Genomic DNA, 57,671 nt, shown 5'->3' with positions numbered 1-57,671 from the left:
CATCAGTATTGAAAAAGCAGTCGCCATTAATGAAGCATTCCAAATTTCCCGCCAGTTCTGGGCGCACCAGGTCGAGCGCGGCGTGCTGCGTACTCCGCGTTCATTTATCAATACCGTTCCGCATATGAGTTTTGTCTGGGGCGAGGATAACGTCAATTTCCTACGCGCCCGTTACGCCGCGTTGCAACAAAGCTCGCTATTTCGCGGTATGCGTTACTCTGAAGATCACGCGCAGATCAAAGAGTGGGCACCGTTAGTGATGGAAGGGCGCGATCCGCAACAGAAAGTGGCAGCCACGCGTACGGAAATTGGTACCGATGTGAACTACGGCGAGATCACCCGCCAGTTAATTGCTTCCTTGCAGAAGAAATCTAACTTCTCGCTGCAACTCAACAGCGAAGTCCGCGCCCTAAAGCGTAATGACGATAACACCTGGACCGTCACCGTTGCCGATCTGAAAAACGGCACTGCACAGAACATTCGTGCCAAATTTGTCTTTATCGGCGCGGGCGGTGCGGCGCTGAAGCTGTTACAGGAATCGGGGATTCCGGAAGCGAAAGACTACGCCGGTTTCCCGGTGGGCGGACAGTTCCTTGTTTCGGAAAACCCGGACGTGGTTAATCACCATCTGGCGAAAGTTTACGGTAAAGCATCCGTTGGCGCACCACCGATGTCGGTTCCGCATATCGATACCCGTGTTCTGGACGGTAAACGCGTAGTGCTGTTTGGGCCATTTGCCACCTTCTCAACCAAATTCCTCAAAAACGGTTCATTGTGGGATCTGATGAGTTCCACCACCACCTCTAACGTGATGCCGATGATGCACGTTGGGCTGGATAATTTCGATCTGGTGAAATATCTGGTAAGTCAGGTGATGTTGAGTGAAGAGGATCGTTTTGAAGCGTTGAAAGAGTACTATCCGCAAGCGAAAAAAGAGGACTGGCGTTTGTGGCAAGCGGGGCAGCGTGTGCAGATTATCAAGCGTGATGCCGAGAAAGGTGGTGTACTGCGTCTGGGTACCGAAGTGGTCAGTGACCAGCAAGGAACCATTGCCGCGCTCTTGGGGGCATCGCCAGGGGCGTCAACCGCCGCGCCGATTATGTTGAATCTGCTGGAAAAAGTATTTGGCGATCGCGTTTCCAGCCCGCAATGGCAGGCAACGTTGAAAGCGATCGTTCCGTCTTATGGACGCAAGCTGAACGGTGATGTAGCGGCAACAGAACGCGAGTTGCAGTACACCAGCGAAGTGCTGGGGCTGAAATACGACAAACCGCAAGCAGCAGATAGTACGCCGAAACCGCAGTTGAAACCGCAACCCGTTCAAAAAGAAGTGGCGGATATTGCGTTGTAATGATGTGCCACATCCGGCATGGGATGCCGGATGTGGCGTAACCGCCTTATCCGACCTACGGAGTGCGGCACTTCACAGCGGCGTAGGCCTGATAAGACGCGTTAGCGTCGCATCAGGCAACCGGCTCGTGCGCCAGATGTCGGATGCGGCGTAACCGCCTTATCCGACCTACGGAGTGCAGCACTTCACAGCAGTTTAGCGAACTACCGCGTTGTCAATTTTCTCTTCCGCCTTCCAGATGCGGTATTTCACATCCACATTGTCTGGCGTATACACCACGATCGGCAGCTTGCTGTTGTAACGCAGCATTCCAGCATCGCCCAGATACGCGGTGACAAATTTCTTCTCTTTCTTGCCATCCGGGCAGGCCATCATCGTCGAAACCGGCGAGCTAACTTTATCAAAGACATAATAATCATAGCCCCAGCCTTCCAGCGTTTTGCTTTCCAGCTTCCCGCCGAGACGATGCAAATTGCAATCGACTTCCAGCGTCTGACCGATTAACAGTTCTACTTTCAGGGTAGATTCATCTTCTTGCGGAGTTAACTGAATCACCTGACGCTTCATGCCTTTTTCAGCTTGTGGATAAGGCGCTACTTTCTCCAGTGGCTGGACACTCTCTGCCGCCCAGGCGGAGGTGGTAGCGAAAGCGGCAAACAGCACTGCAGGTAGAATGGTCTTCATTTGTTTTCCTTCTTCATTTATAGGTTTTCACCGATGATGTCGCTGAAGGTTAACATATTCATCAGATTTATTAATTTGCTTTATGAATAACTGAAAGAACATTCAGACAATTTTACCTGCTCTTTTAGTGTTAAATGCTAATGAGAGAAGAAACCAGATGAAATATCTCTGGTGAATTAATCGCTATATAAATGTGTTTATAACCATTTGAAATGTGAGCAAAAGCCCGTTTTTGCCACTCTTCCCACCACTCTTTTGATCCTGCTACAGGTTTTACCCCGATCGGGGTATGCATCTTTGACACATCCTTTAATATCTTAGCGGCTATAAAAATGGCTTATTAATTATGCGGTTTATTTGGTCGCTCTCAGTTTTCAGAGCGCGTTAATGATGGAAGGTCAATGTGAAGATTGATGCATCCCGTCGGGGCATACTCACTGGTCGCTGGCGCAAAGCCAGTAACGGTATCCGTCCGCCCTGGTCCGGTGATGAATCTCATTTTCTGACCCATTGCACCCGCTGCGACGCCTGTATTAATGCTTGTGAAAACAACATTCTGCAACGCGGCGCGGGCGGCTATCCGAGCGTTAATTTCAAAAATAACGAGTGCAGCTTCTGTTACGCCTGCGCGCAGGCTTGCCCCGAATCGCTATTTTCTCCGCGCCACACCAGGGCCTGGGATTTGCAGTTCACCATCGGGGACGCGTGCCTGGCGTATCAGTCAGTTGAATGCCGCCGCTGTCAGGATAGCTGCGAGCCAATGGCAATTATCTTTCGCCCGACGCTCTCCGGGATCTACCAGCCGCAACTTAATAGCCAACTTTGCAACGGATGTGGAGCATGTGCAGCCAGCTGTCCGGTATCAGCCATAACTGCGGAGTATCTCCATGCACACTAACTGGCAAGTTTGCAGCCTGGTCGTGCAGGCCAAAAGCGAACGAATTTCAGACATCAGCACCCAACTGAACGCCTTTCCCGGCTGTGAAGTCGCTGTCAGCGACGCGCCGAGCGGTCAGTTGATTGTGGTGGTGGAAGCAGAAGACAGCGAAACGCTGATCCAAACCATTGAGTCAGTACGCAACGTAGAGGGCGTGCTGGCGGTGTCGCTGGTTTATCACCAGCAGGAAGAGCAAGGTGAGGAAACACCATGAAACTCAGTCGTCGTAGCTTTATGAAAGCTAACGCCGCTGCGGCCGCTGCGGCGGCTGCCGGTCTCAGCGTGCCGGGCGTTGCCCGCGCCGTTGTTGGTCAGCAGGAAGCCATTAAATGGGATAAAGCGCCGTGCCGTTTCTGCGGTACTGGTTGCGGCGTTCTGGTCGGAACGCAGCAGGGGCGTGTGGTGGCCTGTCAGGGCGACCCGGACGCACCGGTTAACCGTGGTCTGAACTGCATTAAGGGCTATTTCCTGCCCAAAATCATGTACGGTAAAGACCGTTTGACGCAGCCGCTTCTGCGTATGAAAAACGGTAAATATGACAAAGAAGGCGAATTTACCCCAATCACCTGGGATCAGGCCTTCGATGTGATGGAAGAGAAATTCAAAACCGCCCTGAAAGAAAAAGGGCCGGAATCGATCGGTATGTTCGGTTCTGGTCAGTGGACTATCTGGGAAGGTTATGCCGCGTCCAAGCTGTTCAAAGCGGGCTTCCGTTCTAACAACATCGACCCGAACGCACGTCACTGTATGGCGTCGGCGGTGGTTGGCTTTATGCGTACCTTTGGTATGGATGAGCCGATGGGCTGCTATGACGACATTGAGCAGGCTGACGCTTTTGTGCTGTGGGGCGCGAACATGGCGGAGATGCACCCGATCCTCTGGTCGCGCATCACCAACCGTCGTCTCTCTAACCAGAACGTCACCGTGGCGGTGCTTTCTACTTATCAGCATCGTAGCTTCGAGCTGGCGGATAACGGCATCATCTTTACGCCACAGTCTGACCTGGTGATCCTGAACTATATCGCCAACTATATCATTCAAAACAACGCGATAAATCAGGACTTCTTCAGCAAACACGTCAACCTGCGCAAAGGGGCGACGGACATCGGCTACGGTTTACGTCCGACCCATCCGCTGGAAAAAGCAGCGAAGAATCCGGGGTCTGACGCTTCCGAACCGATGAGCTTTGAAGATTACAAAGCCTTCGTTGCCGAGTATACGCTGGAAAAAACCGCCGAAATGACCGGTGTGCCGAAAGATCAGTTAGAACAACTGGCGCAGCTGTATGCCGATCCGAACAAGAAAGTCATCTCCTACTGGACGATGGGTTTCAACCAGCATACCCGTGGCGTGTGGGCCAACAACCTGGTCTACAACCTGCACCTGCTGACTGGCAAAATTTCCCAACCGGGTTGCGGTCCGTTCTCCCTGACCGGGCAGCCTTCCGCGTGTGGTACTGCGCGTGAAGTGGGCACCTTTGCTCACCGTCTGCCTGCGGACATGGTGGTGACCAACGAGAAACACCGTGATATCTGCGAGAAGAAGTGGAATATCCCGAGCGGCACCATTCCGGCGAAAATCGGTCTGCACGCGGTGGCACAGGACCGTGCGCTGAAAGACGGCAAGCTGAATGTTTACTGGACCATGTGTACCAACAACATGCAGGCCGGGCCGAACATTAATGAAGAGCGTATGCCGGGCTGGCGCGATCCGCGCAACTTCATCATCGTCTCCGATCCGTATCCGACAGTCAGTGCGCTGGCAGCGGACTTGATCCTGCCGACCGCAATGTGGGTAGAAAAAGAGGGCGCTTACGGTAATGCCGAACGCCGTACTCAGTTCTGGCGTCAGCAGGTACAGGCACCGGGCGAAGCGAAATCGGATCTCTGGCAGTTAGTCCAGTTCTCCCGCCGCTTCAAAACAGAAGAAGTATGGCCGGAAGAGCTGCTGGCGAAGAAACCGGAACTGCGTGGCAAAACGCTGTACGAAGTTCTGTATGCCACCCCGGAAGTGAGCAAATTCCCGGTATCCGAACTGGCGGAAGATCAGCTGAACGATGAATCCCGCGAGCTGGGCTTCTATCTGCAAAAAGGGCTGTTCGAAGAGTACGCATGGTTTGGTCGCGGTCACGGTCACGATCTCGCACCGTTCGATGACTACCACAAAGCGCGCGGTCTGCGCTGGCCGGTAGTAAACGGTAAAGAAACGCAGTGGCGTTACAGCGAAGGTAACGACCCGTACGTGAAAGCGGGCGAAGGCTACAAGTTCTACGGTAAACCAGATGGCAAAGCGGTGATCTTTGCACTGCCGTTCGAACCGGCGGCGGAAGTACCGGATGAAGAGTACGACCTGTGGCTCTCTACCGGACGCGTACTAGAGCACTGGCACACCGGCAGTATGACTCGCCGTGTACCAGAACTGCACCGCGCCTTCCCGGAAGCGGTACTGTTTATTCACCCGCTGGATGCGAAAGCGCGCGATCTGCGTCGCGGCGACAAAGTGAAAGTGGTTTCTCGCCGTGGCGAAGTGATCTCGATTGTCGAAACGCGCGGTCGTAACCGTCCGCCGCAGGGGCTGGTGTACATGCCGTTCTTCGACGCCGCACAGCTGGTAAACAAACTGACGCTGGATGCGACCGATCCGCTCTCGAAAGAGACGGACTTCAAGAAGTGCGCGGTCAAACTGGAGAAGGTGTAAGCCATTATGTCCCGGTCAGCGAAACCTCAAAATGGTCGCCGCCGCTTTCTGCGCGATGTTGTTCGCACAGCAGGTGGGCTGGCTGCCGTGGGTGTGGCGCTGGGGTTACAACAGCAAACCGCACGTGCATCTGGCGTGCGGTTGCGCCCGCCCGGAGCCATAAACGAGAACGCCTTTGCCAGTGCCTGCGTACGTTGCGGTCAGTGTGTTCAGGCTTGCCCTTACGACACCTTAAAACTGGCGACGCTGGCCTCTGGCCTGTCGGCGGGCACGCCGTATTTTGTCGCGCGTGATATTCCTTGCGAAATGTGTGAGGACATTCCGTGCGCCAAAGTGTGCCCGAGCGGTGCGCTGGATCGTGAGATTGAATCGATCGACGACGCGCGGATGGGGCTGGCGGTGCTGGTGGATCAGGAGAACTGCCTCAACTTTCAGGGGCTGCGCTGCGATGTTTGCTATCGCGAATGCCCGAAAATTGATGAGGCAATCACCCTGGAGCTGGAGCGCAACACGCGTACCGGTAAGCACGCCCGTTTTCTGCCAACGGTTCACAGCGATGCCTGTACCGGCTGCGGTAAGTGCGAAAAAGTGTGCGTGCTGGAACAACCGGCAATCAAGGTGTTACCGCTGTCACTGGCGAAAGGGGAGTTAGGTCACCATTACCGCTTCGGCTGGCTGGAGGGGAACAATGGCAAATCGTAAACGTGACGCCGGGCGCGAGGCGCTGGCGAAAAAAGGCTGGTGGCGCAGTCACCGTTGGCTGGTGTTGCGTCGCCTTTGTCAGTTCTTCGTGCTGGGGATGTTTTTGAGCGGCCCGTGGTTTGGTGTATGGATCATGCACGGCAACTATAGCAGTAGCCTGTTATTCGACACCATTCCGCTGACCGATCCGCTGATGACGCTGCAAAGCCTTGCCAGCGGTCATCTGCCTGCCACGGTGGCGCTGACCGGTGCGGTGATTATCACCGTGCTCTACGCCCTGGCAGGAAAGCGATTATTTTGTAGCTGGGTCTGCCCGTTGAACCCAATTACCGATTTAGCGAACTGGTTACGCAGGCGCTTTGAGCTCAATCAGTCTGCGACCATCCCGCGCCACATTCGGTACGTGCTGTTGGTCGTGATCCTGGTGGGATCGGCCTTAACCGGCACGCTTATCTGGGAATGGATCAACCCCGTTTCCTTGATGGGGCGCAGTCTGGTAATGGGATTCGGCAGCGGCGTGCTGCTTATTCTCGCACTGTTTTTATTTGATCTACTGGTCGTTGAACACGGCTGGTGCGGGCACATTTGTCCGGTTGGCGCGCTGTATGGCGTGCTGGGTAGCAAAGGCGCTATCACCGTTGCGGCAACCGATCGGCAGAAATGTAACCGCTGTATGGATTGTTTTCATGTTTGCCCGGAACCGCATGTGCTACGTGCCCCGGTGCTGGATGAACAAAGCCCGGTGCAGGTCACCAGCCGCGATTGCATGACGTGCGGTCGCTGCGTGGATGTCTGTTCTGAGGATGTATTTACAATAACTACACGATGGAGTTCGGGAGCGAAATCATGAAAAGCCATGACCTGAAGAAGGCGCTGTGTCAATGGACGGCGATGCTGGCCCTGGTGGTGAGCGGCGCAGTTTGGGCGGCTAATGGCGTCGATTTTAGCCAGTCGCCGGAAGTATCCGGGACGCAGGAAGGGGCCATTCGGATGCCAAAAGAGCAGGAACGAATGCCGCTGAACTATGTGAATCAGCCGCCAATGATCCCGCATAGCGTTGAAGGTTATCAGGTAACGACCAATACCAACCGCTGCTTACAGTGTCACGGTGTTGAAAGCTATCGCACCACTGGCGCGCCGCGCATCAGTCCTACTCACTTTATGGACAGCGACGGCAAAGTGGGCGCAGAAGTGGCTCCGCGTCGTTACTTCTGTCTGCAATGTCACGTGCCGCAGGCCGATACCGCGCCAATCGTGGGGAATACCTTTACCCCGTCAAAAGGTTACGGGAAATAAGAGGTTATTATGGGAAATTCTGACCGTAAGCCTGGTCTGATTAAGCGCCTGTGGAAATGGTGGCGTACCCCCAGCCGTCTGGCGCTGGGTACGCTGCTGTTGATTGGTTTTGTTGGCGGCATCGTTTTCTGGGGCGGCTTTAATACCGGTATGGAAAAAGCCAACACCGAAGAGTTCTGCATTAGCTGCCACGAAATGCGCAACACGGTGTATCAGGAATACATGGATTCCGTGCACTACAACAACCGTAGCGGCGTGCGTGCGACCTGCCCGGATTGTCACGTTCCGCACGAGTTTGTGCCAAAGATGATACGCAAGCTCAAAGCAAGTAAAGAGCTGTATGGTAAAATTTTTGGCGTTATTGACACGCCGCAGAAATTTGAAGCTCATCGCCTGACGATGGCACAGAATGAGTGGCGGCGCATGAAGGACAATAACTCGCAGGAGTGCCGTAACTGTCACAACTTCGAGTATATGGATACAACCGCCCAGAAATCTGTTGCCGCTAAGATGCACGACCAGGCGGTGAAAGATGGGCAAACCTGTATTGATTGCCATAAAGGGATAGCGCACAAGCTGCCCGATATGCGCGAAGTCGAGACAGGTTTTTAACAGGGTTATTGCGTGGGTATGCTTGAAGCCAGAGAGTTACTTTGTGAGCGGGATGAACGAACCTTATTTAGTGGTTTGTCGTTTACGCTGAATGCAGGAGAGTGGGTACAAATTACCGGTAGCAACGGTGCGGGGAAGACAACGCTTCTCCGTTTGCTGACGGGATTGTCTCGCCCTGATGCGGGTGACGTTCTCTGGCAAGGGCTGCCCTTGCATCAGGTACGCGACAGCTACCATCAAAATCTGTTATGGATAGGCCATCAGCCGGGGATCAAAACCCGGCTGACGGCGTTAGAAAATCTGCACTTTTATCATCGCGATGGTGATACCGCACAATGTCTGAAAGCCCTGGCGCAGGCCGGGCTTGCCGGATTCGAAGATATTCCCGTTAATCAACTCTCTGCCGGGCAACAACGCCGCGTGGCGCTGGCGCGTCTGTGGCTGACCCGTGCCACGTTGTGGATCCTCGACGAACCTTTTACCGCGATTGACGTTAACGGCGTCGATCGTCTGACCCAGCGAATGGCGCAGCATACGGAGCAGGGGGGGATTGTGATTCTGACCACTCACCAGCCGCTCAACGTTGCTGAAAGTAAAATCCGCCGCATTTCGCTGACGCAAACGAGGGGCGCATGATGTTCTGGCGCATTTTCCGTCTTGAGCTGCGCGTGGCGTTTCGCCATAGCGCCGAAATCGCTAATCCGCTGTGGTTCTTCCTGATTGTTATTACCCTTTTTCCGCTCAGTATTGGTCCGGAGCCGCAGCTGCTGGCGCGCATTGCACCGGGAATTATCTGGGTTGCGGCGCTGCTTTCTTCACTGCTGGCGCTGGAGCGGCTGTTCCGTGACGATTTGCAGGACGGCAGTCTTGAACAATTGATGTTGTTGCCGTTACCCTTGCCCGCCGTTGTGCTGGCGAAGGTGATGGCGCACTGGATGGTAACCGGTCTGCCGTTACTCATCCTCTCGCCTCTGGTGGCATTGCTACTGGGAATGGACGTTTATGGCTGGCAAGTGATGGCGCTGACGCTGCTGCTGGGAACCCCAACGCTTGGCTTTCTCGGCGCACCTGGCGTGGCACTGACGGTGGGGCTTAAGCGCGGCGGCGTGCTATTGAGCATTCTGGTGTTACCGCTGACCATCCCATTACTCATCTTTGCCACCGCCGCGATGGACGCGGCTTCGATGCATTTACCCGTTGACGGGTATCTGGCAATTTTAGGTGCGTTGCTGGCAGGCACCGCGACATTAAGCCCTTTTGCAACGGCGGCAGCGTTACGAATCAGCATTCAATAACGCTGAATTACTGATTTTTGTTCAAGTCTGGTATCGAAACTATGTGGAAAACACTGCATCAACTGGCGATCCCACCACGGCTGTACCAAATCTGTGGCTGGTTTATACCGTGGCTGGCAATCGCCAGTGTGGTTGTGCTTACCGTTGGCTGGATCTGGGGATTCGGCTTTGCCCCCGCTGATTATCAACAGGGAAATAGCTACCGCATTATCTATCTGCATGTGCCTGCGGCGATCTGGTCGATGGGCATTTATGCATCAATGGCGGTGGCGGCGTTTATTGGCCTTGTCTGGCAGATGAAAATGGCCAACCTGGCGGTGGCGGCGATGGCCCCCATTGGTGCCGTGTTTACCTTTATTGCCCTGGTTACCGGCTCTGCATGGGGAAAACCGATGTGGGGCACCTGGTGGGTATGGGACGCACGCCTGACTTCTGAACTGGTGCTGCTGTTTTTGTATGTGGGTGTGATTGCCCTGTGGCACGCCTTCGACGACCGCCGTCTGGCGGGCCGTGCGGCAGGTATCCTGGTGCTGATTGGCGTGGTGAATCTGCCGATTATTCATTACTCCGTGGAGTGGTGGAACACACTGCATCAGGGATCAACGCGGATGCAGCAAAGTATCGATCCGGCGATGCGTTCGCCGCTGCGCTGGTCGATTTTCGGCTTCCTGCTGCTGTCTGCCACGCTGACGCTGATGCGGATGCGTAATTTGATTTTGCTGATGGAAAAACGTCGTCCGTGGGTGAGTGAACTGATACTGAAAAGAGGCCGTAAATGACCCCTGCATTTGCTTCCTGGAATGAATTTTTCGCAATGGGCGGTTACGCCTTTTTTGTCTGGCTGGCGGTAGTGATGACCGTTATTCCGCTGGTGGTTTTAGTCGTGCACTCGGTGATGCAGCATCGCGCAATTCTGCGTGGCGTGGCGCAACAGCGGGCGCGTGAGGCGCGTTTACGTGCTGCGCAACAGCAGGAGGCTGCATGAATATTCGCCGTAAAAATCGGTTGTGGATTGCCTGTGCCGTGCTGGCGGGGCTGGCGCTGACGATTGGCCTGGTGCTGTATGCGCTGCGCTCGAATATCGACCTTTTCTATACGCCGGGGGAGATTCTCTACGGCAAGCGTGAAACCCAACAGATGCCGGAAGTCGGGCAGCGTCTGCGCGTTGGCGGGATGGTGATGCCGGGTAGCGTGCAGCGCGATCCCAATTCGCTGAAAGTGACCTTCACCATTTACGATGCTGAAGGCTCAGTGGATGTCTCTTACGAAGGCATTTTGCCGGATCTGTTCCGTGAAGGGCAGGGCGTTGTGGTGCAGGGCGAGCTGGAAAAAGGCAATCATATCCTCGCGAAAGAAGTGCTGGCGAAACACGACGAAAACTACACGCCGCCAGAAGTTGAGAAAGCGATGGAAGCTAACCACCGTCGCCCGGCGAGTGTTTATAAGGACCCAGCATCATGATGCCGGAAATTGGAAACGGGCTGCTGTGCCTGGCGTTAGGGATTGCGCTGCTGCTGTCCGTGTATCCGCTATGGGGCGTGGCGCGCGGAGATGCGCGCATGATGGCGTCTTCCCGCTTGTTTGCCTGGCTGCTGTTTATGTCTGTGGCTGGCGCATTTCTGGTGCTGGTCAATGCTTTCGTGGTCAACGACTTTACCGTCACCTATGTTGCCAGCAACTCCAATACCCAGCTTCCGGTGTGGTATCGCGTGGCGGCTACCTGGGGCGCGCATGAAGGTTCACTGCTGCTGTGGGTGTTGCTGATGAGCGGCTGGACGTTTGCGGTAGCGATTTTTAGCCAGCGTATTCCGCTGGATATTGTTGCTCGCGTACTGGCGATAATGGGGATGGTCAGCGTCGGATTTTTGCTGTTCATTCTCTTTACCTCAAACCCGTTCTCCCGCACGCTGCCGAACTTCCCGATTGAAGGGCGCGATCTTAACCCACTGTTGCAGGATCCGGGGCTGATCTTCCATCCACCTCTGCTCTATATGGGCTACGTCGGTTTCTCGGTGGCGTTTGCTTTTGCCATCGCTTCTTTGTTGAGTGGGCGTCTGGACAGCACTTACGCACGCTTTACCCGTCCGTGGACGCTGGCGGCGTGGATCTTCCTGACGCTCGGCATTGTGCTTGGTTCCGCATGGGCCTATTACGAACTCGGCTGGGGCGGCTGGTGGTTCTGGGATCCGGTAGAAAACGCCTCGTTTATGCCGTGGCTGGTTGGTACTGCGCTGATGCACTCGCTGGCGGTCACTGAACAACGCGCCAGCTTCAAAGCGTGGACATTACTTCTGGCAATCAGTGCCTTCTCGTTGTGTCTGTTGGGGACTTTCCTCGTGCGTTCCGGCGTGCTGGTATCGGTACACGCGTTTGCGTCTGATCCGGCGCGCGGTATGTTTATCCTCGCCTTTATGGTGCTGGTGATTGGCGGTTCGCTGCTGCTGTTTGCCGCGCGTGGACACAAAGTTCGCTCACGCGTAAACAATGCGCTGTGGTCGCGGGAATCTTTGCTGTTAGCGAACAACGTTTTGCTGGTCGCCGCGATGCTGGTGGTGTTGCTGGGGACGCTGCTGCCGCTGGTGCACAAGCAACTGGGACTGGGCAGTATTTCGATTGGCGAACCGTTCTTCAACACCATGTTTACCTGGCTGATGGTGCCGTTTGCGCTACTGCTTGGTGTCGGTCCTCTGGTGCGCTGGGGGCGCGATCGCCCACGTAAAATCCGCAATTTATTGATTATCGCCTTCATCTCTACGGTGGTGCTGTCTCTGCTGTTGCCGTGGCTGTTCGAAAGCAAAGTTGTGGCGATGACGGTGCTCGGCCTGGCAATGGCCTGCTGGATTGCGGTGCTGGCAATTGCGGAAGCTGCGCTGCGTATTTCACGCGGCACGAAAACCACCTTCAGTTATTGGGGGATGGTGGCGGCTCACCTGGGGCTGGCAGTGACAATTGTTGGCATTGCCTTTAGCCAGAATTATAGCGTTGAGCGTGATGTGCGCATGAAGTCCGGCGATAGCGTCGATATTCATGAATATCGCTTCACCTTCCGTGATGTCAAAGAGGTGACTGGCCCGAACTGGCGCGGCGGTGTGGCGACTATTGGCGTAACGCGAGAGGGTAAACCGGAAACGGTGCTGTATGCGGAAAAACGTTATTACAACACTGCCGGTTCGATGATGACCGAAGCGGCGATTGACGGCGGCATCACCCGTGACCTGTACGCGGCGCTCGGTGAAGAGCTGGAAAACGGCGCGTGGGCTGTGCGTCTTTACTACAAACCATTTGTTCGCTGGATTTGGGCGGGCGGGCTGATGATGGCGTTGGGCGGACTGCTGTGTCTGTTTGATCCTCGCTATCGTAAGCGCGTGAGCCCGCAAAAAACTGCGCCGGAGGCTGTATGAAGCGCAAAGTATTGTTAATTCCGTTGATTATCTTCCTGGCGATTGCCGCGGCGCTGCTGTGGCAGCTGGCGCGTAATGCCGAAGGGGATGATCCGACCAATCTGGAATCGGCGCTCATTGGCAAGCCTGTGCCGAAGTTTCGCCTCGAATCACTGGACAATCCGGGGCAGTTTTATCAGGCGGATGTGCTGACTCAGGGTAAACCGGTGCTGCTTAACGTCTGGGCGACCTGGTGTCCGACCTGCCGTGCGGAACATCAATATCTGAATCAGCTTTCTGCGCAGGGCATCCGCGTGGTCGGCATGAACTATAAAGACGATCGCCAGAAGGCAATCAGCTGGCTGAAAGAGCTGGGGAATCCTTACGCGCTAAGCCTGTTTGATGGCGACGGCATGTTAGGGCTGGATCTCGGCGTGTATGGCGCGCCAGAAACGTTCCTCATCGATGGCAACGGCATCATTCGCTATCGCCATGCGGGCGATCTCAATCCTCGCGTCTGGGAAGAAGAGATCAAGCCGCTGTGGGAGAAATACAGTAAGGAGGCCGCACAATGAGGTTTTTATTGGGCGTGCTGATGCTGATGATCTCCGGCTCGGCGCTGGCGACCATCGACGTGTTGCAGTTTAAGGATGAAGCGCAGGAACAGCAGTTTCGCCAACTCACTGAAGAACTACGCTGCCCGAAATGCCAGAACAACAGCATTGCCGATTCCAACTCGATGATTGCCACCGACCTGCGTCAGAAAGTGTATGAACTGATGCAGGAAGGTAAAAGTAAAAAAGAGATTGTCGATTATATGGTGGCGCGTTACGGCAACTTCGTCACTTACGATCCGCCGTTAACGCCGCTGACCGTGCTGCTGTGGGTGCTTCCGGTAGTGGCTATTGGCATTGGCGGTTGGGTCATTTACGCCCGCTCGCGGCGTCGGGTACGCGTGGTGCCGGAAGCGTTTCCTGAACAAAGTGTGCCGGAAGGTAAGCGTGCCGGATATGTTGTTTATCTGCCGGGTATTATGGTGGCGTTAATTGTGGCAGGCGTCAGCTACTACCAGACTGGCAATTATCAGCAGGTAAAAGTCTGGCAGCAGGCCACAGCGCAGGCTCCGGCATTGCTGGACAGGGCGCTGGATCCGAAAGCCGATCCGCTCAACGAAGAAGAGATGTCACGTCTTGCGCTGGGGATGCGTACTCAACTGCAAAAAAATCCAGGAGATATTGAAGGCTGGATTATGTTGGGGCGCGTTGGGATGGCGCTGGGTAACGCCAGTATCGCGACTGATGCATATGCCACAGCGTATCGCCTCGATCCGAAAAACAGCGATGCTGCGCTGGGTTACGCGGAGGCGTTAACGCGTTCTTCTGACCCCAACGATAACCGCCTGGGCGGCGAGTTGTTGCGTCAACTGGTGAGAAGCGACCATAGCAATATTCGCGTGCTGAGCATGTATGCGTTTAATGCCTTTGAGCAGCAGCGATTTGGCGAAGCCGTTGCTGCGTGGGAAATGATGTTGAAACTCTTGCCTGCCAACGATACTCGCCGTGCGGTGATTGAGCGCAGTATCGCGCAGGCGATGCAGCATTTGTCGCCGCAACAAAGTAAATAAAAAGAGGCCCGATGGTGATGCCATCGGGCTATTTTTATTGTGCCCCGCGTTGTTGCAGGAACAGAATGGTGGCCGCCACGCGTGAGCGGACATTGAGTTTACGCAGCAGATTGCGAATGTGCACTTTTACCGTCTGCTCAGAAATATTCAACACCGAGGCAATTTGCTTATTCGACAGCCCTTGCGCCAGTTCGTGCAGAACATCCAGCTCACGCTCCGTCAGCACGCTGAAGGGGTCTTCTTCCGCACCGAACATTTCACGCTCGCGTAAGTACTGATTGACGCGTTCGCTAAAGACTTTGCTGCCTTTTGCTCCGGCGCGAATTGCTTCCAGTAATACTTCCGGGTCGCTGTCTTTTAGCAGATAGCCGTCTGCGCCTGCGTCTATCAGTGCAAAGATATCGCTGGAGGCATCTGATACGGTCAGGATAATAATTTGCGCGGTAACGCCATCCCTGCGCAAGGCATTGAGGGTATCCAGGCCACTCATACCTTTCATATTGAGATCCAGCAAGATAACGTCGATATCCAGTCGATTAGCCAGATCGATAGCACTAGCGCCGTCGCCTGCTTCGGCGACCACTTCAAAACCAGTATCAAGCTCCAGTAACTGACGAACACCGCGTCGCATAAGTGGATGATCATCCACAATCATCACCTGAAAAGGCGTTGCTTCAGGCATAGTAGTCTCCTGAGGTTTTATTAGAATCATTATGTTTGAGCGTAGCGTTGGTAACGCTACCAGGCGCGTGAATGTTACCCCATTTTATGTATGGGCATGTAGTAAAACTGCAAGTGAGGGTAGCAAGACAATGCTATGGATATAAAAAAACCAACCGTAAAGGTTGGTTTTCTTGGGATTTTTGGTCGGCACGAGAGGATTTGAACCTCCGCCCCCCGACACCCCATGACGGTGCGCTACCAGGCTGCGCTACGTGCCGACTCGTGGCTGTTTATACTACCGTTTTCCACAACGATTGCAAGTAAGATATTTTGCTAACTGATTTATAATTAATCAGTTAGCGATGAAACGCTTCTCGTCTGTCAGCACTTGCAATAACAAACTTAACTGTGGTTTTTCGTCTTTCACTCTTTCGCCACGTAAGTTGTAAGTGCGGTATTTACCGTTATTGTTCAGTACCAGCGTCATTTTCGGGGTGGTAATTGCCAGCGTATCGTTATCCGCCGCAGTCACCCAGTAATGACGGCGCTCAGGGTTGAACAAATCCTGACCTTGCGAATATTCGCTCGCCGGTGTGCTGACGTGTAGCAGACGTTGCATCAGCGTGGTCATCAGATCGGTATGGTCGGTCAGGGTATTAATTCGCTGTGCCGGTGTGCCTGGCCAGTGAATCACTAACGGCACCTGAAGATGACCGTGGGACCAGTCAAAGGTTTCTTCCTCTTCGCTCAGCGGAATACCCCGGCCGGCAGTAATAATCACCACCGTATTGTCCAGCTTGCCGGACGCTTTCAGCGCATCAAGCACGCGGTTAATCTGGTCATCGACATTACCTGCCGCGCGGCTATATTTCCGTGTAAATGCTTGCTGGTTGCTGTCGTCAATGTTGGTGCCATTGAAAGATACCCATGAGAACCAGCGATTATCTTCTTGCGCGTAGCGGCTCAGCCAGTTGATCCACTGTGTGGCAGTCTGCTCATCGGATTGCGTGCGAACGCTCGGCATTGAGAAGTCTGACAACAATGCCTGACGATACAACGGGCTGGTAAAGCCATCGGATGAGAATAACCCCAGTTGATAGCCTTGCTGGTTAAGCGCGGTAATTAATGCCGCAGGCGTACGGGTCGACAGAATGCCGTCCATATAACTTGGCGAGATACCATAGAACAGGCCAAAGATGCCGTTGTCTGTCGTGTTGCCGGAACTCATATGGCGCGTGAACGAAATATTTTGCTCAGCAAAACCTGCCAGCGCAGGCATCTGCTTCTCAAAGCGTGAGTAGTTCAGGCCATCTACAGTAATCAGCAAGACGTTTTGCCCGGTGCCCATATCGCGATAGCGCAGTTCGCTTAACGGATACTGAACGGAAACGGCGTCTGGATTACCTTGCTCAATAAGACGGCGTTGATACTCTTGCGCATCAAGCAGACCATGCTTCTCAAGAAAACGTCGCGCCGTCATCGGATACGAAAGCGGCAGGTTGGCGCGCTGCATGGTGATTGGGCGATAGAAGTTAGCATCGGCCCAGATATACACCACATGCGAGGCGATAAAGGCGATGAATAAGAATGCGGCCAGCGGACGGGCGAAGCGCCGACGACGTGTCAGGCTGCGCAGCTTTTGCCAGCTCCACGTCGCAAACACCAGTTCAAGCAATAATATTACTGGCACACTGATGAACATCAGTTGCCAGTCGCGCGCCATCTCATTTTCGTCCGGGTTGATAACCAGCTGCCAGACGATGGGATTAAGATGGAGATGGAAACGGGTAAAGACTTCGCTATCGATCAGTAATAGCGTCATTCCCGCTGTTGCCAGAATGACGGACAAAAACCTCATCAGCCTCTGGGAGCCGACAATAAAGGTCAGCGGGAAGAGGATCAGCAAATAGGTGGCGAACACCAGGAAGCTGAAATGACCGATAATGCTTACGTAGGAATAAATACGACCCGCAAGCGTTGTCGGCCAGTCGGCGATAAACAGGTAACGGCTGCCAATGACGAGCGAAAGCAGAATATTGAACAGTGCAAACCAGTGCCCCCAACTGACCATCTGGGAGACTTTTTCACGGTAGCGCTGACGATGAGTTACCATAACCTGTTATCTGTTTCCCTTAGTGCGCTTTGTCTTCGTTGATAGAGGACTGTAAGGCGCGGGCAAAAGAGTTGGCAATCGCCTGGCGCTGAGCCGGGGCAATGCTGGTGTTGATAAGGTTGGTGACCATATTGCCTAACACCATCAGGGAAAGGTCGGTCGGAGCCTTATGTTTTTCCAGTACGTTGAGCAGCTCTGCGAGCAATTGTTCAACCTGTTCATCACTGTAGCGGGAAATTTGTGGCATAAATCGAAATCAGTTAGTTGATGAAAGGGCAACATATTACCGTAGCAACGGTTTTTTTTCTGCTTTTTTATACTTTAAATCATTCGCGTTACGCCACCTTCTGTAAAATGACCGCCATCTTTTATTGCGTCGCTTAACCGGCGGTGGTTGAATACCGCCCGGTCTTAAAGGAGAGTTTATCATGAGTCTGGATATCAACCAGATTGCTCTGCACCAGCTTATCAAGCGTGATGAGCAGAACCTTGAGCTGGTGCTGCGCGATTCATTGCTGGAACCGACGGAAACCGTCATTGAGATGGTGGCAGAGCTGCATCGTGTCTATAGCGCCAAGAACAAAGCCTACGGTTTGTTTAGCGAGGAAAGTGAGCTGGCGCAGACGCTGCGCTTACAGCGGCAGGGCGAAGAAGACTTTCTGGCATTTAGTCGGGCAGCAACTGGTCGCCTGCGTGACGAACTGGCGAAATATCCTTTTGCTGACGGCGGCTTCGTGCTGTTTTGTCACTATCGCTATCTGGCGGTTGAGTATTTGCTGATTTGCGTACTGAACAATTTAAGCAGTATGCGCGTTAACGAAAACCTCGACATCAACCCGACCCATTATCTCGATATTAATCATGCGGATATTGTTGCGCGTATCGATTTAACCGAATGGGAAACCAATCCAGAATCGACCCGTTATCTTACTTTCCTGAAAGGGCGGGTAGGGCGCAAAGTGGCTGATTTCTTTATGGATTTCCTCGGTGCCAGCGAAGGGTTGAATGCGAAAGCGCAAAACCGTGGGCTGTTGCAAGCGGTCGATGATTTCACTGCCGAAGCACAACTGGATAAAGCTGAACGGCAGAACGTTCGCCAGCAGGTTTATAGCTACTGTAATGAGCAATTGCAGGCGGGCGAAGAGATCGAGCTGGAGTCGCTGTCGAAAGAACTGGCAGGCGTCAGTGAAGTGAGCTTCACGGAATTTGCGGCTGAAAAAGGCTATGAACTGGAAGAGAGCTTCCCGGCAGATCGTAGCACGCTGCGTCAGTTGACTAAGTTTGCCGGTAGCGGTGGTGGCTTAACCATCAACTTTGATGCAATGCTGTTAGGCGAACGGATTTTCTGGGACCCGGCGACCGATACCCTGACCATTAAGGGCACGCCGCCGAACCTGCGCGATCAGCTTCAGCGCCGGACGTCTGGCGGTAATTAATCGGTTTTACGTAATGAATGCCAGATGCGGCGTGACGCCTTCTCTGGCCTGCAAATAACGGTAATACCTGTATGCCTGATAAGACGCAGTGCGTCGCATCAGGCATAATCTGCAGATACAAAAAACCCCGCCGGAGCGGGGTTTTTTACAACTTATTCAGCGATTAAGCGCGAACGAAGTCGATGTGCTGCAGCTTCGGTTTGTACGGGTGACGCTGTACGTCCTGAGCTTTAACTTTGATTTCTTTACCGTCAACAACGATGGTCAGAACTTCGCTGTAGAATTCAGCTTTAGCTTGCATGTTCATGACTTTGTCGTGATCCAGCTCGATAGCCAGCGGCGCTTCTTTGCCACCGTAGATGATTGCCGGGAATTTGTTAGCGGCGCGCAGGCGGCGGCTCGCACCCTTACCCTGCTCTTTACGTACTTCTGCGTTGATAGTAAACATTTCTTTCTCTCTTAAATTAATCCTGCTACAGGCGACCCAGCAACAGGTAAGTGATCTGCTTTGCGTATGCAAAAGCGGGCGAGATTCTATACTCAATCGCCTTATACATCAATCAAAACTACTATTAACCGCGTAATTCATGCGCCCGACGAAAACGACCTTCGTAATCGAACACTTTTTCACGCACTTGCCAGTACTGGCCTTTCATTCGCGCAACAACAAAATCCGGATGGCGCAGTAACGCTTGCTGAGCGAGGATATCGGCAGCGGTGATCCAGCGCAGAGGGATGCCCGGTGTGCGCGTATGCGGGCGGATAAAAAGCTGCTCGAAGGCGGTACGCTGGGCGGGCGTTTGCAGACGGAAACGCTCACTCACATCCGCGCCGTCTTCATCGTAATAGGTGATTTTCAGCCATTCGCCTTTTTCGTCGTGACCATGCTGCAAAGACATGCCGCTACAGCGTAATACCAGCGCGTCTTTGAGTCGTAGCGCCGCTTTTAACATATCATCCGGATCAACCAGTACCGCGTCACATTCGCGGCAGCGTCGGGCGGCAATATCGTTTTCCGCGTTACATTGTGGGCAATTTTTAAAACGGAAACGGAAGTCACACTGTTCGCGATGACCGTCATCATCTTCAAACCATCCCTGACAGCGACGACCAAAGTGTTCAATCAATGTCCCGTCGGCGGTCGTTTTCCCCCAAAAGGTGTTGGCAAAACCACAGGCAGGGCAGAAAACCTGTACTGGAACGTTGTCACTTTTGCCTTTTGGGGTGCCAACTTCCGGCGCGTAGAGATCGTGAGGATTACCTGCATAATCAAGAATTAAGCAATCAGTCTTGCCGGGAGCCAGACGCAGACCGCGCCCGACAATTTGTTGGTAAAGACTCACTGATTCAGTAGGACGCAGAATGGCGATAAGATCGACATGCGGGGCGTCAAATCCGGTGGTCAGTACCGCGACGTTGACCAGATAGCGAAAACGCTGGGTTTTAAAATCGTCAATTAATACATCACGTTCAGCGCCGGGTGTGTCACCGGTAATGAGTGCTGCATCTTCGGCGGGCAGCAATCCCACAATCTCTTTTGCGTGTTCAACCGTCGCGGCGAAAATCATCACCCCTTTGCGCGTTGCGGCGAACTCCATGATCTGGCTGATGATGTGCGGCGTAATACGTTGTTGTTTTTTCAGCTCGCGGTTGAGATCTGCTTCACTGAACAGCCCATTGCTCTGTGCCTGCAAGCGGCTGAAATCGTATTGTACTACCGGCATATCAAGCCGTTCTGGTGGCGTCAGATAACCGTGTTTAATCATATAACGCAGCGGCAGCTCATAAATGCAGTCACGGAAAAGGGCTTTCTCGTCGCCGCGTACCATGCCGTGATAATGGAACTGATAAATCCAGCCTTTGCCCAGCCGAAAAGGCGTGGCAGTCAGCCCCAACAGGCGTAAGTGGGGATTCACTTTTGTCAGGTGAGTAAGGATTTGCTGATACTGGCTCTCTTCGTCGTCGCCAATACGGTGGCATTCATCGACAATCAACAGCGAAAATTCACCCTGAAAGGCATCGAGATTGCGTGCGACCGACTGCACGCTGCCAAACACCACTTTACCGTGGCTCTCTTTACGCTTCAGCCCGGCGGCAAAAATATCGGCTTCCAGCCCCAGCGCCTGATATTTTGCATGGTTTTGCGCCACCAGCTCTTTGACGTGCGCCAGCACCAGCACGCGACCACGCGCCAGCCGTGCCAGTTCTGCTATCACCAGGCTTTTACCTGCACCAGTAGGCAGCACGATAACGGCAGGAGTTTTATGACGACGAAAATGGCTGAGCGTGGCATCCACGGCTTCTTGCTGATATGGACGGAGTGTAAAAATCATGGTCTCGCGTAGGTAGATTATTCTGCTAATAGTATGCCACGGATCTTTTTCTCTTGAGGGAAGTTATTAGACCGCTATACTGAGCGAACAACAGTTCAGATTTTCGGGTCATTACCCGACCTCCGTTTTTTACAGGCAAAATCACACACATGCGACTTGATAAATTTATCGCACAGCAACTCGGCGTTAGCCGTGCTATTGCCGGGCGTGAAATCCGTGCCACTCGTGTCACCGTCGATGGCGAAATCGTCCGCAATGCAGCGTTTAAACTGCTCCCTGAACACAGTGTGGCTTACGATGGAAACCCGCTGGCACAGCAACACGGACCACGTTACTTCATGCTCAATAAGCCTCAGGGCTATGTTTGTTCTACTGACGATCCGGATCACCCAACGGTGCTCTATTTTCTGGATGAACCTGTGGCGTGGAAACTACATGCAGCAGGGCGGCTGGATATCGACACCACCGGTCTGGTGCTGATGACCGATGACGGTCAGTGGTCGCACCGCATTACTTCTCCACGTCATCATTGTGAGAAAACCTACCTGGTGACGCTGGAGTCCCCGGTGGCAGACGACACAGCAGAGCAGTTTGCTAAAGGCGTGCAGTTACATAACGAAAAAGATCTCACTAAGCCGGCGGTGCTGGAAGTGATTACCCCGACGCAGGTACGTCTGACCATCAGCGAAGGGCGTTATCATCAGGTGAAACGCATGTTCGCCGCCGTGGGTAACCACGTGGTTGAGCTGCATCGTGAACGTATTGGCGGCATTACGCTGGATGCTGATTTAGCACCCGGTGAATATCGTCCATTAACTGCAGAAGAAATCGCCAGCGTTAGTTAACACTTTCATTATATTCAGGAGCCCGTTGTGACCACCCGACAGCATTCGTCGTTTGCTATTGTTTTTATCCTTGGCCTGCTGGCCATGTTGATGCCGCTGTCGATTGATATGTATCTGCCCGCGCTGCCAGTGATTTCTGCGCAGTTTGGTGTGCCGGCGGGCAGTACGCAGATGACCCTGAGTACTTATATTCTGGGCTTTGCGTTGGGGCAGTTAATCTACGGGCCGATGGCGGATAGCTTCGGGCGTAAGCCGGTGGTTCTCGGCGGTACGCTGGTATTTGCTGCGGCGGCGGTGGCGTGTGCACTGGCGCAAACTATCGATCAGCTGATTGTGATGCGTTTCTTCCACGGGCTGGCGGCGGCTGCGGCCAGCGTGGTCATCAACGCCCTGATGCGCGACATCTACCCGAAAGAAGAGTTCTCGCGGATGATGTCGTTTGTCATGCTGGTAACGACCATCGCACCGCTGATGGCACCGATAGTTGGCGGTTGGGTGCTGGTGTGGCTGAGCTGGCATTACATCTTCTGGATCCTCGCCGTGGCGGCGATTCTGGCTTCGGCAATGATCTTCTTTCTGATCAAAGAAACCTTACCACCGGAGCGTCGCCAGCCTTTTCACATCCGTACCACTATTGGTAACTTCGCTGCGCTGTTCCGTCATAAGCGCGTCCTGAGTTATATGCTGGCCAGCGGTTTCAGCTTTGCCGGGATGTTCTCATTCTTAAGCGCCGGACCGTTTGTCTACATTGAAATTAACCACGTCGCGCCGGAAAACTTTGGTTATTACTTTGCGCTGAATATTGTTTTCTTGTTCGTGATGACCATCTTTAACAGTCGCTTTGTTCGCCGCATTGGCGCGCTGAATATGTTCCGATCGGGGCTGTGGATACAATTTATTATGGCGGCGTGGATGGTCATCAGTGCGCTGCTGGGACTAGGGTTCTGGTCGCTGGTGGTTGGGGTGGCGGCGTTTGTGGGTTGTGTGTCGATGGTGTCATCCAATGCGATGGCAGTGATTCTGGATGAGTTTCCGCATATGGCGGGAACGGCATCATCGCTGGCAGGAACCTTCCGCTTTGGTATTGGCGCCATTGTCGGTGCATTGCTCTCCCTTGCGACCTTTAACTCCGCATGGCCGATGATCTGGTCGATTGCGTTCTGTGCGACCTGCTCCATTCTCTTCTGTCTGTACGCCAGTCGGCCGAAAAAACGGTGATCTATTGCACAACGGGGAAGCTAAAAGGCTTCCTTTGTTGATGCATATCAACCGCAAATCTATCAGTCTCCCGTCATTTGTTTATTTTATGTAAAATCAATTTGTGTAAAAAGTCACATCATTGTAGTTAAAAAGGTTGAGTTAGATCGCAGAAACGGGTACATATAGCCCCGCAAACGTGACCGCGCCCGCAGATATTATTTAAATCAGAGCCATAGAGGCCACGCAGGCGAGGCATCAATCTTTACGATCTGTTTAAAGACGGGTTGTTGATGATGTGTTAAAATTGATGTAAACAAATTGTGAAGTAAATGTGCTTCCGGGGAAAATAAGTGACTTCATTACAACTCTCAATCGTCCATCGACTGCCGCAGAACTATCGCTGGTCTGCTGGTTTCGCAGGTTCGAAGGTTGAACCGATTCCGCAAAATGGGCCGTGCGGTGACAACAGCCTGGTGGCGCTTAAATTGCTTAGCCCGGATGGTGATAATGCATGGTCGGTGATGTACAAACTAAGTCAGGCGTTAAGTGACATCGAAGTTCCATGCTCGGTACTGGAGTGTGAAGGTGAGCCGTGCCTGTTTGTAAATCGCCATGATGAGTTTGCTGCGACATGCCGATTGAAAAATTTTGGTGTGGCAATTGCCGAGCCCTTCTCAAATTACAATCCTTTTTAAGCGTCAGCTTAACGCCAGTAGCTGACGCGTATACTCCTGCTGTGGTGCGGCAAATACGCGTGCGCACGGCCCTTGTTCCACCACTTCCCCCTGTCGCAGTACGATAACCTGATGACATAGCGCGCGGACGACGTGCAAATCGTGGCTGATAAACAAATAGGCCAGTTGATGCTTTTGTTGCAATGATTTCAATAGCGTCAATATTTGCGCCTGTACCGTTTTGTCGAGCGACGATGTTGGTTCATCAAGAATGATCAGTGAAGGCTTAAGAATCAACGCCCTGGCAATCGCTATGCGTTGTCGTTGCCCCCCGGAAAACTCTGCCGGATAACGGTGGCGCGTTTCAGGATCTAATCCCACTTCATGCATCACCGCTTTCACTTGTTCTTCGCGTTGTGCGGCAGAAAGCGTCGGCTGGTGAACCCGTAATCCCTCCTCAATAATCTGCAATACGTTGAGTCGTGGATTGAGCGAGGAGTTTGGATCCTGAAATACCACCTGAATGCGATGGCGAATCGGCAATAGCTGGCGGCGATTTAAATTTTGCAATGGCTGACCGTCAAAGACGATGCTGCCCTGAGAGTTAATCAGTCGCAGTAGCGCCAGTCCTGTCGTGCTTTTCCCGGAACCGGATTCGCCCACTAAACCCAGCGTTTCACCTGCCCGTAGCGTAAAACTGACACTTTTCACCACCACGTTATGATCGACAACGCGTTTTAAAATCCCCTTGCGAATGGGGAAGGCAACCTGAAGCTGTTCAACATCAAGCAACGTTGAGGCAGGCTCTGGCAACGGCACGGGGTCGCCTGACGGCTCGCTGTTGAGTAGCTTTTGCGTGTAAGGATGAGCAGGGGAGGCAAATAGCGCAGTGGCGTTATTTTGCTCCACGCAGCGACCGTTTTGCATCACTGCCACGCGATGAGCCAGTTTTCTGACAATGCTGAGGTTATGAGTAATAAACAGCATACCCATATTCAGTTCATGTTGCAGTTCGCGCAACAGTTGCAAAATCTGCGCTTGGACAGAGACGTCCAGTGCGGTAGTCGGTTCATCGGCAATTAATAATTCCGGGCGCGTTAATAGCGCCATCGCAATCATCACCCGCTGGCGTTCGCCGCCAGAGAGCTGATGCGGGTAATCTGTCAGTCGTTTTGCTGCGTGACGGATACCTACGCGATCAAGGCAATTTAATATCTCGCCACGTGCCGCTTCTCGTCGCATCCCGCGATGGAGTGAAAGCACTTCATAAAGCTGTTTTTCCAGGGTATGCAATGGATTTAATGACACCATTGGCTCCTGGAAGATCATGGCTATCTTATTACCCCGTACGCCGCGCAACGTTTGCTCGCTGGCATGAAGCAGCGATTCGCCATGAAAACGAATATCTCCAGCAAGATATTCTACCGGCGGGGAAGGGAGCAGACGTAAAATCGACAGTGCAGTAACGCTCTTGCCAGAACCTGACTCGCCTACCAGCGCCAGCGTTTCGCCAGCCTCAATCTGCAGTGAAACATCATTCACTACGGTACGAACAGTTTGCTGATGGCGAAAACCCACCGACAAGTTTTCAATCGCTAACAGAGTTTGCGTCATGCTACACCGCCTTATTAGGATCAAATGCGTCGCGGACTGCTTCACCAATAAAGATCAGCAAAGACAACAATATCGCCACCGACAAGAAGGCGGTGATCCCAAGCCACGGTGCCTGGAGGTTGTTTTTCCCTTGTAACAGCAGTTCGCCGAGCGACGGTGAACCGAGCGGCAGACCGAAGCCGAGGAAATCGAGCGAGGTCAGGGTAGTTATTGAACTGCATAAAATAAACGGTAAAAAGGTAAGGGTAGCGACCATGGCATTTGGCAACATATGACGCAGAATGATACTGCGATCGCTGACGCCAAGCGCCTGAGCTGCACGGATGTAGTCGAAATTGCGGGTACGTAAAAACTCTGCGCGCACCACGCCGACCAGACTCATCCAGCCAAACAAAACGGTAATTGCCAGCAGCCACCAGAAGTTAGGCTGTACGACGCTGGAAAGTAAAATAATCAAAAACAGCGTTGGCATTCCTGACCATACTTCAATGAAGCGTTGCCCCCAGAGATCGACTTTACCGCCGTAATAGCCTTGCAGCGCCCCCGCCAGCACCCCCATCACGCTGGAACAGAGTGTCAGCATCAAACCAAACAGAACCGAGATCCGCGTACCATACAGAATGCGCGCCAGCACATCGCCGCCGTTGGCATCGGTTCCCAGCCAGTTCTGGCGGGAGGGTGGGGAAGGGAAGGGCTTATCGGTGGAAAAGTTGATACTGGTAGCACCAAAGCGAATCGGTGCCCACAGTACCCAGCCGTTATTTTCCAGCCGTTGCTTCAGCCACGGGTCCTGATAATCTGCCTGGCTTGCCAGCGGGCCGCCAAAATCGCTTTCACTGTAGTTTTTCAGCAACGGGAAATACCAGCTGCCGTCATAACGCACCAGCAACGGTTTATCGTTGGCGATCAGTTCAGAACACAAACTCAAACCAAATAAGACGAGGAAAATCCATAACGACCAGTAGCCGCGACGGTTATGACGAAAACGCGCCCAACGGGCCTGATTGACGGGGCTGAGTCGCGACATTAGCGTCCCTCAAAATCAATACGCGGATCGACCAGCGTATAGCTGATATCACTGACGATATTCAGCAGCAGGCCAATCAGGGTGAAAATATACAGCGTGCCAAACATCACCGGATAATCGCGCGAGACGGTCGCTTCGTAGCCCAGTAAGCCGAGACCATTGAGCGAAAACATCACTTCAATCAACAGCGAACCGGTGAAAAACATGCTGATAAACGTCGCCGGAAAACCGGCAATCACCAGCAGCATGGCGTTACGGAATACATGTTTCCAGAGAATATTTTTCTCACTGACCCCTTTCGCACGCGCGGTCACCACGTATTGCTTGCGCACTTCATCAAGGAATGAGTTTTTGGTCAGCATCGTGAGTGCCGCAAAGCCGCCAATCACCGTCGCCAGCACGGGTAACGTGATATGCCACAGATAATCGGTGATTTTCTGATACCACGGCAGCGAATCAAAATTAGCGGAAACCAGGCCGCGCAGAGGGAACAGGTCGAAATAGCTGCCCCCTGCGAAGAAGACAATCAGCAAGATGGCAAATAAAAAGGCCGGAATGGCGTAACCGATGATGATAAATGCGCTACTCCAGACGTCAAAGCGGCTACCGTTATAAACGGCTTTGCGAATGCCTAACGGAATCGACACCAGATAGATAATCAGCGTGCTCCATAATCCGAGGGTGATGGAAACCGGCAGACTGTCTTTAATCAGCGTCAGCACCGAGGCGCTGCGAAACAGGCTGTCGCCAAAATCAAAGCGGATGTAATCCCAGAGCATTTTGAAGTAACGTTCATGGATCGGCTTATCGAAACCGTAGCGATGAGTGATCTCGGCGATCACTTCGGGATCTAATCCGCGTCCGCCACGGTAATTACTGTCGCTGATATTGCCGACGCCCGTTTGCGCATGGCTGGCACGAACACCTTCGCCGCCTGCGCCGGGTAATACTCCGGCATTACCAAACTCAATGGCGGCGATAGCCTGATCGACCGGACCGCCAGGCGCAATTTGCACGATGAAAAAGTTGATGGTGATAATCGCCCATAACGTTGGGATCACCAGCAACAGACGGCGAATCAGATAAGCGCCCATCTACTCTCCCTGTTGTCTGGCTGACGGCAGTTTGCCCGCTTTATTGACGTCATACCACCAGGTATCGATACCGAGGCTGTAAATGGGGCGCACTACTGGGTGAGAGAATTTATCCCACCAGGCAAGACGGTCTTCCGCCATGTACCACATTGGCAGCATGTAATAATTCCACGTTAATACGCGATCCAGTGCGCGCCCCAACGGCAGTAATTTTTCTTTATTTCCCTGTGCGGCAATAATCTGGTTGATCAGCGAGTCGATAACCGGACTTTGCACACCGGGGGCATTATAAGTGGAGTTGATATATTCCGATGACCAGGAAATCTGTAAATCGGAACTGGGCCACGGCATTGCTCGCCACACGCGCGGCATCATGTCATAGTCGCGACTGCGCATTCGGTTGGTGATTTGCGAGTTATCCACCTTGCGAATGTCCATATTGATGCCCAGCCGTTGCAGGCTGTGCTGGAACGGTAATACCCACTGACTATTGCTGCTCGAAGGTAACAATAACTCAAAGCTGAGCGGCTGACCCGTTGTGGTATTTACGCGTTGCTGACCCTTCAGCACCCAGCCTGCTTCGTTGAGAAGTTTGTCGGCTTTTAACAGGTTGTCACGATCGTAGCCATCGCCTTTGGATACAGGCGGCTGGTAGATTTGCGTGAAGACTTCTGGCGGTAATTCTTTTTTCATTGGCGCCAGAAGCACCAGTTCCGCTGCATCGGGGTAATTTCTGGCCGCGTATTCGGTATTCTGAAAATAACTGTTAGTGCGACTCCAGGCATTGTAAAACAACGCCTTGTTCATCCATTCAAAGTCAAAGGCGAGAGTGATGGCTTCTCGGACCCGGCGATCGCTGAATACCGGACGCTGAATGTTAAACGCCAGCCAGCGCGTATCCTGTGCTGATTCGTTCTTTTGCTCGTCTTTAATAATGTATTTTTTGTCGAAATTTTTACCGGTATAGCGCGTGGCCCAGTTTTTGGCGTCGTTCTCCATACGCAAATCAAAAGCACCGGCTTTAAATGCTTCAAAGGCGACATTATCATCGAGGTAATAATCGTAGCGAATGGTGTCGAAATTCCAGCGCCCACGGTTTACCGGTAAGTTTGCCGCCCAGTAATCTTTCACGCGGGAATAGACAATATTCTGCCCCATTTTCCAGGACGTAATTCGGTACGGACCACTGGCAAGCGGAGGCGTGGCGAGCGGGTCGCTAAGTTTGTGATCTTTCCAGTACTTTTCTGGAAACACCGGCAGCGAAAATAGACTCAGCATATCTTCTTTACCGGGTTTGGCTAATTCAATGCGCACGGTTAAAGGCGCAATGGCTTTAACGGTAGTGCCTTTATAAACCAGACGAAATTGCGGTACGCCTTCGGTCATGAATTTTTGAAAAGTGAACTCAACATCGCGGGCAGTAATAGGCGAACCATCATGAAAACGGGCGCGCGGATTAATTGCGACCTCCACCCAGGAATAATCGTCAGCATAGCGCGCGCTTTCGGCAATCAGCGGGTAATAACTGCCTGGCTCGTCATCGGAGGTGGTAAATAGCGTGTCGTACAACTGCTCGGTACGTGCGCCAGGGTTACCGCGCAGTGCATAGCGGTTGAAATTATCGAAGGTTCCAATGGAGGATAACGTTATTTGCCCACCTTTTGGCGCGGCGGGGTTCACATAATCAAAATGGTTGAAATTAAACGCGTACCGGGGTTCTCCCAGCACCGCAAAGGCATAGCTTTCCTTGATAGCCTGCGCCTGCACACCAAAGGTGAACAGAGCGATAAACAGCAGCAGTATGCGCACAATCATCTGCAACGGATTTCCTTTTACTCATCATTAGCCGCAATCCGGCATACTTTCACTATGAATAATAAGGGACGCACGCACACCTTACCACTGTGGCGTATGAGGTTTCTCCAGCCAGCGGATAAAATCATCCAGCGGCAGGGGGCGGCTAATCCAGTAACCTTGCAGGAAATTAACGCCACGTTCGCGCAGCCAGCGCGCCTGTTCCGGTGTTTCGACCCCTTCAGCAACTGTCAGCATATTGAGGCGTTTCGCCAGTGTCAGCACCGCGTCAAGTACCGGTGAGGTGACCGTTTCCGTACCTATGGCGTTGATAAAGCCACGGTCAATTTTCAGATAATCGAGCGTAAAACGCTCAAGATAGATAAGCGCACTGTGTCCGGTGCCGAAGTCATCAATGGCAATTTCTACGCCGACAGAATGCAGCCATGCGAAAAGCTGTGATGCTTCATGCTCTTTCAGCATATCGCGTTCGGTAATTTCCAGTACAATCTGGAAATGGTGCGCAGGCAGGGAGGCAATCAGCCGGTGTATATCGGCTTTAAAGCTCTCGCTGTGCAGATGATCCGGCGCGATGTTAATGCCAAATTTCACGCCCACCGGGAGTACGTTTTCTAATTTTGCGGCATCACGCGCAATCAGCTCAAACAGATGCTGGGTGAGAGGCACAATCATCTTTTGCGATTCGGCATAGTGAATGAAGGCATCCGGGGGAATTTCACCCACTACCGGGTGACGCCAGCGTAGCAGTACTTCCAGGCCGGTTACCCGCAGCGTTTGTGCATCAACCACCGGTTGATACACCACGTAAAATTGCTCACGTTTGATGGCCATCATAATTTCTCTGCCTGGGCGCATACGCACGCTCATCAGGTAATAGCAGAGCAGGCCAACGACAGTTCCACTCATGCCTCCGAGTAAAAACGCGTACCACACATCGTTCCATGTCCAGTCATCAGCATAAAGCCGAACGGTCAGCGGAAGGCCTGCAATTTTGGTTTCGCGTACAGGCGTGCCGGTTAACTCACGGACGTTCATCAAATGCGACGTAAAGGTCGATAGCGCAGTATCACCAATAATGAGTGCGATACCGTTGAAATCTTGCTGGTGATAGCTATAGAAAATATAAGGCGTCAGGTTCAGATTCAATGCCGCAAAAACGCCGCTATTTTTTAATAAAGGGTTACGATACCAGATGACGATCGTTGGTTTATTGGGCACCATCGGTGTGCCTGGCAATATTGCCATATCAATATCTTTGCCGATATTTAGTGCCGGAATCAGTTCACTGAGTGGGATGTCCATCTCACCAGTCGCAGATGAGCAGAAGCTTTTTTTATCCTTTACCAGCACAAACGTTCGCACATTCATGCTAAATGCTGCGCGTGCAGTCAGCTCCGGATTTGCTTGCTGGCAGGTATCTAAGGTAAGCGGCTGGAGCCTGTCAGTGGTGGATTTCAGGTCGGCAAAATAGGTATTGAGATATTTTTGTACGTCGCTAATCAAGGTGTCGTATTTGACTTCGTGTTTATGCCAGGCCACTAAAAACTGAAGACAGCTGACCAGTATCGCAATCATCACGCCCGCAATAATGCAGGTGAGCAGGATCTTACGTCCAGAAGAGGGAGCTCGTATGAACATGGTTCCGATAATATCCTGAAAATACGACAACACTAAAAGGAAAGAATGACGGGACTATAGCCTGGTTCAAGATGTGGAAACATCATTTTCTCGGATGAGAAAAACCAAAAAGCACTGCCTAAGCAGTGCTTTCCGTTAACTCGTCAGGATAGCCAAGGGATTGCATCCAAACGATTTATTAGCTACGGCTGAGAACCCGACGTGCTTCGTTGTAACGCTTCTTCCAGTATGGCTCATTCATGCTGGAAATAATTACACCACTGCTGGTGGATGCGTGAACAAACTGATTATTACCGATATAAATACCGACATGGCGTCCGGTTGAACCCGCGCGGAACAGGACTAAGTCGCCTGTACGCAAATTACTGCGGGAAACTGATTTCCCCATTTCCTGCTGTTCATACGTTGAACGCGGAAGTTCTAAGCCAAATTGTTCACGGAATGTACGTTGTACAAAACCAGAACAATCGATACCTTTTTTGGTGCTGCCGCCCAGACGATAACGAACGCCTTTCCAGTCAGCATACTGATCCATAATTCGCGATTTCACGTCGACATTACGAACCAGGTTTTCAAATTCATCCTGAGAAGCTTGCAGTGATGATGTTTCACTACCCACTGCACGTGTCTCAGGATGCATATTCTTTGCGGTGTTGTTTGCACTACATGCAGAAAGCAGAACCGCTACTGCAATCGCGGGAATGCCGCGCAAGATATATCTCAAAATCGGTTGAGATTTGACCATGTTGTTTGTTTTCCCTTGAAGTCCTTAACGATAAATATCGTTATAAAAAAATGCCAAGCGACACGAGACTAATTACCTGGGCATGTTGAAACAATTCCTTAAGGCCAAATCTGTGGACTAACGCACAAAATTATATGCTGTGAGGATAATTTAACGCCGAGGCAAAACGAGTTCGAGATTACCCGATTGGCGCGGTCTTGGCGAGCGGTTTTACATGATTTTTTATAAGAAAAAGTGATACAGAAAGTTAATAAGTGGGATTGGTCAATTAAAGAACGATTGTGCGAAAAACATGCAATTCATTCATTTAATTAAAGAATGAGCATTGTGTTCGATGAATGAAAGCAATGGTGCGTATCATCAGGATTATCCTCACTATAAAAATAAACCTGATGATGTTAATTACTGTGAGTTATTTGTTTTGGAAATGTTTACTTTTTCCCGGTAGTGATTTGTCAAAAAAGGTGATTAATCGATCACTTAATGGCGTCAACAGCACCCAGGGTAAACCGATCAATATCACGGTCATGGAGCCGACAATGATATCGGTAAACCAGTGTGCGCCAATCATTACTCTGGGAAATGCAAAAACCACAAAAATAATAATGCCGATAAGACCTGCGACTTTTCCGAAATAACGCCACATAAAGGCGGAAAAAATAAGTAGCATCATGCCGTGATCGCCGGGAAAGCTATCTCGTGATGCATCTTTCGTGGGTACAGGTAGCAGTTCGCTGACGCGGTTAATATCTGTAAAGGTTAATGTCGGACTGGCCCGTTTGACAGGAATTAATGCCTGGCCCAACTGGTTTAATACCACTGCGGTTAACAGCATGACCAGACCAATAATTACGATACGCCGTCTTCCGGAGGCGTTTTCTTTCAGCCAGAAACTCAGCATCAGCATTCCCATTGCCAGCAGTGAACAACCGTCGAATGCACGATTATTGGTCAATGCAACCAGCCATAAAAAGGCCTTACTTTCGACCAGTTTATGATTAAAAAAATAAAAAATATCCGCATCAATCGGTAACCAGAATCCATGATTAACGGGTATGTACCAGGAAAGAAACAGCACGAGGCCGACAACGTTCAACAACACTATTTGCGGCAAATTTTTAATCATATTTTCTCTAATTATCTTACTGAAAAACGCAGGCAACCTTACGCGCTGGTCGCTAAACGAAGCTTCAACAGCGCGCTTTGTAAGGCGTTCCAGTCAGTTTCGCCGCTGGAGATCAGCTCAATACGGCTATCCGGCGGTGCAACGTTTTGCGTTTCAATGTGCAGGTCATCGCCCTGACGGTTGATTCGCACCAGCCCTTCTGGAATGCGCATTACGCCTTTTACGCGTTCCACCGGTGCAAGTCGTGCCCATTCCAGAATGCCAATGGTGTCGAACACCGTGTCGGCGTCAAAAATCCAGCCGCAGGCCTGATGTCCTTGTCCGCTGTTCAGACTGCGACGCCAGCGTTGATGTTCTGGCAGACTTAAAGCCGCTAACCCTTTTTTCACAGTATGCTGATGTGAATGGGCGGCGCTGGCAGGCAACTCGGTTAAATTGCGACGGGGTAAATCCAGAAGATGACCTTCAATTTGCCCATGTTCGCAGTGAATTAATTGCCGATCGCCACCATTTTGTTGCCACCAGCGTTGCAACGCTTGCTCGCTTTCGGGCGTCGCGCGGTCGGATTTATTGGCGACAATGATGTCTGCGGCAGCCAACTGGTCACGGAAGTTTTCATTTTTGACGCTTTTTTCGTCCAGCAGCAGGCGTGGGTCGAGAATACACAACGTGGCGCGCAAGTCGATCCAGGGTTCATAGACTGGTGCGGTTAATAGATCGAGGATCTGTTTCGGATGGCCCAGCCCGGTTGGCTCTATCAACAAGCGGTCTGGTTTTCCCTGGCGCAGCAAAGTATTCAACCCTACCTGCATGGGTAAACCATTAACGCAGCACATGCAGCCGCCGGGGATCTCTTTCAGCAATGCGCCGCTATCGGCGAGCAAAGCGCCATCAATTCCGACTTCCCCAAATTCATTAACCAGTACCGCCCATTTTTCGTTTGGATCTTTATGGGCTAGCAGATGAAGAATCGACGTGGTTTTCCCGCTGCCGAGAAAACCGGTGATGAGGTTGGTCCTGGTCACAGCGGCTCCGCAATACTCTGATAAGTTAACTGTGCGTTAATCCTGGCTAAAAAAGGCAGAAAAGAGAAGGGGAGAGCGGACGAAGGCGGGCTTCATCCGCTTTAACCGCAGAAATCGTTAAATTTTGAGGGTATTTAATAGTGCCTGATGCGCTCCAAACTGCGCGATTTGTTGCCAGGCTTGTTCGATAGCCTGCACAAAATGCGGGTTATTTGGCAGGTCATCACCGAAAACTTCACGCAGAGAAAGCAGGGCGATTACGCGTTGTTCACTGCTGCTGTTCGCAACCAGGTCGCGAATTTTATCGCTAAGTGGATCGCGAACATCAATAGCATTTCCGGCATCATCAACACCGCTCACATACCGCATCCAGCCTGCAACGCCTAATGCCAACAATGACCAGTCTGTTCCGCGCGCCAGATGTATGCGAATGCCTGCCAGCATACGCTGCGGTAATTTCTGGCTACCATCCATCGCGATTTGCCAGGTCTTATGTTTCAGCGACGGGTTAGCAAAACGTGCAATTAACTTATCCGCATATTGTGTTAAATCGACATCTTTGATCCGCAGCGTTGGCGCCTGCTCACCCAGCATTAACGTTCTGGCGGCACGGCGAAATGCGCGATCCTGCATACAATCACTGATGTGGGCGAATCCTGCGAGATAACCCAGATAAGCGAGAAAAGAGTGACTACCATTAAGCATACGCAGTTTCATCTCCTCCCACGGCAGGACATCAGTCACCATTTGTACACCTGCGACTTCCCAGGCAGGGCGACCCGTGACGAAGTTATCTTCCACCACCCATTGGATAAACGGCTCACAGCTAATCGCACAGGGATCATTCACGCCCAGATGTTGGCTAATTTCCTCCAGTGATTCGTCGGTTGCTGCCGGGACAATGCGGTCTACCATGGTTCCCGGAAAGCTGACGTGATCTTTTATCCATTCCGCAAGTTCTGGCGAACGTTTTTCCGCCATCCCCAGCACCGCGTTTTTCACCACATGGCCATTATCGGGAATGTTGTCGCAGGAGAGCACGGTAAACGGTGCAAGGCCGCGTTCACGGCGACGTTTCAGTGCTTCGACGAGAATGCCTGGCGCGGAGTGAGGTTCTTCAGGGTTTTGTAGATCGTGAATAATCCGCGAATTGCTGGTGTCGAGTGCACCAGTCGCCGGGTCAATGCAATAGCCTTTTTCGGTAATCGTCAGGGAAACAATTGCCACCTGCGGCTCGCAAAACTTCTCAATAATTGCCGCTAATGAATCCAGTTTTGCATTCAGGCACTCGCGAACGGCTCCAATAATAATCGCCTGGTTACCGTCTGCGCCTTTCTCTAACACGGTGTATAAATGATCCTGCGCGCGAAGCTGGCTCATCAGCTGATCACCGCTGAATAAGCTGATTTCACAAATTCCCCAGTCACCACCCAACGCACCCAGCACACGATCGGTTAATAGCGCCTGATGCGCACGGTGGAAGGCTCCAAAGCCGAAATGAACGATACGGGATTTCAATTGTTGTCGATCGTAGCGGGGCGAGAGTACATGCTGCGGGAGCGTAACGGAGGCGATTGTATTCATAGGGGTCACGTCTTAGTAACGATTAATTAACAACAACAGTGTAAAGTTATATGACAGCAATTGAAATTGGTCTGGATTGTTAATGCAATGAAGTGTGAGGGCGATCAATGAACTGGTGAATATTGCGGGAGAACGATGTTCAGGAAGCGCAAAATAGAAGATTGGTATAATAAATTAAAAAAGGGACAGCCTGAGCTATCCCTTTTCTGAATGTGGCTGAAATTAGTCAGCACGTCCCATATAACGGCGTTCTTCGATATGGATACGAATTTTTTCGCCCGGGCTTAAATATTCTGGTACTTGAATGACCAGACCGGTGCTCAATGTCGCCGGTTTGTTACGGGCGCTGGCAGACGCGCCTTTGATGCCCGGTGCGGTTTCAACGATTTCCAGATCAACGGTTTGCGGCAGTTCAAGCGCCAGCAGTTGACCGTCCCAGGTCAGAACCTGCATATCCGGCATACCGCCTTCTGGCATAAACAGTAGTTCTTCTTCGATCTGATCTTTAGTGAAGGTATACGGGGTATAGTCTTCTTTATCCATAAAGACATATTCGTTGCCATCGACGTAGGAGAAGTCAACGTAACGACGGGTCAGCGTTACGGTGTCAACGATATCATCGCCTTTGAAGCGTTCTTCCACTTTCAGCCCGGTACGGACATCAGAAAAACGCATTTTATACAGCGTAGCGGCACCACGGGCGGTTGGCGACTGAATATCAATATCCTTAACCAGCAGCAATTTGCCGTTGTAATTCAGTACCATACCTTTTTTAATTTCGTTCGCTCTTGGCATCGAAAAATTCCTGTTATCGAAAATGTCAAAAATATCGCGTCAAACTACTCGCGACGAGCCTTTCAGGCAAGTGGTATTCGCACTTTTGCTGGTGCAAAAAAGGTGGTACTGTGCGCGCTCATCAATCCGGTGGTTAACCTTAAGAGAACAACGTATGGAATGCCGTCCGGATTGCGGGGCGTGTTGCACTGCCCCTTCAATTTCCAGCCCTATACCCGGTATGCCAGATGGCAAGCCCGCCAATACGCCCTGCATTCAGCTTGATGAACAGCAACGTTGTAAAATTTTTACATCGCCGCTACGTCCGAAAGTTTGCGCAGGTTTACAAGCCAGTGCTGAAATGTGCGGCAATACGCGTCAGCAGGCGATGACCTGGCTTATCGATCTGGAAATACTGACCGCGCCTTAAACATCTTTAATCCGCAGTAAGCAGAACAGAGTGGCGATAATCATCACCATCGCAAACCAGAACACGGCGTGATAATTCCAGATTTCGGCGACTATGCCCGCCACTGACCCCGCGATGATCCAGCCCACACGAGACGTATTGGTATAGAGCGTGGTTGCTGAACCCGCCTGACCAGGCATCAGATCCTGAAAATAGAGCATCCCGATGCCACCCAGAATGCCAATAAAAATAGCATTCAGTAGCTGCAAACCCAACAGAATGACAGGTGAATGCGCCATCAACATACCTGCGTAAAAACAGACGCCACCCACGGCAGCAACGCGCATTAAGAAACGCTTACCCAGATGTTTGGCAAAATAACCCGCAATCAACATGGTCGGGATTTCCAGGCCTGCGGCGGTTCCCATCATCACGCCCGCCAGTTTCTCGGGAAGATGCAATTCGTTGATAATAAACAGTGGCATGTTGATGATGTACAGGCTATTTGACCCCCACATCAACGTACAAATGACAAACAGCAGTAGCGTATCGCGACGATTACGGCGCGGCGCTTCAACCGTGCCGGTTGCCAGCGGAACCTCTTTTTGCATCGATGGCAAAAATAGCCACACCATCACGCCGCAGACAATAAATGCCACTGCTGCGCTGAGATACATCACCGTAAAGCTGAACCCCATCGCCAGGGCATAAGCCAACGGCGGACCAATGACCCATGCCAACGAAACCTGAGCACGTAAAAAAGAGCTGAACATCACCGCTTCACGCCCGGTTTTGTCAGCGTGCTCACGGGCAAGAGCAAACATTTGCGGGTTGGCGGTAGAGCCAAAGCTACTAAGAAAGACACCAACGAACAGCAAAACAAAGTAGTTGCGGTTCCAGGCAAAAAGGGTGCAGGCCAGCACGCCTAACAGGCAGCAAAAGACAATCAGTGATTTACGATCGCCGCGCTTATCAGAGCGTCCGGCGAGAAACTGACTCACCAGAATCCCGATGACAGCACTGCCGGTAAAGAAGAATCCCACCATCGCCGGACGGGCGTGCACTTCATCGGTAAGGAATATACTGAGCGTCGGGGTTTGCAGAGCGCCCGCAATACCGGTGAGAAAGGCAACGATTAAAAACGCCGTCGATGTCAGGTCAAACGATTTCGCGCTGGAGACTGCGGGGGAGTTATGCATGCTGGTCGATCACTGAAAGATGGAGACGCGGAGTTTACGCTGCTTGTCAGAAAATAAACAGTCAGTGAAATCAAACTCGCCACGAATAATCAAAATGCCATTTCACTCTTGTTGATTGTCTGCTGACGCTGCTGAAATGAAATTGCTGACAACGGATTTTCCCGTCAGCAATTAGGAAAAATGACAAAAAATTGTGCAGCACATCAAACTTTTGGTCATAAGTTTACAGCTTCCCTTGCGTGCTGAAACAGAAGTATTATGCTTTCTTGAAACGTTTCAGCGCGATCTTGTCTTTAACCCTAAGTCAGGTTGGCGCTTTTTTTCTCATAGAAGCTGAATCGTTTCAATTCAGCAAGAGAGGAGAACTATGTTCCAGTTATCCGTACAGGACATCCATCCGGGCGAAAAGGCCGGAGACAAAGAAGAGGCGATTCGCCAGGTCGCTGCGGCGCTGGTGCAGGCCGGTAATGTAGCTGAAGGCTACGTCAATGGCATGCTGGCGCGCGAGCAGCAAACCTCAACGTTCCTCGGCAATGGTATTGCCATTCCTCACGGCACCACCGATACCCGCGATCAGGTGCTGAAAACCGGCGTTCAGGTGTTTCAGTTCCCGGAAGGCGTCACCTGGGGTGACGGTCAGGTGGCGTACGTGGCGATCGGTATTGCCGCCAGCTCGGACGAACATCTGGGTCTGCTGCGCCAGTTGACCCACGTACTGAGCGATGATTCCGTTGCTGAACAATTGAAGTCAGCAACGACAGCAGAAGAACTTCGCGCATTGCTGATGGGCGAAAAGCAGAGTGAGCAGCTGAAACTCGACAACGAAATGCTGACGCTGGATATCGTTGCCAGCGATCTGCTGACTCTTCAGGCGCTGAACGCTGCGCGTCTGAAAGAAGCGGGGGCCGTTGACGCCACCTTCGTCACCAAAGCCATCAATGAACAGCCGCTGAATCTCGGACAGGGCATCTGGCTGAGCGATAGCGCCGAAGGCAACCTGCGTAGCGCGATTGCGGTAAGCCGTGCGGCAAATGCTTTTGATGTGGACGGCGAAACGGCAGCCATGCTGGTGAGTGTGGCAATGAATGACGATCAGCCCGTCGCGGTTCTTAAGCGTCTCGCCGATCTGTTACTCGACAATAAAGCTGACCGTTTGCTGAAAGCAGATGCGGCAACATTGCTGGCACTGCTGACCAGCGATGATGCGCCGACTGACGACGTGTTAAGCGCGGAGTTTGTGGTGCGCAACGAACACGGCCTGCATGCTCGTCCAGGCACCATGCTGGTCAATACCATTAAACAATTTAACAGTGATATTACCGTGACAAACCTTGATGGCACCGGCAAACCGGCAAACGGACGTAGTCTGATGAAAGTTGTGGCACTTGGCGTTAAGAAAGGTCATCGCCTGCGCTTTACCGCCCAGGGGGCGGATGCTGAACAGGCACTGAAGGCAATTGGCGACGCCATCGCCGCAGGTCTTGGGGAGGGCGCGTAATGAGCAGACGTGTTGCTACGATCACTCTCAATCCGGCGTATGACCTTGTTGGTTTCTGCCCGGAAATTGAACGCGGCGAAGTGAACCTGGTGAAAACCACCGGTCTTCATGCGGCGGGTAAAGGTATCAACGTTGCCAAAGTTCTGAAAGATCTGGGTATTGATGTCACCGTTGGCGGCTTCCTGGGTAAAGACAATCAGGACGGATTTCAGCAACTGTTCAGCGAGCTGGGCATTGCCAACCGTTTCCAGGTTGTACAGGGGCGTACCCGCATTAACGTTAAGTTGACGGAAAAAGACGGCGAAGTTACTGACCTCAATTTCTCTGGTTTCGAAGTCACTCCTGCCGACTGGGAACGCTTCGTGACTGATTCTCTGAGCTGGCTTGGTCAGTTCGATATGGTCTGTGTCAGCGGCAGTTTACCATCAGGCGTCAGCCCGGAAGCATTCACCGACTGGATGACTCGCCTGCGTAGTCAGTGTCCTTGCATTATCTTTGATAGTAGCCGCGAAGCATTAGTGGCAGGTTTGAAAGCGGCACCGTGGCTGGTGAAACCTAACCGTCGCGAGCTGGAAATCTGGGCAGGCCGTAAACTGCCTGAAATGAAAGATGTCATTGAAGCTGCACATGCGTTACGTGAACAAGGTATCGCGCATGTCGTAATTTCACTGGGTGCCGAAGGCGCGCTTTGGGTTAATGCCTCCGGCGAATGGATCGCCAAACCACCGTCAGTCGATGTCGTAAGCACTGTTGGCGCAGGGGATTCCATGGTTGGCGGCCTCATTTATGGCTTGCTGATGCGTGAATCCAGTGAACACACACTGCGTCTGGCAACGGCTGTTGCAGCCCTGGCGGTAAGTCAAAGCAATGTGGGTATTACCGATCGTCCGCAGTTGGCCGCAATGATGGCGCGCGTCGACTTACAACCTTTTAACTGACAGCAGGAGAGGCATAATGAAAACGCTGCTGATTATTGACGCTAATCTCGGTCAGGCACGCGCCTATATGGCGAAGACCCTGCTGGGCGCGGCGGCGCGAAAAGCAAAACTGGAAATCATCGACAATCCGAACGACGCTGAAATGGCGATTGTTCTGGGTGATTCCATCCCGAACGACAGCGCGCTGAACGGTAAAAATGTCTGGCTGGGCGATATTTCCCGCGCAGTCGCGCACCCTGAGCTGTTCCTGAGTGAAGCCAAAGGCCATGCGAAGCCTTACACTGCGCCGGCCGCTGCGACAGCACCGGTTGCCGCCAGCGGTCCGAAACGCGTGGTTGCGGTGACTGCTTGCCCAACTGGCGTAGCACATACCTTTATGGCTGCTGAAGCCATTGAAACCGAAGCGAAAAAACGTGGCTGGTGGGTGAAAGTTGAAACCCGTGGCTCCGTTGGTGCGGGTAACGCGATCACGCCTGAAGAAGTGGCAGCAGCGGATCTGGTGATTGTGGCAGCAGATATCGAAGTGGATCTGGCAAAATTTGCCGGTAAACCGATGTATCGCACTTCTACCGGTCTGGCGCTGAAGAAAACGGCGCAGGAGCTGGATAAAGCGGTTGCTGAAGCGACGCCTTACGAACCGGCGGGCAAAGCTCAAACGGCAACTACTGAAGGTAAGAAAGAGAGTGCAGGCGCGTACCGTCACTTGCTGACAGGCGTTTCCTACATGCTGCCAATGGTGGTTGCGGGTGGTCTGTGTATCGCGCTTTCCTTTGCTTTTGGTATCGAAGCGTTTAAAGAGCAAGGGACGCTGGCGGCGGCGCTGATGCAGATTGGCGGTGGTTCAGCCTTTGCGCTGATGGTGCCGGTACTGGCGGGGTACATTGCCTTCTCCATTGCCGATCGTCCGGGTCTCACGCCGGGTCTGATTGGCGGTATGCTGGCGGTCAGCACAGGTTCTGGCTTCATTGGCGGGATTATTGCGGGCTTCCTGGCGGGTTACATCGCGAAGTTAATCAGTACGCAACTGAAACTGCCACAGAGTATGGAGGCGCTGAAACCGATTCTGATCATTCCGCTGATTTCCAGTCTGGTGGTCGGTCTGGCAATGATCTACCTGATCGGTAAACCGGTTGCTGGCATCCTCGAAAGTCTGACTCACTGGCTGCAAACCATGGGTACTGCGAATGCGGTTCTGCTGGGCGCGATCCTCGGTGGCATGATGTGTACTGACATGGGTGGTCCGGTAAACAAAGCGGCTTACGCGTTTGGTGTTGGTCTGCTGAGTACCCAAACCTATGGCCCGATGGCGGCGATTATGGCGGCAGGTATGGTGCCACCGCTGGCAATGGGTCTGGCAACAATGGTGGCGCGTCGCAAATTCGATAAAGCGCAGCAGGAAGGCGGTAAAGCGGCTCTGGTACTTGGCCTGTGCTTTATTTCGGAAGGTGCAATTCCGTTTGCTGCCCGTGATCCGATGCGAGTGCTGCCGTGCTGTATCGTTGGTGGGGCGCTGACTGGCGCAATCTCAATGGCGATTGGTGCGAAACTAATGGCACCGCACGGTGGTCTGTTTGTTCTGCTGATCCCTGGCGCCATTACGCCGGTACTGGGTTACCTGGTGGCAATTATTGCTGGTACGCTGGTGGCGGGTCTGGCCTATGCCTTCCTGAAACGTCCGGAAGCGGACGTTGTGGCGAAAGCAGCATAATAAAACGTGAACTACAGGGCAGAAATTTTCTGCCCTGTATCATTTGATGAGTGCAAGGTGAGTGATAAATTGTTGACGGCAATTCTATGATTTTGAATGGTTTTGTTTTCCAATAGAAAGCTGACACTCTCATCAAACAGTAACGTCATTTCCTCAAGGGCAGATTAATTTCTGCCCTTTTTTATTGTTTCCGTTCTGTGCATCACTTCACAATTTCTTCGCTTTTTCTAAAACCGCCAATAATAGCGTTTTGTGAGCCTGTTCAAATCTGCTCATTTTGCCCCTCCGGCGGTAATTTACTTTAAGTAAAACATGCATACTATGAGCACATGTTTAAATATGAACACATGTTTAAACCGTCTTTGCAGTACCTATATTCTTGTGGATTGACAGAGTTGGTAATTTTTTACCAGGGGACGTGCTATGCGCGAAAAGGATTATGTCGTAATTATAGGTTCGGCGAATATTGATGTCGCCGGATATTCACATGAATCATTAAACTATGCGGATTCAAATCCAGGGAAAATAAAATTTACTCCCGGTGGAGTAGGGCGCAATATCGCACAAAACCTGGCGTTGCTGGGGAATAAAGCCTGGCTACTGAGCGCCGTAGGCAGTGATTTTTATGGTCAATCGCTGCTAACGCAAACCAATCAATCCGGCGTTTATGTCGATAAATGTCTGATTGTGCCAGGGGAAAATACGTCGAGCTATTTATCATTACTCGATAATACCGGTGAAATGCTGGTTGCTATAAATGACATGAATATTAGCAACTGTATTTCAGCGGAATATCTCGCACAGCACCGTGAATTTATTCAGGGGGCTAAGGTCATTGTCGCAGACTGTAATATCAGTGAAGAGGCATTGGTCTGGATTCTGGATAATGCCGCCGACGTACCGGTATTTGTCGATCCGGTTTCGGCCTGGAAATGCGTCAAAGTACGTGAGCGATTAAGTCAAATTCACACCCTGAAGCCAAACCGTCTGGAAGCGGAAACCTTGAGCGGGATTGCGCTTTCCGGAAGTGAAGATGTGGCAAAGGTTGCCGCCTGGTTCCATCAACATGGCCTGAACCGACTGGTTCTGAGCATGGGTGGCGATGGTGTTTATTACAGTGATATCAGCGGCGAAAACGGCTGGTCTGCACCGATTAAAACCAATGTCATTAATGTTACCGGAGCGGGCGATGCCATGATGGCGGGACTTGCTTCGTGTTGGGTAGACGGGATGCCGTTTGCCGAATCTGTTCGTTTTGCACAGGGATGTTCGTCAATGGCGCTCTCCTGTGAATACACCAATAACCCCGATTTATCGATTGCCAACGTTATATCGTTAGTGGAGAACGCAGAATGTCTGAATTAAAAATTTCCCCTGAATTATTACAAATTTCCCCGGAAGTGCAGGACGCTTTAAAAAACAAAAAACCGGTTGTGGCGCTGGAATCGACCATTATCTCTCACGGGATGCCGTTCCCGCAAAACGCCCAGACCGCAATTGAAGTAGAAGAAACTATTCGTCAACAGGGCGCTGTACCAGCCACTATCGCTATTATTGGCGGTGTGATGAAAGTGGGCTTAAGCAAAGAAGAAATTGAATTGCTGGGTCGTGAAGGACATAACGTAACGAAAGTTAGCCGTCGCGATTTACCTTTTGTTGTTGCTGCCGGAAAAAATGGTGCAACCACCGTTGCTTCCACCATGATTATTGCGGCGCTTGCCGGAATTAAAGTATTTGCCACCGGCGGTATTGGTGGTGTTCATCGCGGGGCGGAAAATACTTTCGATATTTCCGCCGATTTACAGGAACTGGCGCACACTAATGTCACCGTAGTTTGTGCCGGAGCAAAATCTATTCTCGATTTAGGCTTAACCACCGAATATTTAGAAACTTTCGGTGTGCCGTTGATTGGTTATCAGACCAAAGCATTGCCAGCGTTTTTCTGCCGCACCAGTCCGTTTGAGGTCAGTATCCGCCTCGACAGCGCCAGCGAAATTGCCCGTGCGATGGCGGTGAAATGGCAAAGCGGTCTGAACGGTGGCCTGGTAGTGGCAAACCCAATTCCGGAACAGTTTGCGATGCCGGAAGAAAGTATTAACGCTGCAATTGATCAGGCAGTTGCCGAAGCTGAAGAGCAAGGTGTAATCGGTAAAGAAAGTACGCCGTTCCTGCTGGCACGCGTTGCGGAACTGACCGGTGGCGATAGCCTGAAATCCAACATCCAGTTGGTGTTTAACAACGCCATTCTGGCGAGCGAAATTGCCAAAGAATATCAGCGTCTCGCGGGTTAATTTCTGACGGGCAGAAAGCCGTCGCCCGTACTCATCATACATACCGAAACCTGGCGCTGGCGCCGGGTTTACGGGCATGAAGGGAAATCATTATGGATATAATGAGAAGTGTTGTGGGGATGGTGGTGTTACTGGCAATAGCGTTTGTGTTGTCAGTGAATAAAAAGAGCATCAGTTTGCGTACGGTTGGAGCCGCGCTGCTGCTGCAAATCGCCATTGGCGGCATTATGCTCTACTTCCCACCGGGAAAATGGGCGGTAGAACAGGCAGCATTGGGCGTCCATAAAGTCATGTCCTACAGCGATGCGGGTAGCGCCTTTATTTTTGGTTCGCTGGTGGGGCCGAAAATGGATGTCCTGTTTGATGGCGCGGGCTTTATCTTCGCCTTTCGCGTACTTCCGGCGATTATTTTCGTTACTGCGCTCATCAGTCTGCTGTACTACATTGGCGTGATGGGACTGCTGATCCGCATTCTTGGCAGTATTTTCCAGAAAGCCCTCAACATCAGCAAAATAGAATCTTTTGTCGCGGTCACCACTATTTTCCTTGGGCAAAACGAGATCCCGGCGATCGTTAAACCGTTTATTGATCGCATGAATCGCAACGAGTTGTTTACCGCAATTTGTAGCGGCATGGCATCTATTGCCGGTTCGATGATGATTGGTTATGCCGGAATGGGGGTGCCGATTGACTATCTGTTAGCGGCATCGCTGATGGCGATCCCTGGCGGTATTTTGTTTGCGCGTATTCTTAGCCCGGCGACCGAGCCTTCGCAGGTGACATTTGAAAACCTGTCGTTCAGCGAAACGCCGCCAAAAAGCTTTATCGAAGCAGCGGCGAGCGGTGCGATGACCGGACTGAAAATTGCCGCAGGTGTGGCGACGGTGGTGATGGCGTTTGTGGCGATTATTGCGCTGATCAACGGCATTATCGGCGGAATTGGTGGCTGGTTTGGTTTTGCCAATGCCTCGCTGGAAAGTATTTTTGGCTATGTGCTGGCACCGCTGGCGTGGATCATGGGCGTGGACTGGAGTGATGCCAATCTTGCGGGTAGCCTGATTGGTCAGAAACTGGCGATTAACGAATTTGTCGCTTACCTGAGTTTCTCGCCATATCTGCAAACGGGCGGCACGCTGGAAGTGAAAACCGTGGCGATTATCTCCTTTGCGCTTTGTGGTTTTGCTAACTTTGGTTCTATCGGTGTTGTCGTTGGGGCGTTCTCGGCTATTTCGCCAAAACGCGCGCCGGAAATCGCCCAGCTTGGATTACGTGCACTGGCAGCGGCTACACTTTCCAACCTGATGAGTGCGACCATTGCCGGGTTCTTTATTGGGCTGGCGTAATGCTCGATTTGTAAGCCGGATAAGACGCGTCAAGCGTCGCATCCGGCTATCGCGCTATTGCAAATAATTTTTACTGCATCATCCCGGAGAATTTATTCTCCGGGTCCATCTCCAGCGCCAGTCCCAACAACTGCTTTCGGTTTTTAATCAGATACCCTTTCTTGTTTTTAATTAATAAACCGTCGTGAATGAATTGTGCGAGAACATATAAAAGGTGTCGGTAAGAAACGCCTAAATACTCTGCCGCTTGCGTATGCTTTTCGTGATAAAGATCACCTTCTTGCGAGAGTAATATAAATGCTGCCAGGCGATTCACTAACGGAAATGATTGATTCTGAGTTAAAGAAATAATATTGCGATAATTTTTATGACTTAAGGTGACGCAGAGTTTTCGTAAAAATAGCGTGTCGTTTAATAATAGCGGGCGGTAGTGTTTCATGGGGAGCGCAATACACCAACACTCTTCAATAGCCTGCACCGCACGCGGTTCATGGTCTTTATCGATTAACTCAATCTCGCCAATAAAACAGGGCGCGGCAAAGAAATCAATCAGCGACACGCGCCCATTGGCAAGCGTGGCGTAAAGCCTGGCGCGGCCTCGCGTCAGGTAAAACAGCCAGGACGGCTGTTGCCCTTCCTGCACAATGTAGTCACGCGCTAAAAAATGAAACAGTCGCGTATCGGCTGAAACATCCGTTGAAAAGCACTCATTAAATGCGGACTCACCAATCAGTTGCTGTTTAAGTTCATTATTGTGGATTTCTTTCACGATGTTTATCCGCTATGAGATTTCTCATATTTAGCATACGTACGCTGTTGTTAAGATTCAATCATCGGCCGGTCGAATTTTCTTTGCTGTAGAAAAAATAACGCAACTTGAAACAGGGGAAATAAACAATGGAAAAGAGAAAAATTATTCTGGATTGTGATCCGGGTCATGATGATGCTATTGCCATAATGATGGCCGCGAAACATCCGGCGATTGATTTATTAGGTATCACCATTGTGGCGGGTAATCAGACGCTTGATAAAACATTAATTAATGGCCTGAATGTTTGTCAGAAACTGGAGATTAATGTTCCGGTTTATGCAGGGATGCCGCAGCCCATTATGCGTAAACAAATTGTTGCTGATAATATTCACGGCGAAACCGGTCTGGATGGCCCCGTGTTCGAACCGCTGACTCGCCAGGCAGAAAGCACCCATGCGGTGAAATACATCATTGATACCCTGATGGCAAGTGAAGGCGATATCACTCTGGTGCCGGTGGGGCCGCTTTCAAACATCGCCGTGGCGATGCGTATGCAACCGGCGATCCTGCCAAAAATCCGTGAAATTGTGCTGATGGGGGGCGCTTACGGAACAGGTAACTTCACGCCGTCTGCCGAGTTCAACATCTTTGCCGACCCGGAAGCCGCACGCGTGGTGTTCACCTCCGGCGTTCCGTTGGTGATGATGGGTCTCGATCTCACTAACCAGACCGTGTGTACCCCGGATGTGATTGCGCGGATGGAAAGGGCAGGCGGCCCTGCTGGCGAGCTGTTCAGCGACATCATGAACTTCACTCTCAAAACGCAGTTCGAAAACTATGGCCTGGCTGGCGGTCCGGTGCATGACGCCACCTGCATCGGTTATCTGATCAACCCTGATGGTATTAAAACCCAGGAAATGTACGTCGAAGTGGACGTCAACAGCGGCCCTTGCTACGGGCGTACTGTCTGCGACGAGCTGGGCGTTCTCGGCAAGCCCGCTAATACCAAAGTCGGCATCACCATCGATACCGACTGGTTCTGGGGATTAGTCGAAGAGTGCGTGCGCGGCTACATCAAAACCCACTAAGTGTTGATAACAAGGCCGGATGATACGCGTCAAGCGTCGCATCCGGCAGCATTGTTACACCATCGGCACTAATGAAAGCGCGTTATCGGCAGACAGGGTAGGGTTATTTATGCTGCCGCTGGCGCGCGAAATTGCCGCGCAGGCCATCGCAAAACGGGCGCTGTCACGGAAACTGTTTCCTTCCAGAAAGCTATACACCAGGCCTGCCATAAAACCATCGTCGGCACCAAAACTGTCCACCGTCGTATGCGTTGGCGCAGTCAGCAAAAATTGCTCGCCATCCTTTTCGCTGCAATAAACGGATTCATCGGGCAAATAAACAAACAGTTGCTGAACACCTTGCTGATGCAACGCATTCACTGCGGCATTACGGTCAGCATCGCTGGTGATCACCTTTCCCCATAAAATTTCCAGTTCCTGCAAAGTGGGTTTCAGGGTGTGAATATGCGCCAGCCAGTGTTTGATTTTGCCCGCTTTGAATTCTGAAACGGTATCGACAAATACCGGGATTTCATCGGCGAGGGTAAAGACCCACTCCAGCGCCTCGGCAGTCAGGTTGCAATCTGCCAGTACCACGCCCGCATGACGAAGTAAATCACGTGATCCGTTCAATAATTGCGGCGTTAACTGTTCCAGCAGATGGGTATCATTAATCGCCAATACGGTTTGTTCGTCTTGATTGGCAATTGCCAGATACGTCGATGTGCTTTGGCCATGTAAACGAACGCAGCCAGAGACATTCACCCCGGCACGGCGCGTCTCTTCTAAGAGCATCTCGCCATAAAAATCATCGCCAATCACCGAGAGTAAATGGACGTCGCGGCCTAACAGCGCCAGATTGTGGGCGATATTGCGCCCAACGCCGCCTGCCGAACAATGAATCGTACCGGGATGAGAAGCCGCTTGCGGGTAACGGATATCCGCCATCCCGCGAATATCCATATTGATTGTCCCCACCACTACGCAGTATTCCTGCTCAGTGAGAATGTAACCTTTGCCTTTAATCCGCCCTTTGCGCATTAAATCCATAATATGCGCCGCAACGCGCGAACGACTGATTTGCAGCATGTCCGCAATTTCGTTCTGCTGAATCAGCGGGTTACGCCGTAAAATTGCAAGGATCTCCTTTTCCCGGTTATTCATCTTCAGGCTACCGCTTTTTCAGTTTGTTGCGCTTTCAGCCAGGCGATCTCTTCTGCCCAGATATCCGGGTTGATGGTTTCAAGGATCAGCGGAATGCCGTCGAAACGGTCGTCTTGCATGATCCAGCGGAACGCATCATGACCGATATTGCCTTCACCGAGGCTATGATGGCGGTCAACGCGGCTGCCAAAGGTGCTTTTCGCATCGTTAAGGTGCATCCCACGCAGATACTTAAAGCCAACAATACGGGCAAAATCAGCGAACGTTTTCTCGCATTCGGCTGGAGTACGCAAATCATACCCGGCAGCGAAAGCATGGCAGGTATCAATGCAGACGCCGACGCGGGATTTATCTTCCACGCCATCAATAATCGCCGCGAGATGTTCGAATTTAAACCCTAAATTGCTGCCCTGACCGGCGGTGTTTTCAATCACCGCTGTTACACCTTGAGTTTTATCCAGCGCAATGTTGATGGATTCGGCAATGCGCGCCAGGCAATCCTCTTCTGAAATTTGCATCAGATGGCTGCCAGGATGGAAGTTGAGCAAAGAAAGCCCCAGTTGTTCGCAACGCTGCATTTCGTCTATAAACGCATCGCGTGATTTTTCCAGGGCTTCAGCGACCGGATGTCCGAGGTTAATCAGATAACTGTCATGGGGAAGAATTTGCGCCGACGTGTAGTGATATTTTTCACAGGCGGCTTTGAATTCGTCGATGGTCTGTGTCGTGAGGGGGGCGGCACGCCACTGACGTTGATTTTTGGTGAACAAGGCAAACGCGGTTGCGTCAATTTCGGCGGCGCGAATTGCGGCATTTGCCAGACCGCCAGCAGCACTAACGTGCGCTCCAATGTATTTCATATGTGGACTCCTGTTAAACCCGCTGGAGGAAAACGGTAATGATAGCGGGTTAACAGGAGCAAGATGTAGTGGTTTATGCGATGACGCTTTGAATTACATAGTTAATCGCAGCACCACCAACAATCAGCCAGGCAAACAGTACCAGTGCCATCAGCAGAGGTTTCGCCCCGGCTTTTTTCAGCGCGCTGACGTGGGTAGTCAGACCCAGCGCCGCCATCGCCATTGCCAGCAGGAAGGTATCCAGCGTTACCAGCATGTTCACCACGCTCTGCGGTAACAGGTGGAACGAGTTAAAGATGGCAACCACGATGAACAGGATGGCAAACCACGGAATGGTGATTTTGCTTTTCTCGCCGCCATTAGCCCCAGACAGCTGTTTAACACGTGCCGCCAGCAGGATGAGGAACGGAGCCAGCATCATCACGCGCAGCATTTTGGAAATAACTGCTGCGTTTTCTGCATCCGGGCTGATGGCATGACCTGCCGCCACCACCTGCGCCACTTCGTGCACAGTAGAACCAATGTAGATACCGAAAGTTTCCGGACTAAACCATTGAGACATCAGCGGATATATCGCCGGGTAGAGGAAAATCGCGACGGTTCCGAAGATAACGACGGTTGCAACAGCCACGGTCACTTTACTGGCTTCCGCTTTCACTACCGGCTCAGTCGCCAGTACCGCTGCAGCACCACAAATACTGCTACCGGCACCGATCAACCAGCTGGTGTGCTTATCCAGGCCAAACACTTTCTGCCCCAGGAAGCAGGCCAGCAGGAAGGTGCTGGACAGTGTCAACACGTCAATGATGATCCCACTGATACCGACATCGGCAATTTGTGAAAACGTCAAACGGAAACCGTAAAGAATAATACCCAGACGTAGTAAATGTTGCTTGGCAAACAGCACACCGCCGTCACAGCTTTTCCAGATATGCGGATATACTGTGTTACCTAAAACCATCCCCAACAAGATTGCGAGGGTGAGGGCACTAAACCCGGCACCCGCAACCGCGGGAATGGAACCACCCCACAGGGCGACCCCGGTGATAACTGCACTCAGGGCTAACCCCGGAATAAAATGCCACAGTGTACGATGTTGTTTCTGTAAGGTGATATTCGTCATAACCCTCTCCTTTAACCGGGCATAAGGTTACGACTAACTGGTTTAAAAATAAAATTGATTATATATTTATAATTAATCTTTATAAGTGGTAAGCGACTATGCACATCACCCTCCGGCAGTTGGAAGTTTTTGCAGAAGTATTGAAAAGTGGATCAACCACCCAGGCGTCGGTGATGCTGGCGTTGTCGCAATCAGCAGTGAGCGCAGCCTTGACCGACCTGGAAGGGCAGCTTGGCGTGCAACTGTTTGATCGCGTGGGGAAAAGACTGGTTGTTAATGAACACGGGCGGCTGCTCTATCCGCGTGCGTTGGCACTGCTTGAACAGGCGGTTGAAATCGAACAACTGTTTCGCGAAGACAACGGCGCGATTCGTATCTATGCCAGTAGTACCATCGGTAACTACATTCTGCCTGCAGTTATCGCCCGTTATCGCCATGATTATCCGCAGTTGCCGATTGAACTTAGCGTTGGGAACAGCCAGGACGTGATGCAAGCGGTGCTGGATTTCCGCGTTGATATTGGCTTTATTGAAGGACCGTGCCACAGCACTGAAATCATTTCTGAACCGTGGCTGGAAGACGAGCTGGTGGTTTTCGCCGCGCCGACTTCGCCATTGGCTCGTGGTCCGGTCACCTTAGAACAGCTGGCCGCTGCGCCCTGGATCCTGCGTGAACGCGGTTCCGGCACGCGGGAGATTGTCGATTATCTGTTGCTGTCACATTTACCGAAGTTTGAGATGGCGATGGAATTAGGTAACTCCGAGGCAATCAAACATGCGGTGCGTCATGGGTTGGGTATTAGTTGCCTGTCGCGACGGGTGATTGAAGATCAATTGCAGGCAGGCACATTAAGTGAAGTTGCGGTCCCTCTGCCGCGCCTGATGCGTACGTTGTGGCGTATACATCATCGGCAAAAACACCTTTCCAACGCGCTACGGCGCTTTCTGGACTATTGCGATCCCGCGAATGTACCGCGTTAAGGTGCTGTACAAGAACATGCTGGTGCTGTGTCGATTTCGTGACGCAGCACCAGCGTCATGTATTCGCCAGAAAAGAGATTGGCTGCTTTACTTATAATTCCTGGGCGATCATGAAGGTCTCTTATAAAAGCGCATTTCTACCGGAAGGATTGCAAATCGTCTGCTACAATCGCGCCTCATTTTTAAGATGGATAGCATTTTTGTATGGTTTCCGAAACTAAAACAACAGAAGCGCCGGGCTTACGCCGTGAATTAAAGGCGCGTCACCTGACGATGATTGCCATTGGCGGCTCCATCGGTACGGGTCTTTTTGTTGCCTCTGGCGCAACGATTTCTCAGGCAGGTCCGGGCGGGGCGCTGCTCTCGTATATTTTGATTGGCCTGATGGTCTACTTCCTGATGACCAGTCTTGGCGAACTGGCGGCGTATATGCCGGTTTCAGGTTCGTTTGCGACTTACGGTCAGAACTATGTGGAAGAGGGCTTTGGCTTCGCGCTGGGCTGGAACTACTGGTACAACTGGGCGGTGACTATCGCCGTTGACCTGGTGGCTGCGCAGCTGGTCATGAGCTGGTGGTTCCCGGATGTTCCTGGTTGGATCTGGAGTGCGCTGTTCCTTGGCGTCATCTTCCTGCTGAACTACATTTCGGTCAGAGGCTTTGGTGAAGCGGAGTACTGGTTCTCACTGATCAAAGTCACAACAGTGATTATCTTTATCGTCGTCGGCGTGATGATGATTATCGGTATCTTCAAAGGCGCGCAGCCTGTGGGCTGGAGCAACTGGACGATAGGTGAAGCACCGTTTGCCGGTGGTTTTGCGGCGATGATTGGCGTGGCAATGATTGTCGGCTTCTCTTTCCAGGGAACCGAACTGATTGGTATTGCTGCGGGCGAATCTGAAGATCCTGGGAAAAATATTCCGCGTGCGGTGCGTCAGGTATTCTGGCGAATCCTGCTGTTCTATGTGTTTGCGATTCTGATCATCAGCCTGATCATTCCGTACACCGATCCAAGCCTGCTGCGTAACGATGTGAAAGACATCAGCGTCAGCCCGTTCACGCTGGTGTTCCAGCACGCGGGGCTGCTTTCTGCGGCGGCGGTGATGAACGCGGTCATTCTGACAGCAGTACTGTCGGCGGGTAACTCCGGTATGTACGCGTCTACCCGTATGCTGTACACCCTGGCGTGTGACGGAAAAGCGCCGCGTATTTTCGCCAAACTGTCACGTGGCGGTGTACCGCGTAACGCGCTGTATGCCACGACGGTGATTGCCGGTCTGTGTTTCCTGACCTCCATGTTTGGTAACCAGACGGTGTATTTGTGGCTGCTGAACACCTCCGGGATGACAGGCTTTATCGCCTGGCTGGGGATTGCTATCAGCCACTATCGTTTCCGTCGCGGCTATGTATTGCAGGGACACGACATTAACGACCTGCCGTACCGTTCGGGCTTCTTCCCGTTGGGACCGATCTTCGCTTTCATTCTGTGTCTGATTATTACCCTGGGCCAGAACTACGAGGCGTTCCTGAAAGATACCATCGACTGGGGCGGCGTAGCGGCAACGTATATTGGTATCCCGCTGTTCCTGGCCATCTGGTTTGGTTACAAGTTGATTAAAGGAACCCACTTCGTGCGTTACAGCGAAATGAAGTTCCCGCAGAACGATAAGAAATAAGTTTCCTCCCTTCCTTGTTAAGCCCTCTCAGCCGAGAGGGCTTTTTCTTTTCCTTGATATTCATGCGGATATAAAATTTAACAATTGAATTGATAATTGTTATCGTTTGCATTATTGTTACGCGGAAATCAAAAAAGGCTGACAAATCAGGGGCTGTTCAGGCTTTCTGGAGTGATCTCCTGCCTATAAAAAGTCCACCGCGATGCTGCCGTACGCAAGGGGACGTGAAGAAGATGTGAGCGATAACCCATTTATTTTCGTAGTTACCTCATGGAGATATGGAATGTTTAGGTTGAACCCTTTCGTACGGGTCGGGCTGTGTTTGTCCGCAATTTCTTGTGCATGGCCTGTGTTGGCGGTTGATGATGATGGCGAGACGATGGTTGTCACCGCATCTTCCGTTGAACAAAACCTTAAAGACGCACCTGCCAGTATCAGCGTCATTACCCAGGAAGACCTGCAGCGTAAACCAGTACAGAACCTGAAAGATGTCCTCAAAGAAGTGCCGGGCGTACAACTGACTAACGAAGGGGATAACCGCAAGGGCGTCAGTATTCGTGGCCTGGACAGCAGCTACACGCTGATTCTTGTCGATGGTAAACGCGTTAACTCCCGCAATGCTGTCTTTCGCCACAATGACTTTGATCTGAACTGGATCCCGGTTGATTCCATCGAACGTATTGAAGTGGTACGTGGCCCGATGTCCTCGTTGTACGGTTCTGATGCGCTCGGCGGCGTGGTCAATATCATCACCAAAAAAATCGGTCAAAAATGGACGGGCACTGTTACGGTCGATACCACCATTCAGGAACATCGCGATCGTGGTGACACGTACAACGGTCAGTTCTTCACCAGCGGGCCATTAATTGACGGTGTGCTGGGAATGAAGGCCTACGGCAGCTTGGCGAAACGTGAAAAGGATGACCCGCAAAACTCAACCACCACCGATACCGGAGAAACACCGCGTATTGAAGGATTCTCCAGCCGCGACGGCAATGTCGAATTTGCCTGGACGCCGAATCAAAATCACGATTTTACCGCCGGTTACGGTTTCGACCGTCAGGATCGTGATTCCGACTCGCTGGACAAAAACCGCCTGGAACGCCAGAACTACTCTGTCAGCCATAATGGTCGCTGGGATTACGGCACCAGCGAACTGAAATATTACGGCGAGAAAGTCGAAAACAAAAACCCTGGCAACAGCAGCCCAATTACATCTGAAAGCAATACCGTTGATGGCAAATACACGCTGCCGCTGACGGCGATTAATCAGTTTGTCACGGTTGGCGGTGAATGGCGTCACGATAAACTTAGTGATGCAGTAAACCTGACCGGTGGTACCAGCACCAAAACATCTGCCAGCCAGTACGCGCTGTTTGTGGAAGATGAATGGCGGATCTTTGAGCCGCTGGCGCTGACGACCGGCGTGCGTATGGACGATCACGAAACCTACGGCGATCACTGGAGCCCGCGTGCCTATCTGGTCTATAACGCTACCGACACTGTTACCGTGAAAGGTGGCTGGGCGACGGCTTTTAAAGCGCCTTCTTTGTTGCAGCTTAGCCCTGACTGGACGACAAATTCCTGCCGTGGTGCATGTAAAATTGTCGGCAGCCCGGATCTGAAACCAGAGACCAGCGAAAGTTGGGAACTGGGGCTTTACTACATGGGTGAAGATGGCTGGCTGGAAGGGGTTGAATCCAGCGTGACTGTTTTCCGCAACGATGTGAAAGATCGTATTAGCATCAGCCGCACGTCTGACGTTAACGCTGCACCGGGTTACCAGAACTTTGTCGGTTTTGAAACGGGCGCTAACGGACGACGGATACCGGTATTCAGCTACTACAACGTTAACAAAGCGCGGATTCAGGGCGTGGAGACTGAGTTGAAAATTCCGTTCAACGATGAATGGAAACTGTCACTCAACTACACCTACAACGATGGTCGTGATGTCAGCAATGGCGAAAACAAACCGCTTTCCGACCTGCCGTTCCATACCGCTAACGGTACGCTGGACTGGAAACCGCTGGCGCTGGAAGACTGGTCATTCTATGTTTCTGGTCACTATACCGGGCGGAAACGTGCCGACAGTGATACGGCCAAAACGCCTGGCGGCTATACGATCTGGAATACCGGCGCGGCCTGGCAGGTTACCAAAGACGTCAAACTGCGTGCGGGCGTGCTGAACCTGACTGATAAAGATCTCAGTCGTGACGACTACAGCTATAACGAAGACGGACGTCGTTACTTTATGGCGGTGGATTATCGCTTCTGATGAGAAGATGCCCGGCGAACCGGGCTAAGTTTTACTTCAGTAAATGCTGCGCATGGAAGCGCAGATGATCCTCTATAAAAGAGGCGATGAAGTAGTAACTGTGGTCATAACCCGGCTGAATACGTAACGTCATTGGCCACGCTTTCTGACGAGCGGCCTCTGCCAGCACCGCAGGCTGGAGCTGGTCGGCAAGAAACTGATCGCTATCGCCCTGATCAATAAGCGTCGGGATCGCATCTTGCGCATTACTGGCGTACATCAACGCGCAACTGTCCCATTCCTCCCAGTCATTTTTATCCTCGCCCAGATAGGCGCTAAATGCTTTGATTCCCCACGGGACGCTGCACGGATTCACAATTGGCGCAAAGGCGGAAACGCTGGTGTATTTGCCAGGATTTTTCAGCGCCATAATCAATGCGCCGTGACCTCCCATCGAATGACCGCTAATGGCGCAGCGATCGCTGACGTTAAATTGCGACTGAATCAGCGCCGGTAATTCATCGCGCAGATAATCATACATCCGGTAATGCGCCGACCACGGCGATTGCGTAGCGTTAAGATAAAACCCTGCGCCCTGGCCTAAATCATAGCCGTCATCATTGGCAACCTGTTCGCCGCGCGGGCTGGTGTCTGGTATTACCAGTACAATCCCCAGTTCCGCAGCCACGCGCTGGGCACCCGCTTTGGTGGTGAAATTTTCGTCATTACAGGTTAATCCCGAAAGCCAGTACAGCACTGGCGGCGGGGCGTTATCGCGGGGAGGCGGGAGAAAGATGCTGAACGTCATCGGACAGTTTAAGGTACTGGAGTCGTGCCGCCAGCGTTGCTGCCAGCCTTCAAAACAGCGATGCTCTTCGAGCATTTCCATGCGTGGCTCCTTGTTATGTTGTTTGCAATTTTTTCATCATACCGTTTATTCAGTGTGTTGTGAGTAACTTTCACTTCCGCATATGCATAACGATGTTTTAACATCTACGGCTGAAAGGCAGCGGCAATTACAATAATTATCGCTGTGAATACTGGATTATGTGCGTCACCTCACGCACAATAATCAGGCTGCTAATCAGCTTAATAACTTTGCCCCCACGCAGGGCGGAGGCGTCACACCTGCAGGAGAAAATATAAATGCCATCACTCAGTAAAGAAGCGGCCCTGGTTCATGAAGCGTTGGTTGCGCGAGGACTGGAAACACCGCTACGCCCGCCCGTGCATGAAATGGATAACGAAACGCGCAAAAGTCTTATTGCCGGTCATATGACCGAAATCATGCAGCTGCTGAATCTCGACCTGGCTGATGACAGTTTGATGGAAACGCCGCATCGCATCGCCAAAATGTATGTCGATGAAATTTTCTCCGGTCTGGATTACGCCAACTTCCCGAAAATCACCCTCATTGAAAATAAAATGAAGGTCGATGAAATGGTCACCGTGCGCGATATCACCCTGACCAGCACCTGTGAACACCATTTTGTCACTATTGATGGCAAAGCGACGGTGGCCTATATCCCGAAAGATTCGGTGATCGGGCTGTCAAAAATTAACCGCATTGTGCAGTTTTTTGCCCAGCGTCCGCAGGTGCAGGAACGTCTGACCCAGCAAATTCTCATTGCGCTACAAACGCTGCTGGGCACCAATAATGTGGCGGTCTCCATCGATGCGGTGCATTACTGCGTGAAAGCGCGTGGCATCCGCGATGCAACCAGCGCCACGACAACGACCTCCCTCGGTGGTTTGTTCAAATCCAGTCAGAATACGCGCCACGAGTTTCTGCGCGCCGTGCGTCATCACAACTGATTAAAAGGCAGGAACCATGGAGCGCAACGTCACGCTCGATTTTGTTCGCGGCGTCGCCATTCTGGGGATCCTGCTATTAAACATCAGCGCCTTTGGACTCCCAAAGGCGGCTTATCTCAATCCCGCCTGGTACGGCGCTATTACGTCGCAAGATGCCTGGACATGGGCATTTCTCGATCTCATCGGCCAGGTGAAATTCCTCACGCTTTTTGCGTTGCTGTTTGGTGCGGGTATGCAGATGTTGCTGCCCCGTGGCAGACGCTGGATCCAGTCGCGGCTCACCCTGTTAGTTTTGTTGGGCTTTATTCACGGA

General features: G+C 51.9%; 56 protein-coding genes and 1 tRNA gene (2 of these 57 cut by a window edge). 33 read left to right on the top strand and 24 right to left on the bottom strand.

The features are described 5' to 3' along the window. Positions 1–1,351: the 3' portion of a malate dehydrogenase (quinone) gene (gene mqo, locus HEM79_RS06825; RefSeq protein ID WP_176242252.1), read on the top strand. 296 nt of this gene lie to the left of the window's left edge; only the last 1,351 of its 1,647 coding nucleotides appear in the window; its start codon lies off the left edge, out of view; it ends in the stop codon at positions 1,349–1,351. 195 nt (positions 1,352–1,546) lie between these two features. Here mqo and eco read toward each other — a convergent pair whose 3' ends face one another. After that, positions 1,547–2,035 (bottom strand): serine protease inhibitor ecotin, encoded by a 489-nt coding sequence (eco, locus tag HEM79_RS06820; protein ID WP_032225728.1) that lies wholly within the window; start codon positions 2,033–2,035, stop codon positions 1,547–1,549. A 130-nt stretch (positions 2,036–2,165) separates the two neighbouring features. Next, complete coding sequence (locus tag HEM79_RS06815; protein WP_176242250.1) at positions 2,166–2,330, bottom strand: hypothetical protein; 165 nt, start codon at positions 2,328–2,330, stop codon at positions 2,166–2,168. A 108-nt stretch (positions 2,331–2,438) separates the two neighbouring features. On the opposite strand from HEM79_RS06815, the gene napF reads away from it, so the two are divergent. From napF to ccmH, 15 genes are read left to right on the top strand one after another with little or no spacing between them, the layout of a single operon-like run. Continuing rightward, complete coding sequence (napF, locus tag HEM79_RS06810; protein WP_000686723.1) at positions 2,439–2,933, top strand: ferredoxin-type protein NapF; 495 nt, start codon at positions 2,439–2,441, stop codon at positions 2,931–2,933. Next, positions 2,923–3,186, top strand: coding sequence for a chaperone NapD (gene napD / locus HEM79_RS06805; protein ID WP_000557378.1), 264 nt, complete (start codon positions 2,923–2,925; stop codon positions 3,184–3,186). Before napF ends, napD begins: the two co-directional genes overlap by 11 nt. After that, entirely contained in the window at positions 3,183–5,669 is a 2,487-nt protein-coding gene (gene napA / locus HEM79_RS06800; protein WP_176242248.1) for a periplasmic nitrate reductase subunit alpha, read from the top strand. Before napD ends, napA begins: the two co-directional genes overlap by 4 nt. A 6-nt stretch (positions 5,670–5,675) precedes the next feature. Next, positions 5,676–6,371 (top strand): ferredoxin-type protein NapG, encoded by a 696-nt coding sequence (gene napG, locus HEM79_RS06795; protein ID WP_000091291.1) that lies wholly within the window; start codon positions 5,676–5,678, stop codon positions 6,369–6,371. Then, the gene (napH, locus tag HEM79_RS06790; RefSeq protein WP_176242246.1) at positions 6,358–7,221 is read left to right on the top strand and encodes a quinol dehydrogenase ferredoxin subunit NapH; all 864 of its coding nucleotides are present in this window, start codon (positions 6,358–6,360) and stop codon (positions 7,219–7,221) included. Before napG ends, napH begins: the two co-directional genes overlap by 14 nt. Next, on the top strand, positions 7,218–7,667 hold the full coding sequence (napB, locus tag HEM79_RS06785; RefSeq protein WP_000835177.1) for a nitrate reductase cytochrome c-type subunit: 450 nt from the start codon (positions 7,218–7,220) through the stop codon (positions 7,665–7,667). Before napH ends, napB begins: the two co-directional genes overlap by 4 nt. 9 nt (positions 7,668–7,676) lie before the next feature. After that, the gene (gene napC, locus HEM79_RS06780; RefSeq protein WP_000528377.1) at positions 7,677–8,279 is read left to right on the top strand and encodes a cytochrome c-type protein NapC; all 603 of its coding nucleotides are present in this window, start codon (positions 7,677–7,679) and stop codon (positions 8,277–8,279) included. A gap of 12 nt (positions 8,280–8,291) precedes the next feature. Then, on the top strand, positions 8,292–8,915 hold the full coding sequence (gene ccmA / locus HEM79_RS06775) for a cytochrome c biogenesis heme-transporting ATPase CcmA (RefSeq protein ID WP_309491255.1): 624 nt from the start codon (positions 8,292–8,294) through the stop codon (positions 8,913–8,915). Continuing rightward, positions 8,912–9,574 (top strand): heme exporter protein CcmB, encoded by a 663-nt coding sequence (ccmB, locus tag HEM79_RS06770; RefSeq protein WP_000971724.1) that lies wholly within the window; start codon positions 8,912–8,914, stop codon positions 9,572–9,574. Before ccmA ends, ccmB begins: the two co-directional genes overlap by 4 nt. A 41-nt stretch (positions 9,575–9,615) precedes the next feature. Next, positions 9,616–10,353: a heme exporter protein CcmC gene (gene ccmC, locus HEM79_RS06765; RefSeq protein WP_001295447.1), complete on the top strand. Its 738-nt coding sequence runs from the start codon at positions 9,616–9,618 to the stop codon at positions 10,351–10,353. Further along, positions 10,350–10,559, top strand: coding sequence for a heme exporter protein CcmD (gene ccmD / locus HEM79_RS06760; protein ID WP_000186540.1), 210 nt, complete (start codon positions 10,350–10,352; stop codon positions 10,557–10,559). Before ccmC ends, ccmD begins: the two co-directional genes overlap by 4 nt. Then, a complete protein-coding gene (gene ccmE, locus HEM79_RS06755; RefSeq protein WP_001026418.1) occupies positions 10,556–11,035 on the top strand; it encodes a cytochrome c maturation protein CcmE in 480 nt (159 codons plus the stop codon). The genes ccmD and ccmE overlap by 4 nt, the downstream gene beginning before the upstream one ends. Further along, the gene (ccmF, locus tag HEM79_RS06750; protein WP_176242244.1) at positions 11,032–12,975 is read left to right on the top strand and encodes a cytochrome c-type biogenesis heme lyase CcmF; all 1,944 of its coding nucleotides are present in this window, start codon (positions 11,032–11,034) and stop codon (positions 12,973–12,975) included. Before ccmE ends, ccmF begins: the two co-directional genes overlap by 4 nt. After that, the gene (gene dsbE, locus HEM79_RS06745; protein ID WP_000824439.1) at positions 12,972–13,529 is read left to right on the top strand and encodes a thiol:disulfide interchange protein DsbE; all 558 of its coding nucleotides are present in this window, start codon (positions 12,972–12,974) and stop codon (positions 13,527–13,529) included. Before ccmF ends, dsbE begins: the two co-directional genes overlap by 4 nt. Beyond that, the gene (ccmH, locus tag HEM79_RS06740; RefSeq protein WP_176242242.1) at positions 13,526–14,578 is read left to right on the top strand and encodes a cytochrome c-type biogenesis thiol:disulfide oxidoreductase CcmH; all 1,053 of its coding nucleotides are present in this window, start codon (positions 13,526–13,528) and stop codon (positions 14,576–14,578) included. The genes dsbE and ccmH overlap by 4 nt, the downstream gene beginning before the upstream one ends. 34 nt (positions 14,579–14,612) lie before the next feature. On the opposite strand, the gene narP is transcribed toward ccmH, so the two are convergent. The 4 genes from narP to HEM79_RS06720 all read right to left on the bottom strand — a co-directional run bounded on the left by narP (position 14,613) and on the right by HEM79_RS06720 (position 17,601). Beyond that, positions 14,613–15,260, bottom strand: coding sequence for a nitrate/nitrite response regulator protein NarP (gene narP / locus HEM79_RS06735; protein WP_176242241.1), 648 nt, complete (start codon positions 15,258–15,260; stop codon positions 14,613–14,615). 182 nt (positions 15,261–15,442) lie between these two features. Then, a tRNA-Pro gene (locus tag HEM79_RS06730) sits at positions 15,443–15,519 on the bottom strand. Between the two features lie 74 nt (positions 15,520–15,593). Beyond that, a complete protein-coding gene (gene yejM / locus HEM79_RS06725; RefSeq protein ID WP_000256208.1) occupies positions 15,594–17,354 on the bottom strand; it encodes an LPS biosynthesis-modulating metalloenzyme YejM in 1,761 nt (586 codons plus the stop codon). Positions 17,355–17,373: 19 nt separating this feature from the next. Next, positions 17,374–17,601 carry a YejL family protein gene (locus HEM79_RS06720; RefSeq protein WP_001135667.1) on the bottom strand — a complete coding sequence of 76 codons (228 nt, stop codon included), beginning with the start codon at positions 17,599–17,601 and terminating at the stop codon, positions 17,374–17,376. Positions 17,602–17,782: 181 nt separating this feature from the next. On the opposite strand from HEM79_RS06720, the gene yejK reads away from it, so the two are divergent. Next, positions 17,783–18,790 carry a nucleoid-associated protein YejK gene (gene yejK, locus HEM79_RS06715; RefSeq protein ID WP_176242240.1) on the top strand — a complete coding sequence of 336 codons (1,008 nt, stop codon included), beginning with the start codon at positions 17,783–17,785 and terminating at the stop codon, positions 18,788–18,790. A 163-nt stretch (positions 18,791–18,953) separates the two neighbouring features. On the opposite strand, the gene rplY is transcribed toward yejK, so the two are convergent. Together rplY and HEM79_RS06705 are read right to left on the bottom strand one after the other, a co-directional pair. Further along, positions 18,954–19,238 (bottom strand): 50S ribosomal protein L25, encoded by a 285-nt coding sequence (gene rplY, locus HEM79_RS06710; RefSeq protein WP_000494183.1) that lies wholly within the window; start codon positions 19,236–19,238, stop codon positions 18,954–18,956. 124 nt (positions 19,239–19,362) lie between these two features. Continuing rightward, positions 19,363–21,123, bottom strand: coding sequence for a DEAD/DEAH box helicase (locus HEM79_RS06705; protein ID WP_176242239.1), 1,761 nt, complete (start codon positions 21,121–21,123; stop codon positions 19,363–19,365). A gap of 149 nt (positions 21,124–21,272) precedes the next feature. Here HEM79_RS06705 and rsuA point away from each other — a divergent pair, with 149 nt between their 5' ends. The 3 genes from rsuA to HEM79_RS06690 all read left to right on the top strand — a co-directional run bounded on the left by rsuA (position 21,273) and on the right by HEM79_RS06690 (position 23,863). Further along, positions 21,273–21,968, top strand: a complete 696-nt coding sequence (gene rsuA, locus HEM79_RS06700; RefSeq protein WP_001234832.1) for a 16S rRNA pseudouridine(516) synthase RsuA — start codon at positions 21,273–21,275, stop codon at positions 21,966–21,968. 27 nt (positions 21,969–21,995) lie between these two features. Continuing rightward, a complete protein-coding gene (gene bcr, locus HEM79_RS06695) occupies positions 21,996–23,186 on the top strand; it encodes a multidrug efflux MFS transporter Bcr (RefSeq protein WP_000213383.1) in 1,191 nt (396 codons plus the stop codon). Between the two features lie 332 nt (positions 23,187–23,518). Continuing rightward, a complete protein-coding gene (locus HEM79_RS06690) occupies positions 23,519–23,863 on the top strand; it encodes a YejG family protein (RefSeq protein WP_000202796.1) in 345 nt (114 codons plus the stop codon). 3 nt (positions 23,864–23,866) lie between these two features. Here the strand turns inward: HEM79_RS06690 and yejF are convergent, their stop codons facing one another. From yejF to yeiP, 10 genes are all read right to left on the bottom strand, one after another. After that, positions 23,867–25,456 carry a microcin C ABC transporter ATP-binding protein YejF gene (yejF, locus tag HEM79_RS06685; RefSeq protein WP_176242238.1) on the bottom strand — a complete coding sequence of 530 codons (1,590 nt, stop codon included), beginning with the start codon at positions 25,454–25,456 and terminating at the stop codon, positions 23,867–23,869. 1 nt (position 25,457) lies between these two features. Then, positions 25,458–26,483 (bottom strand): ABC transporter permease, encoded by a 1,026-nt coding sequence (locus HEM79_RS06680; RefSeq protein ID WP_000088924.1) that lies wholly within the window; start codon positions 26,481–26,483, stop codon positions 25,458–25,460. Next, positions 26,483–27,577, bottom strand: a complete 1,095-nt coding sequence (locus HEM79_RS06675) for a microcin C ABC transporter permease YejB (RefSeq protein WP_000501604.1) — start codon at positions 27,575–27,577, stop codon at positions 26,483–26,485. Before HEM79_RS06675 ends, HEM79_RS06680 begins: the two co-directional genes overlap by 1 nt. Then, positions 27,578–29,392, bottom strand: coding sequence for an extracellular solute-binding protein (locus tag HEM79_RS06670; protein ID WP_176242237.1), 1,815 nt, complete (start codon positions 29,390–29,392; stop codon positions 27,578–27,580). Between the two features lie 81 nt (positions 29,393–29,473). Next, positions 29,474–31,030: a cyclic di-GMP phosphodiesterase gene (locus HEM79_RS06665; protein WP_000470614.1), complete on the bottom strand. Its 1,557-nt coding sequence runs from the start codon at positions 31,028–31,030 to the stop codon at positions 29,474–29,476. Positions 31,031–31,208: 178 nt separating this feature from the next. Continuing rightward, entirely contained in the window at positions 31,209–31,775 is a 567-nt protein-coding gene (gene mepS / locus HEM79_RS06660; RefSeq protein ID WP_000241011.1) for a bifunctional murein DD-endopeptidase/murein LD-carboxypeptidase, read from the bottom strand. A gap of 412 nt (positions 31,776–32,187) precedes the next feature. Further along, the gene (lpxT, locus tag HEM79_RS06655) at positions 32,188–32,901 is read right to left on the bottom strand and encodes a Kdo(2)-lipid A phosphotransferase (RefSeq protein ID WP_105286763.1); all 714 of its coding nucleotides are present in this window, start codon (positions 32,899–32,901) and stop codon (positions 32,188–32,190) included. Between the two features lie 38 nt (positions 32,902–32,939). After that, entirely contained in the window at positions 32,940–33,926 is a 987-nt protein-coding gene (yeiR, locus tag HEM79_RS06650) for a zinc-binding GTPase YeiR (RefSeq protein WP_021551069.1), read from the bottom strand. Positions 33,927–34,043: 117 nt separating this feature from the next. Then, a complete protein-coding gene (locus tag HEM79_RS06645) occupies positions 34,044–35,510 on the bottom strand; it encodes a mannitol dehydrogenase family protein (protein WP_176242236.1) in 1,467 nt (488 codons plus the stop codon). 222 nt (positions 35,511–35,732) lie between these two features. After that, positions 35,733–36,305 (bottom strand): elongation factor P-like protein YeiP, encoded by a 573-nt coding sequence (gene yeiP, locus HEM79_RS06640; protein ID WP_001136827.1) that lies wholly within the window; start codon positions 36,303–36,305, stop codon positions 35,733–35,735. 154 nt (positions 36,306–36,459) lie between these two features. On the opposite strand from yeiP, the gene HEM79_RS06635 reads away from it, so the two are divergent. Then, on the top strand, positions 36,460–36,714 hold the full coding sequence (locus tag HEM79_RS06635) for a YkgJ family cysteine cluster protein (RefSeq protein ID WP_176242235.1): 255 nt from the start codon (positions 36,460–36,462) through the stop codon (positions 36,712–36,714). Here the strand turns inward: HEM79_RS06635 and setB are convergent. Next, positions 36,711–37,892 (bottom strand): sugar efflux transporter SetB, encoded by a 1,182-nt coding sequence (gene setB, locus HEM79_RS06630; protein ID WP_176242233.1) that lies wholly within the window; start codon positions 37,890–37,892, stop codon positions 36,711–36,713. The genes HEM79_RS06635 and setB overlap by 4 nt on opposite strands. A 367-nt stretch (positions 37,893–38,259) precedes the next feature. Between setB and fruB the strand changes: the two genes are divergently transcribed. The 6 genes from fruB to HEM79_RS06600 all read left to right on the top strand — a co-directional run bounded on the left by fruB (position 38,260) and on the right by HEM79_RS06600 (position 45,670). Beyond that, positions 38,260–39,390: a fused PTS fructose transporter subunit IIA/HPr protein gene (gene fruB / locus HEM79_RS06625; RefSeq protein WP_000487253.1), complete on the top strand. Its 1,131-nt coding sequence runs from the start codon at positions 38,260–38,262 to the stop codon at positions 39,388–39,390. Next, positions 39,390–40,328 (top strand): 1-phosphofructokinase, encoded by a 939-nt coding sequence (fruK, locus tag HEM79_RS06620; RefSeq protein ID WP_000091270.1) that lies wholly within the window; start codon positions 39,390–39,392, stop codon positions 40,326–40,328. Before fruB ends, fruK begins: the two co-directional genes overlap by 1 nt. A 16-nt stretch (positions 40,329–40,344) precedes the next feature. Beyond that, the gene (gene fruA / locus HEM79_RS06615; protein WP_016158628.1) at positions 40,345–42,036 is read left to right on the top strand and encodes a PTS fructose transporter subunit IIBC; all 1,692 of its coding nucleotides are present in this window, start codon (positions 40,345–40,347) and stop codon (positions 42,034–42,036) included. A 423-nt stretch (positions 42,037–42,459) separates the two neighbouring features. Next, positions 42,460–43,401 carry a pseudouridine kinase gene (locus HEM79_RS06610; protein WP_001208149.1) on the top strand — a complete coding sequence of 314 codons (942 nt, stop codon included), beginning with the start codon at positions 42,460–42,462 and terminating at the stop codon, positions 43,399–43,401. Further along, the gene (gene psuG / locus HEM79_RS06605) at positions 43,389–44,327 is read left to right on the top strand and encodes a pseudouridine-5'-phosphate glycosidase (RefSeq protein ID WP_001292481.1); all 939 of its coding nucleotides are present in this window, start codon (positions 43,389–43,391) and stop codon (positions 44,325–44,327) included. The genes HEM79_RS06610 and psuG overlap by 13 nt, the downstream gene beginning before the upstream one ends. A 92-nt stretch (positions 44,328–44,419) precedes the next feature. Next, positions 44,420–45,670 carry a NupC/NupG family nucleoside CNT transporter gene (locus HEM79_RS06600; protein ID WP_000353893.1) on the top strand — a complete coding sequence of 417 codons (1,251 nt, stop codon included), beginning with the start codon at positions 44,420–44,422 and terminating at the stop codon, positions 45,668–45,670. Between the two features lie 70 nt (positions 45,671–45,740). Here the strand turns inward: HEM79_RS06600 and HEM79_RS06595 are convergent, their stop codons facing one another. Beyond that, positions 45,741–46,439 (bottom strand): transcriptional regulator YeiL, encoded by a 699-nt coding sequence (locus tag HEM79_RS06595; RefSeq protein ID WP_105286766.1) that lies wholly within the window; start codon positions 46,437–46,439, stop codon positions 45,741–45,743. A 128-nt stretch (positions 46,440–46,567) separates the two neighbouring features. Between HEM79_RS06595 and rihB the strand changes: the two genes are divergently transcribed. Next, complete coding sequence (gene rihB / locus HEM79_RS06590; protein ID WP_000415411.1) at positions 46,568–47,509, top strand: ribosylpyrimidine nucleosidase; 942 nt, start codon at positions 46,568–46,570, stop codon at positions 47,507–47,509. Positions 47,510–47,563: 54 nt separating this feature from the next. Here the strand turns inward: rihB and HEM79_RS06585 are convergent, their stop codons facing one another. The 3 genes from HEM79_RS06585 to HEM79_RS06575 form a co-directional block, all read right to left on the bottom strand. After that, positions 47,564–48,652 (bottom strand): sugar kinase, encoded by a 1,089-nt coding sequence (locus HEM79_RS06585; RefSeq protein ID WP_176242231.1) that lies wholly within the window; start codon positions 48,650–48,652, stop codon positions 47,564–47,566. A gap of 2 nt (positions 48,653–48,654) precedes the next feature. Next, positions 48,655–49,512: a deoxyribonuclease IV gene (nfo, locus tag HEM79_RS06580; RefSeq protein WP_000873880.1), complete on the bottom strand. Its 858-nt coding sequence runs from the start codon at positions 49,510–49,512 to the stop codon at positions 48,655–48,657. A gap of 73 nt (positions 49,513–49,585) precedes the next feature. After that, positions 49,586–50,635: a YeiH family protein gene (locus tag HEM79_RS06575; RefSeq protein WP_000182062.1), complete on the bottom strand. Its 1,050-nt coding sequence runs from the start codon at positions 50,633–50,635 to the stop codon at positions 49,586–49,588. A gap of 98 nt (positions 50,636–50,733) precedes the next feature. Between HEM79_RS06575 and yieE the strand changes: the two genes are divergently transcribed. The 3 genes from yieE to cirA all read left to right on the top strand — a co-directional run bounded on the left by yieE (position 50,734) and on the right by cirA (position 55,564). Continuing rightward, complete coding sequence (gene yieE, locus HEM79_RS06570) at positions 50,734–51,615, top strand: DNA-binding transcriptional regulator YeiE (protein ID WP_000548294.1); 882 nt, start codon at positions 50,734–50,736, stop codon at positions 51,613–51,615. Positions 51,616–51,819: 204 nt separating this feature from the next. Further along, on the top strand, positions 51,820–53,289 hold the full coding sequence (lysP, locus tag HEM79_RS06565; RefSeq protein WP_000253268.1) for a lysine-specific permease: 1,470 nt from the start codon (positions 51,820–51,822) through the stop codon (positions 53,287–53,289). A gap of 283 nt (positions 53,290–53,572) precedes the next feature. Then, complete coding sequence (gene cirA / locus HEM79_RS06560) at positions 53,573–55,564, top strand: catecholate siderophore receptor CirA (RefSeq protein WP_176242229.1); 1,992 nt, start codon at positions 53,573–53,575, stop codon at positions 55,562–55,564. Positions 55,565–55,595: 31 nt separating this feature from the next. Here cirA and yeiG read toward each other — a convergent pair whose 3' ends face one another. After that, positions 55,596–56,432, bottom strand: coding sequence for an S-formylglutathione hydrolase (yeiG, locus tag HEM79_RS06555; RefSeq protein WP_176242219.1), 837 nt, complete (start codon positions 56,430–56,432; stop codon positions 55,596–55,598). Positions 56,433–56,689: 257 nt separating this feature from the next. On the opposite strand from yeiG, the gene folE reads away from it, so the two are divergent. Further along, positions 56,690–57,358 carry a GTP cyclohydrolase I FolE gene (folE, locus tag HEM79_RS06550; RefSeq protein ID WP_001139613.1) on the top strand — a complete coding sequence of 223 codons (669 nt, stop codon included), beginning with the start codon at positions 56,690–56,692 and terminating at the stop codon, positions 57,356–57,358. A 16-nt stretch (positions 57,359–57,374) separates the two neighbouring features. Continuing rightward, a protein-coding gene (gene yeiB, locus HEM79_RS06545; RefSeq protein WP_176242217.1) for a DUF418 domain-containing protein YeiB crosses the window boundary here: on the top strand, positions 57,375–57,671 show its beginning. The gene runs 861 nt beyond the window's last position; only the first 297 of its 1,158 coding nucleotides appear in the window; it begins with the start codon at positions 57,375–57,377; its stop codon lies off the right edge, out of view.

This window comes from Escherichia sp. 93.0816, from assembly GCF_013368855.2.
Classification (GTDB): Bacteria; Pseudomonadota; Gammaproteobacteria; order Enterobacterales; family Enterobacteriaceae; genus Escherichia; species Escherichia ruysiae.
Note: the sequence above shows the minus strand (reverse complement) of the source record. Positions and strands in the feature narration are given on the sequence as shown.

Bases quoted from the DNA above. Each gene is read 5' to 3' on its own strand.
- yejF (WP_176242238.1), bottom strand. From the start codon at position 25,456: ATGACGCAAACTCTGTTAGCGATTGAAAACTTGTCGGTGGGTTTTCGC.
- rihB (WP_000415411.1), top strand. From the start codon at position 46,568: ATGGAAAAGAGAAAAATTATTCTGGATTGTGATCCGGGTCATGATGAT.
- lpxT (WP_105286763.1), bottom strand. From the start codon at position 32,901: ATGATTAAAAATTTGCCGCAAATAGTGTTGTTGAACGTTGTCGGCCTC.
- napH (WP_176242246.1), top strand. From the start codon at position 6,358: ATGGCAAATCGTAAACGTGACGCCGGGCGCGAGGCGCTGGCGAAAAAA.
- HEM79_RS06600 (WP_000353893.1), top strand. From the start codon at position 44,420: ATGGATATAATGAGAAGTGTTGTGGGGATGGTGGTGTTACTGGCAATA.
- HEM79_RS06610 (WP_001208149.1), top strand. From the start codon at position 42,460: ATGCGCGAAAAGGATTATGTCGTAATTATAGGTTCGGCGAATATTGAT.
- HEM79_RS06720 (WP_001135667.1), bottom strand. From the start codon at position 17,601: ATGCCACAAATTTCCCGCTACAGTGATGAACAGGTTGAACAATTGCTC.
- folE (WP_001139613.1), top strand. From the start codon at position 56,690: ATGCCATCACTCAGTAAAGAAGCGGCCCTGGTTCATGAAGCGTTGGTT.
- HEM79_RS06665 (WP_000470614.1), bottom strand. From the start codon at position 31,030: ATGTTCATACGAGCTCCCTCTTCTGGACGTAAGATCCTGCTCACCTGC.
- psuG (WP_001292481.1), top strand. From the start codon at position 43,389: ATGTCTGAATTAAAAATTTCCCCTGAATTATTACAAATTTCCCCGGAA.
- HEM79_RS06675 (WP_000501604.1), bottom strand. From the start codon at position 27,577: ATGGGCGCTTATCTGATTCGCCGTCTGTTGCTGGTGATCCCAACGTTA.
- HEM79_RS06585 (WP_176242231.1), bottom strand. From the start codon at position 48,652: ATGAATAACCGGGAAAAGGAGATCCTTGCAATTTTACGGCGTAACCCG.
- ccmF (WP_176242244.1), top strand. From the start codon at position 11,032: ATGATGCCGGAAATTGGAAACGGGCTGCTGTGCCTGGCGTTAGGGATT.
- HEM79_RS06645 (WP_176242236.1), bottom strand. From the start codon at position 35,510: ATGAATACAATCGCCTCCGTTACGCTCCCGCAGCATGTACTCTCGCCC.
- narP (WP_176242241.1), bottom strand. From the start codon at position 15,260: ATGCCTGAAGCAACGCCTTTTCAGGTGATGATTGTGGATGATCATCCA.
- HEM79_RS06670 (WP_176242237.1), bottom strand. From the start codon at position 29,392: ATGATTGTGCGCATACTGCTGCTGTTTATCGCTCTGTTCACCTTTGGT.
- napB (WP_000835177.1), top strand. From the start codon at position 7,218: ATGAAAAGCCATGACCTGAAGAAGGCGCTGTGTCAATGGACGGCGATG.
- napC (WP_000528377.1), top strand. From the start codon at position 7,677: ATGGGAAATTCTGACCGTAAGCCTGGTCTGATTAAGCGCCTGTGGAAA.
- napA (WP_176242248.1), top strand. From the start codon at position 3,183: ATGAAACTCAGTCGTCGTAGCTTTATGAAAGCTAACGCCGCTGCGGCC.
- fruB (WP_000487253.1), top strand. From the start codon at position 38,260: ATGTTCCAGTTATCCGTACAGGACATCCATCCGGGCGAAAAGGCCGGA.
- napG (WP_000091291.1), top strand. From the start codon at position 5,676: ATGTCCCGGTCAGCGAAACCTCAAAATGGTCGCCGCCGCTTTCTGCGC.
- fruA (WP_016158628.1), top strand. From the start codon at position 40,345: ATGAAAACGCTGCTGATTATTGACGCTAATCTCGGTCAGGCACGCGCC.
- yeiG (WP_176242219.1), bottom strand. From the start codon at position 56,432: ATGGAAATGCTCGAAGAGCATCGCTGTTTTGAAGGCTGGCAGCAACGC.
- ccmB (WP_000971724.1), top strand. From the start codon at position 8,912: ATGATGTTCTGGCGCATTTTCCGTCTTGAGCTGCGCGTGGCGTTTCGC.
- mepS (WP_000241011.1), bottom strand. From the start codon at position 31,775: ATGGTCAAATCTCAACCGATTTTGAGATATATCTTGCGCGGCATTCCC.
- HEM79_RS06635 (WP_176242235.1), top strand. From the start codon at position 36,460: ATGGAATGCCGTCCGGATTGCGGGGCGTGTTGCACTGCCCCTTCAATT.
- lysP (WP_000253268.1), top strand. From the start codon at position 51,820: ATGGTTTCCGAAACTAAAACAACAGAAGCGCCGGGCTTACGCCGTGAA.
- napD (WP_000557378.1), top strand. From the start codon at position 2,923: ATGCACACTAACTGGCAAGTTTGCAGCCTGGTCGTGCAGGCCAAAAGC.
- HEM79_RS06680 (WP_000088924.1), bottom strand. From the start codon at position 26,483: ATGTCGCGACTCAGCCCCGTCAATCAGGCCCGTTGGGCGCGTTTTCGT.
- rplY (WP_000494183.1), bottom strand. From the start codon at position 19,238: ATGTTTACTATCAACGCAGAAGTACGTAAAGAGCAGGGTAAGGGTGCG.
- yejM (WP_000256208.1), bottom strand. From the start codon at position 17,354: ATGGTAACTCATCGTCAGCGCTACCGTGAAAAAGTCTCCCAGATGGTC.
- yeiP (WP_001136827.1), bottom strand. From the start codon at position 36,305: ATGCCAAGAGCGAACGAAATTAAAAAAGGTATGGTACTGAATTACAAC.
- HEM79_RS06705 (WP_176242239.1), bottom strand. From the start codon at position 21,123: ATGATTTTTACACTCCGTCCATATCAGCAAGAAGCCGTGGATGCCACG.
- ccmH (WP_176242242.1), top strand. From the start codon at position 13,526: ATGAGGTTTTTATTGGGCGTGCTGATGCTGATGATCTCCGGCTCGGCG.
- eco (WP_032225728.1), bottom strand. From the start codon at position 2,035: ATGAAGACCATTCTACCTGCAGTGCTGTTTGCCGCTTTCGCTACCACC.
- fruK (WP_000091270.1), top strand. From the start codon at position 39,390: ATGAGCAGACGTGTTGCTACGATCACTCTCAATCCGGCGTATGACCTT.
- ccmE (WP_001026418.1), top strand. From the start codon at position 10,556: ATGAATATTCGCCGTAAAAATCGGTTGTGGATTGCCTGTGCCGTGCTG.
- setB (WP_176242233.1), bottom strand. From the start codon at position 37,892: ATGCATAACTCCCCCGCAGTCTCCAGCGCGAAATCGTTTGACCTGACA.
- yejK (WP_176242240.1), top strand. From the start codon at position 17,783: ATGAGTCTGGATATCAACCAGATTGCTCTGCACCAGCTTATCAAGCGT.
- HEM79_RS06575 (WP_000182062.1), bottom strand. From the start codon at position 50,635: ATGACGAATATCACCTTACAGAAACAACATCGTACACTGTGGCATTTT.
- rsuA (WP_001234832.1), top strand. From the start codon at position 21,273: ATGCGACTTGATAAATTTATCGCACAGCAACTCGGCGTTAGCCGTGCT.
- HEM79_RS06815 (WP_176242250.1), bottom strand. From the start codon at position 2,330: ATGCATACCCCGATCGGGGTAAAACCTGTAGCAGGATCAAAAGAGTGG.
- nfo (WP_000873880.1), bottom strand. From the start codon at position 49,512: ATGAAATACATTGGAGCGCACGTTAGTGCTGCTGGCGGTCTGGCAAAT.
- ccmC (WP_001295447.1), top strand. From the start codon at position 9,616: ATGTGGAAAACACTGCATCAACTGGCGATCCCACCACGGCTGTACCAA.
- ccmD (WP_000186540.1), top strand. From the start codon at position 10,350: ATGACCCCTGCATTTGCTTCCTGGAATGAATTTTTCGCAATGGGCGGT.
- cirA (WP_176242229.1), top strand. From the start codon at position 53,573: ATGTTTAGGTTGAACCCTTTCGTACGGGTCGGGCTGTGTTTGTCCGCA.
- yieE (WP_000548294.1), top strand. From the start codon at position 50,734: ATGCACATCACCCTCCGGCAGTTGGAAGTTTTTGCAGAAGTATTGAAA.
- dsbE (WP_000824439.1), top strand. From the start codon at position 12,972: ATGAAGCGCAAAGTATTGTTAATTCCGTTGATTATCTTCCTGGCGATT.